At 58.8% G+C, this 42323-nt stretch carries 45 protein-coding genes; 15 read left to right on the forward strand and 30 right to left on the reverse strand.

The genetic code is table 11. The features are described from left to right. The 3 genes from ligA to sciP form a co-directional block, all read right to left on the reverse strand. Window positions 1–1662, reverse strand: a 1662-nt coding sequence (gene ligA / locus E2L05_RS13385) for an NAD-dependent DNA ligase LigA (RefSeq protein ID WP_243721977.1), incomplete at its 3' end; no start/stop codon positions are given. 88 nt (window positions 1663–1750) lie between these two features. Further along, complete coding sequence (gene ctrA / locus E2L05_RS13390) at window positions 1751–2464, reverse strand: response regulator transcription factor CtrA (RefSeq protein WP_133343410.1); 714 nt, start codon at window positions 2462–2464, stop codon at window positions 1751–1753. Between the two features lie 93 nt (window positions 2465–2557). After that, a complete protein-coding gene (gene sciP, locus E2L05_RS13395) occupies window positions 2558–2836 on the reverse strand; it encodes a CtrA inhibitor SciP (RefSeq protein WP_133343411.1) in 279 nt (92 codons plus the stop codon). A 137-nt stretch (window positions 2837–2973) separates the two neighbouring features. Between sciP and mnmA the strand changes: the two genes are divergently transcribed. Further along, window positions 2974–4107, forward strand: a complete 1134-nt coding sequence (gene mnmA, locus E2L05_RS13400) for a tRNA 2-thiouridine(34) synthase MnmA (protein WP_176600793.1) — start codon at window positions 2974–2976, stop codon at window positions 4105–4107. 161 nt (window positions 4108–4268) lie between these two features. On the opposite strand, the gene lpxB is transcribed toward mnmA, so the two are convergent. The 12 genes from lpxB to pyrH form a co-directional block, all read right to left on the reverse strand. Next, complete coding sequence (lpxB, locus tag E2L05_RS13405) at window positions 4269–5420, reverse strand: lipid-A-disaccharide synthase (RefSeq protein ID WP_133343412.1); 1152 nt, start codon at window positions 5418–5420, stop codon at window positions 4269–4271. Next, window positions 5417–6241, reverse strand: coding sequence for an LpxI family protein (locus tag E2L05_RS13410; protein ID WP_243721978.1), 825 nt, complete (start codon window positions 6239–6241; stop codon window positions 5417–5419). Before E2L05_RS13410 ends, lpxB begins: the two co-directional genes overlap by 4 nt. 25 nt (window positions 6242–6266) lie before the next feature. Next, window positions 6267–7064 carry an acyl-ACP--UDP-N-acetylglucosamine O-acyltransferase gene (lpxA, locus tag E2L05_RS13415; protein ID WP_133343414.1) on the reverse strand — a complete coding sequence of 266 codons (798 nt, stop codon included), beginning with the start codon at window positions 7062–7064 and terminating at the stop codon, window positions 6267–6269. After that, complete coding sequence (gene fabZ / locus E2L05_RS13420) at window positions 7061–7525, reverse strand: 3-hydroxyacyl-ACP dehydratase FabZ (protein WP_133343415.1); 465 nt, start codon at window positions 7523–7525, stop codon at window positions 7061–7063. Before fabZ ends, lpxA begins: the two co-directional genes overlap by 4 nt. An 89-nt stretch (window positions 7526–7614) precedes the next feature. Then, window positions 7615–8292: an OmpH family outer membrane protein gene (locus E2L05_RS13425; protein ID WP_165971766.1), complete on the reverse strand. Its 678-nt coding sequence runs from the start codon at window positions 8290–8292 to the stop codon at window positions 7615–7617. After that, complete coding sequence (gene bamA, locus E2L05_RS13430) at window positions 8252–10594, reverse strand: outer membrane protein assembly factor BamA (RefSeq protein WP_133343417.1); 2343 nt, start codon at window positions 10592–10594, stop codon at window positions 8252–8254. The genes E2L05_RS13425 and bamA overlap by 41 nt, the downstream gene beginning before the upstream one ends. 129 nt (window positions 10595–10723) lie before the next feature. Beyond that, the gene (rseP, locus tag E2L05_RS13435) at window positions 10724–12064 is read right to left on the reverse strand and encodes an RIP metalloprotease RseP (protein WP_133343418.1); all 1341 of its coding nucleotides are present in this window, start codon (window positions 12062–12064) and stop codon (window positions 10724–10726) included. 43 nt (window positions 12065–12107) lie between these two features. Then, window positions 12108–13283: a 1-deoxy-D-xylulose-5-phosphate reductoisomerase gene (gene dxr / locus E2L05_RS13440; protein WP_133343419.1), complete on the reverse strand. Its 1176-nt coding sequence runs from the start codon at window positions 13281–13283 to the stop codon at window positions 12108–12110. Further along, the gene (locus E2L05_RS13445; RefSeq protein WP_133343420.1) at window positions 13280–14068 is read right to left on the reverse strand and encodes a phosphatidate cytidylyltransferase; all 789 of its coding nucleotides are present in this window, start codon (window positions 14066–14068) and stop codon (window positions 13280–13282) included. Before E2L05_RS13445 ends, dxr begins: the two co-directional genes overlap by 4 nt. Beyond that, window positions 14065–14790 carry a polyprenyl diphosphate synthase gene (gene uppS, locus E2L05_RS13450; protein WP_133343453.1) on the reverse strand — a complete coding sequence of 242 codons (726 nt, stop codon included), beginning with the start codon at window positions 14788–14790 and terminating at the stop codon, window positions 14065–14067. Before uppS ends, E2L05_RS13445 begins: the two co-directional genes overlap by 4 nt. A 56-nt stretch (window positions 14791–14846) precedes the next feature. Beyond that, on the reverse strand, window positions 14847–15413 hold the full coding sequence (gene frr / locus E2L05_RS13455) for a ribosome recycling factor (protein WP_133343421.1): 567 nt from the start codon (window positions 15411–15413) through the stop codon (window positions 14847–14849). A gap of 98 nt (window positions 15414–15511) precedes the next feature. Then, window positions 15512–16246 (reverse strand): UMP kinase, encoded by a 735-nt coding sequence (gene pyrH / locus E2L05_RS13460; RefSeq protein ID WP_133343422.1) that lies wholly within the window; start codon window positions 16244–16246, stop codon window positions 15512–15514. Window positions 16247–16397: 151 nt separating this feature from the next. Here pyrH and miaA point away from each other — a divergent pair, with 151 nt between their 5' ends. The 3 genes from miaA (at window position 16398) to E2L05_RS13475 (ending at window position 19765) form a co-directional block, all read left to right on the forward strand. Continuing rightward, a complete protein-coding gene (miaA, locus tag E2L05_RS13465; RefSeq protein WP_133343423.1) occupies window positions 16398–17330 on the forward strand; it encodes a tRNA (adenosine(37)-N6)-dimethylallyltransferase MiaA in 933 nt (310 codons plus the stop codon). 79 nt (window positions 17331–17409) lie between these two features. Further along, complete coding sequence (locus tag E2L05_RS13470; protein ID WP_133343424.1) at window positions 17410–17958, forward strand: hypothetical protein; 549 nt, start codon at window positions 17410–17412, stop codon at window positions 17956–17958. Window positions 17959–18199: 241 nt separating this feature from the next. Further along, a complete protein-coding gene (locus tag E2L05_RS13475; protein ID WP_341776752.1) occupies window positions 18200–19765 on the forward strand; it encodes an ABC transporter substrate-binding protein in 1566 nt (521 codons plus the stop codon). 124 nt (window positions 19766–19889) lie between these two features. On the opposite strand, the gene E2L05_RS13480 is transcribed toward E2L05_RS13475, so the two are convergent. Both E2L05_RS13480 and E2L05_RS13485 read right to left on the reverse strand, forming a co-directional pair. Beyond that, window positions 19890–20315 carry a DUF4864 domain-containing protein gene (locus tag E2L05_RS13480; protein WP_133343426.1) on the reverse strand — a complete coding sequence of 142 codons (426 nt, stop codon included), beginning with the start codon at window positions 20313–20315 and terminating at the stop codon, window positions 19890–19892. A 79-nt stretch (window positions 20316–20394) separates the two neighbouring features. Next, window positions 20395–21978 carry a lysine--tRNA ligase gene (locus E2L05_RS13485; RefSeq protein ID WP_133343427.1) on the reverse strand — a complete coding sequence of 528 codons (1584 nt, stop codon included), beginning with the start codon at window positions 21976–21978 and terminating at the stop codon, window positions 20395–20397. A 149-nt stretch (window positions 21979–22127) separates the two neighbouring features. Here E2L05_RS13485 and E2L05_RS13490 point away from each other — a divergent pair, with 149 nt between their 5' ends. Then, window positions 22128–22559, forward strand: a complete 432-nt coding sequence (locus tag E2L05_RS13490) for a tellurite resistance TerB family protein (protein ID WP_394346556.1) — start codon at window positions 22128–22130, stop codon at window positions 22557–22559. A 109-nt stretch (window positions 22560–22668) separates the two neighbouring features. On the opposite strand, the gene dacB is transcribed toward E2L05_RS13490, so the two are convergent. Together dacB and E2L05_RS13500 are read right to left on the reverse strand one after the other, a co-directional pair. Further along, window positions 22669–24156, reverse strand: coding sequence for a D-alanyl-D-alanine carboxypeptidase/D-alanyl-D-alanine endopeptidase (gene dacB, locus E2L05_RS13495; RefSeq protein ID WP_133343429.1), 1488 nt, complete (start codon window positions 24154–24156; stop codon window positions 22669–22671). Window positions 24157–24279: 123 nt separating this feature from the next. Continuing rightward, complete coding sequence (locus E2L05_RS13500) at window positions 24280–24882, reverse strand: nicotinate-nucleotide adenylyltransferase (RefSeq protein ID WP_133343430.1); 603 nt, start codon at window positions 24880–24882, stop codon at window positions 24280–24282. A gap of 160 nt (window positions 24883–25042) precedes the next feature. On the opposite strand from E2L05_RS13500, the gene ggt reads away from it, so the two are divergent. Further along, window positions 25043–26809 carry a gamma-glutamyltransferase gene (ggt, locus tag E2L05_RS13505; protein WP_133343431.1) on the forward strand — a complete coding sequence of 589 codons (1767 nt, stop codon included), beginning with the start codon at window positions 25043–25045 and terminating at the stop codon, window positions 26807–26809. Between the two features lie 150 nt (window positions 26810–26959). Continuing rightward, window positions 26960–27271, forward strand: coding sequence for a hypothetical protein (locus E2L05_RS13510; RefSeq protein ID WP_133343432.1), 312 nt, complete (start codon window positions 26960–26962; stop codon window positions 27269–27271). Window positions 27272–27331: 60 nt separating this feature from the next. Here E2L05_RS13510 and mgrA read toward each other — a convergent pair whose 3' ends face one another. The 3 genes from mgrA to E2L05_RS13525 form a co-directional block, all read right to left on the reverse strand. Then, complete coding sequence (gene mgrA / locus E2L05_RS13515; RefSeq protein WP_133343433.1) at window positions 27332–28363, reverse strand: L-glyceraldehyde 3-phosphate reductase; 1032 nt, start codon at window positions 28361–28363, stop codon at window positions 27332–27334. Window positions 28364–28416: 53 nt separating this feature from the next. Continuing rightward, window positions 28417–29097 carry a Crp/Fnr family transcriptional regulator gene (locus E2L05_RS13520; RefSeq protein WP_133343434.1) on the reverse strand — a complete coding sequence of 227 codons (681 nt, stop codon included), beginning with the start codon at window positions 29095–29097 and terminating at the stop codon, window positions 28417–28419. A gap of 155 nt (window positions 29098–29252) precedes the next feature. Continuing rightward, window positions 29253–30491: a hypothetical protein gene (locus tag E2L05_RS13525; RefSeq protein ID WP_133343435.1), complete on the reverse strand. Its 1239-nt coding sequence runs from the start codon at window positions 30489–30491 to the stop codon at window positions 29253–29255. A 203-nt stretch (window positions 30492–30694) separates the two neighbouring features. Here E2L05_RS13525 and ettA point away from each other — a divergent pair, with 203 nt between their 5' ends. Continuing rightward, window positions 30695–32350 carry an energy-dependent translational throttle protein EttA gene (gene ettA / locus E2L05_RS13530; RefSeq protein WP_133343436.1) on the forward strand — a complete coding sequence of 552 codons (1656 nt, stop codon included), beginning with the start codon at window positions 30695–30697 and terminating at the stop codon, window positions 32348–32350. Between the two features lie 102 nt (window positions 32351–32452). Here ettA and E2L05_RS13535 read toward each other — a convergent pair whose 3' ends face one another. Genes E2L05_RS13535 through E2L05_RS20810 form a run of 3 tightly spaced genes read right to left on the reverse strand, consistent with a single transcriptional unit; the run spans window position 32453 to window position 33596 of the window. After that, window positions 32453–32929 (reverse strand): DUF2938 domain-containing protein, encoded by a 477-nt coding sequence (locus E2L05_RS13535; protein WP_133343437.1) that lies wholly within the window; start codon window positions 32927–32929, stop codon window positions 32453–32455. Between the two features lie 59 nt (window positions 32930–32988). Next, window positions 32989–33231, reverse strand: coding sequence for a DUF6868 family protein (locus E2L05_RS13540; RefSeq protein ID WP_133343438.1), 243 nt, complete (start codon window positions 33229–33231; stop codon window positions 32989–32991). A gap of 26 nt (window positions 33232–33257) precedes the next feature. Further along, window positions 33258–33596: a thioredoxin family protein gene (locus E2L05_RS20810; protein WP_165971767.1), complete on the reverse strand. Its 339-nt coding sequence runs from the start codon at window positions 33594–33596 to the stop codon at window positions 33258–33260. A gap of 409 nt (window positions 33597–34005) precedes the next feature. Between E2L05_RS20810 and E2L05_RS13550 the strand changes: the two genes are divergently transcribed. Then, window positions 34006–34212, forward strand: coding sequence for a cold-shock protein (locus tag E2L05_RS13550; RefSeq protein ID WP_133343440.1), 207 nt, complete (start codon window positions 34006–34008; stop codon window positions 34210–34212). 433 nt (window positions 34213–34645) lie between these two features. Then, window positions 34646–34852, forward strand: a complete 207-nt coding sequence (locus tag E2L05_RS13555) for a cold-shock protein (protein WP_133343441.1) — start codon at window positions 34646–34648, stop codon at window positions 34850–34852. A gap of 53 nt (window positions 34853–34905) precedes the next feature. On the opposite strand, the gene E2L05_RS13560 is transcribed toward E2L05_RS13555, so the two are convergent. Continuing rightward, window positions 34906–35766: a helix-turn-helix domain-containing protein gene (locus tag E2L05_RS13560; RefSeq protein ID WP_133343442.1), complete on the reverse strand. Its 861-nt coding sequence runs from the start codon at window positions 35764–35766 to the stop codon at window positions 34906–34908. Between the two features lie 118 nt (window positions 35767–35884). Between E2L05_RS13560 and E2L05_RS13565 the strand changes: the two genes are divergently transcribed. Continuing rightward, window positions 35885–36133 carry a DUF2061 domain-containing protein gene (locus tag E2L05_RS13565; RefSeq protein ID WP_133343443.1) on the forward strand — a complete coding sequence of 83 codons (249 nt, stop codon included), beginning with the start codon at window positions 35885–35887 and terminating at the stop codon, window positions 36131–36133. On the opposite strand, the gene parA is transcribed toward E2L05_RS13565, so the two are convergent. Beyond that, entirely contained in the window at window positions 36091–36726 is a 636-nt protein-coding gene (gene parA / locus E2L05_RS13570; protein WP_133343444.1) for a ParA family partition ATPase, read from the reverse strand. The two genes, E2L05_RS13565 and parA, sit on opposite strands and share 43 nt — an antisense overlap. A 177-nt stretch (window positions 36727–36903) precedes the next feature. On the opposite strand from parA, the gene E2L05_RS13575 reads away from it, so the two are divergent. From E2L05_RS13575 to E2L05_RS21260, 3 genes are all read left to right on the forward strand, one after another. Further along, window positions 36904–37389, forward strand: a complete 486-nt coding sequence (locus E2L05_RS13575; protein ID WP_133343445.1) for a BrnA antitoxin family protein — start codon at window positions 36904–36906, stop codon at window positions 37387–37389. Window positions 37390–37621: 232 nt separating this feature from the next. Continuing rightward, window positions 37622–37906, forward strand: coding sequence for a hypothetical protein (locus E2L05_RS13580; RefSeq protein WP_133343446.1), 285 nt, complete (start codon window positions 37622–37624; stop codon window positions 37904–37906). A gap of 96 nt (window positions 37907–38002) precedes the next feature. Then, complete coding sequence (locus E2L05_RS21260) at window positions 38003–38137, forward strand: hypothetical protein (protein ID WP_279512638.1); 135 nt, start codon at window positions 38003–38005, stop codon at window positions 38135–38137. 100 nt (window positions 38138–38237) lie between these two features. On the opposite strand, the gene E2L05_RS13585 is transcribed toward E2L05_RS21260, so the two are convergent. Together E2L05_RS13585 and lepA are read right to left on the reverse strand one after the other, a co-directional pair. Further along, entirely contained in the window at window positions 38238–38531 is a 294-nt protein-coding gene (locus E2L05_RS13585) for a hypothetical protein (RefSeq protein ID WP_133343447.1), read from the reverse strand. A 109-nt stretch (window positions 38532–38640) separates the two neighbouring features. After that, window positions 38641–40443 (reverse strand): translation elongation factor 4, encoded by a 1803-nt coding sequence (lepA, locus tag E2L05_RS13590; protein ID WP_133343448.1) that lies wholly within the window; start codon window positions 40441–40443, stop codon window positions 38641–38643. 272 nt (window positions 40444–40715) lie between these two features. On the opposite strand from lepA, the gene E2L05_RS13595 reads away from it, so the two are divergent. Beyond that, complete coding sequence (locus E2L05_RS13595) at window positions 40716–41321, forward strand: DNA-3-methyladenine glycosylase I (protein WP_133343449.1); 606 nt, start codon at window positions 40716–40718, stop codon at window positions 41319–41321. A gap of 11 nt (window positions 41322–41332) precedes the next feature. Here E2L05_RS13595 and E2L05_RS13600 read toward each other — a convergent pair whose 3' ends face one another. Then, complete coding sequence (locus tag E2L05_RS13600; RefSeq protein WP_133343450.1) at window positions 41333–42232, reverse strand: NAD-dependent epimerase/dehydratase family protein; 900 nt, start codon at window positions 42230–42232, stop codon at window positions 41333–41335. Between the last annotated feature and the right edge of the window lie 91 nt (window positions 42233–42323).

Below are 42323 nucleotides of genomic sequence, written 5' to 3' on the forward strand. Positions count from 1 at the left end.
CAGATCCTTCGCCGCCACTTCGCCCACATGGCGCAGTCCGAGCGCGAAAATCAGACGGTGCAGCGGGATCTGCCGCCGTGCTCTGATCGCATCGAAGAGCTTTTTCGCGCTCGCTTCGCCCCACCCCTCGCGGTTCTTGAGTTGCTGAATGCCCGTGCCGTATTGGTTTTCCAGATCAAAAATATCAGCTGGCTCTTTGATCCAACCATCTGCGTGAAACGCCTCAATCTGCTTTGCACCCAGCCCTTCAATGTCGAACGCGGCCCGCGACACAAAGTGCCGCAGCTTTTCGATGGCCTGCGCGGGGCAGATTAGTCCGCCACTGCATCGGCGAACCGCGTCGCCGTCTTCTCGGATCGCTGCAGAGCCGCACTCGGGACAAAGTTCTGGAAAGACAAAAGGACGGGCGCCATCCTCTCGTCGCGACAAATCAACGTCCGCGATCTTCGGAATGACGTCGCCCGCACGATAGACCTGCACCCAGTCTCCGACGCGAATGTCGCGACCATCGCGGATCGGGGCCCCATCGGCCCCGCGACCGGCAATGTAGTCTTCGTTGTGCAAGGTCGCATTGGATACTACCACCCCACCCACAGTAACGGGGCTGAGACGCGCCACAGGGGAAAGTGCCCCGGTGCGCCCAACCTGAATGTCGATTGCCTCCAACCGGGTCCAGGCAAGCTCCGCAGGGAATTTGTGGGCGATCGCCCATCGAGGCGTCGTAGACCGATACCCAAGGCGATCTTGCAGGGCGAGGTTATCCACCTTGTAAACAACACCGTCAATGTCATAGCCAAGCGTCGCGCGCTGCTCTTCAATGTGGCGATACTGCTCAAGCATTTCCGCCGAATTCACACAACGCCGTGTCAGCGGATTGATCGAAAAGCCAAACGACTCGAGCTGTTCCAGCGCGCCACTTTGCGTATCCGACAGTGGTTCTGATACCTCGCCCCACGCATAGGCAAAGAACAGAAGTGGCCGGGACGCAGTGATCTTTGGGTCAAGCTGCCGCAACGAACCTGCCGCCGCATTTCGTGGGTTAGCAAAGGTCTTGCCTCCGGCTGCGGTTTGCCGCGCATTCAAAGCCGCAAAGTCCTCGTGCTGCATGTAGACTTCGCCGCGGACTTCCAGAATGTCAGGTGCGCCGACGATCCGTTCGGGGATATCGCGCACCGTTCGCGCATTCGCGGTCACGTTTTCACCGATGCTGCCATCCCCGCGCGTTGCCGCAGTTGTCAAAACCCCGTTTTCGTAACGCAACGACAGTGAAAGCCCATCAATTTTTGGCTCCGCCGTGAACGCCAACGCGTCCGCCGACCCAAGACCTAGAAATCGGCGGATCGTGGCGTCGAAATCGGCAACGTCTTCTTCCGAGAAGGCATTCCCCAGAGACAACATGCGCTTGGAATGAGCCACTTTTGCAAAGCCAACGGCAACTGCGGCACCAACCCTATCCGAAGCGCTGTCAGATCGCTTGAGTTGGGGGAACCGATCTTCAATGGCACGATTACGCGCCTTGAGGCGGTCATAGTCTGCATCGGAAATGATCGGCTCATCATCGGTGTGATAAGCAGCGTCAGCCCGAGCAAGCTGTGAAGCAAGCTCTGCGAGTTCAGCAGCCGCCGCATCCTCATCCAACGTGTCGATGTCGGCTTTGTTCACTTTCGCCCCCCATGAATACCTCTCTGGCAGAGGTGATAGGGGCGGCGAGCGATCAGGTCCAGCCTTGGCAGCTTAAGCTAACGATGCATCATGCTTGCAGGGCGATAGGCTCCGCACCGGTGTCAACCTCAGGGTCGCGCAGCACATAGCCACGGCCCCATACTGTTTCGATATTGTTCTCGCCGTCTGTCGCTTGGCTGAGCTTCTTACGCAGCTTGCATATGAAAACATCAATGATCTTTAGCTCTGGCTCATCCATGCCGCCGTAAAGATGGTTCAGGAACATCTCTTTGGTCAAAGTTGTCCCTTTGCGCAAAGAAAGAAGCTCGAGCATCTGGTACTCTTTCCCTGTCAAGTGCACCGGGCTTCCGCCCACACTTACGGTTTTCGTGTCCAGATTAACGACGACCTTGCCGGTCCGGATCAACGACTGTGAATGTCCCTTGGAGCGCCGGATGATAGCATGAATTCGCGCTATCAGTTCCTCGCGATGAAACGGCTTTGTCAGATAATCGTCGGCACCAGACCCGAACCCTTTGACTTTACTTTCCGTATCATCCTCACCGGTGAGGATCAGAACCGGCGTTTCAATCCGCGCCACCCGCAATTGCCGAAGCACTTCGTGACCGTTCATGTCCGGCAAATTCAGGTCGAGGAGGATGAGATCATAATCATAGAGCTTCGCCAGTTCCACGCCCTCCTCGCCAAGATCCGTGCAATACACGTTGAGGTTGGCATGAGTAAGCATCAACTCGATACTCTTCGAGATTGTCGGATCATCCTCGACCAGCAGCACACGCATCTTTGTTCTCCACAAGTTCCTCGGGTTCACAGTTAACGTGAAGGCGAGGTGTTAACCTGAGGTTACTATGACTACAGGTTGAGGAAAAACAACTTATAGTTGTCGATACTTTTGCAAAGATGTGGTTTTCAGAGCATCTTCCCCGAAACGTTCCACGGAATTGCACCAGCTGTTGAACTCGTCCCGTGACAGGCCATAGCGCGTCAACGCCTCCTCTTGCGGAAGCAAACCATACTTCACAGCGTTCACAACCACTGCTTTGCGGCTTGCCACCCATCTGACCGTTTTTTCGGATGGTAGGTCTGCACGCGACAGGCAAGATCCATCTGGCAGGGTTACAATTCTTGGGCCATCAATTTTCTTTAGGTACATCAAACGCACTCCTCACTACACCGCCAACAGGGATGCCGGGAACGCGCTTAACGGGGTCTGAAACGCACCTCTTGTTAATGCCTATGATTTTCCTATATTTCTGGAAAATTCCCACTCTATCAGAGATCCGAGTCGCCATGACGCAACCCTTGAATTCGCTGGGCTTTCCCAAGTTGCCGCAAGACACGCGCGTGGTTGTAGCCATGTCCGGCGGCGTGGACAGTTCCGTGGTTGCCGCACAATTGGCCGAAGAAGGATACGATGTCGTCGGCGTGACGCTCCAGCTTTACGACCATGGCGCCGCTCTGGCCAAAAAGGGGGCGTGTTGCGCCGGCCGAGACATACACGATGCCCGCCGTGTGGCCGAAGAGATGGGCTTCCCACACTACGTTCTCGACTACGAAAACACCTTCAAGGAAGCCGTGATTGACGAGTTTGCTGACAGCTATCTTGGTGGTGCGACACCCGTGCCCTGCATCCGGTGCAACGAGCGGGTCAAGTTCAAGGATCTTCTTGAAACTGCTAAAGATCTTGACGCTGATTGCATGGCGACGGGCCACTATATCCAGCGCAAAGTCGGCCCGCTTGGACCCGAACTTCACTGCGCGGCCGACGCGGTAAGGGATCAAAGCTATTTTCTGTTTTCCACTACCGCCGAGCAGTTGTCCTACCTACGGTTTCCCCTTGGTCATTTGCCATCAAAGCACGCCACCCGCGAGCTTGCCGCCCGTTATGGCCTGAGCGTTGCTGACAAGCCTGACAGTCAAGACATTTGCTTTGTCCCAAATGGTGATTATGCGAGCGTTATCAAAAAGCTACGCCCAAATGCCGCCGATCCCGGTGACATCGTAGACCAATCGGGCAAGGTTCTAGGGGCGCATGAAGGGGTCATTCACTACACCGTGGGCCAACGCAGAGGGCTTGGAATTGGTGGCTTGGACGAACCGTTATACGTGATCAAGCTAGATCCTGACGCCCGTCAGGTCGTGGTCGGCCCGAAGGAAGCGCTTGCCACGCGCATTATTACCATCAAAGAAATCAACTGGTTGGGCGATGGCGCGTTCGAAAAGGGCGCCCGCGAGATCACTGTGAAAGTGCGCTCCACACGGCCGCCTCGCCCTGCGATTTTGCGCCCGACCGGCGCGGCGACAGCCGAGGTAGAACTGCTCACACCAGAAGAGGGGGTCAGCCCCGGACAGGCCTGCGTGTTCTATGAAGAGGGCGGCAGCCGGATCTTTGGTGGTGGCTGGATTGCGGGTGGACGCGGCTAGCCAACAGCCGACCAGAGCCCCACTGACCACTCTGTCATTTCCTCATTCAACACCGCCCAACGCGATGTCCGTTGCACACCAAATCGCTGTTTCGGTCAGCCGCAAAAAGCAGGCAGCCTTTTAACCTTATTCGAACAAGCGCGGCTTACACCGGCTGCATGTCAGGAATCGAGCCCGTTCAACACCGCCCGCGCTGCCCTAAGGCCGGGCGATTCGCCGCCACGGCCAAGCCGCTCCATGGTCAACTCACAGGCTCTTTGTTGCGCCGAAGGATCGTCAAGCACGCGCCCCAAGGCATTACACAGCGCGGTTGGCGTACATTTCTCACCCAAATATTCCGGCACGACCCGCGTCTCAGAGACCAAGTTCACCAGTGTCGCCGTATCGATCAATGCCATCCGGCGCATGATCTGCGTGGTCAACCACGAAAGCTGATAGCCAATCACCATCGGCGTACCTGCCGCGGCCAATTCCAAAGACACGGTCCCCGACGCAGCGAGCGCGACATCAGCGGCTTTGAAGGCTGCGCGTTTTTGCTCAGGATCGTCCGCACCAATTATGTGCACGGGTATCCGCCAACTGGCCGCAGCTTCGGCAAGGATCGGCCCAACCCCCGGCGCAGCAGGCAGCACCACCTGCATGTTCGGCCGTTGCGTTGCTAGTTGCGCCAACGCCTCCCCGAATATGGGCATCAAGCGGTTCACCTCGGATCGGCGCGATCCAGGCAAAACAAGAACCAGGGGTGCATCCCCGACATGCAACGCAGCCCTCAATGCGTCGGCCTGAGCCCGCGTGGCTTGCGGCATGCCCACAACAGGGTGGCCAACGAAATCGCACCGCATACCAGCCGCCTCCATGTAGGGGGGCTCAAACGGTAGCAAAGCCAGCACTTGATCAATCATGCGCGCCATCTTTACAGCGCGGCCCGGTCGCCATGCCCAAACCGAGGGGGCGACATAGTGAACAGTACGGATCGACGGGTCTTCGGCACGTACAATTTTTGCCACGCGCAAACAAAAATCAGGACTGTCGATGCTGATTAGAACATCTGGTTTCTCGTCAAGAACCGCCTGCGCTGTTTGAGCGATGCGGCGTTTCAAATGTCGATACTTCGGCAGTACCTCTGCCAATCCCATCACCGACAGTTCCTCCATCGGGAACAGGCTCTCCATCCCCAACGCCTGCATCTGAACACCTGCCACGCCCTGCGCCTGCGTTCCCGGGGCCAATTCCCTCAGTCCGCTCAGCAGGGCTGCGCCAAGGGCATCTCCCGATGCTTCCCCTGCGATCATGAAGATACGCAGCCGGGTCATATTGCACCGTCGCCGGAACGGACCCAGATAAACAATCCTGCGGCGTCTGCGGCCGCAACAGTTGCCGCCCGATCAAGGATCATGACGCCACCAGCCTCGATTACAATGCCTGACAACCCGGCGCGTGCAGCGCCCTCGACGGTCGAGGGGCCAATAACGGGAAGATCTACGCGGCGATCCTGCCCAAGTTTCGGCCCCTTGAACAACACGCCCCGCGCCCCGTTCGGATTGGGGCGGCACGCCCCGGCAACATCCGCCACATAGGCCAACATGGCGTCTGTTCCGGGGGCTGCTTCGACAGCCAGAGCCATCCCTTGAGCCACGACAGCTCCCTGCCCTACATCAGCGCCAGACAATGCAGCAACAATTTTCGCAGCCCGCGCAGCATCCTTGATGTCACGTTCCCCGGGCTTCGCCGCGGTCAGGACACCCCATTCTGGCAAAAGGTCAGGGCACATCTCATGCGCCGCTCGTACCTTGAAACCCTCACCTTCGAAAATATCCAGAACAACGCGCAATGTTGAATCGTCGCCACCTTGCATCGCTTTGAACAAACGCGGTGCAAGACGCACTGTTTTGAAATCAAACTTCGCCGGGTCAAGCTTCGGGCGCGCGACCCCCCCAGCAAAGACAAGATCAACGACCCCCTCAGCGCGAAGGGCTTTGAAAAGCCCGCCGAGCTTTTCAACCCGATAGGGTATCCGCAGATACTCTTGCGAGGTGATGGATACAAAGCCGTCCATTTCGGCCAAAACGACCGTCCGCCCCTGCGCCGTCAATGTTCTCGCAAGGTAGTCAGGCAACAGCCCGCTGCCCGCCATGATACCGACCGGCCCTGACATTGCGTCAGCGAGGGGTCAGAAAATGGCGACCGGTATCGGCCAGCAGGAAATCGACAATCTCCTGAACATAGGGGCTCTCTGTTTCCTCACCCAGTCGGCGGGCGCGCTCAATGAACGGCCCCTCTCCTTGCGCAAGCATCTGAAACGCAGCACGGAGCGCGGTAATGTCAGAACGTTTGACACCTTTGCGTTTCAACCCGACCAGATTGAGCCCATCAAGCTCACCGCGCGGTGCCTGCACCAAGCCGTAAGGCATCACATCATTGGTCACCATTGTTACAGCCCCAATAATCGCCCCCCGGCCAATGCGGACAAACTGATGAATCCCGGCCAGACCGCCAATGATAACATCATCTGCGATGACACAATGACCCGCTAGCGCGGCCTGATTTGCAAGGATGACCCGATCACCGACTTGAACGTCATGGCCGACATGAGACCCGGTCATGAATAACCCGTCATCCCCGACGCGCGTGATGCCGCCACCGCCCTCTGTGCCGGTGTTCATCGTTGCGCCTTCGCGGATGCGGTTGCGTTTGCCAACCACGAGACGGGTCTCTTCGCCTTTGAACTTCAGGTCCTGCGGAATTTCCCCCACAACAGCGCCGGGAAACACGACGCACCCTTCGCCCATATCCGTACGCCCGGTAACCACCACATGGCTTTTCACCTCGACATCATGGCCAAGTGAAACACCGCCGCCAATCAGACTGAAAGGGCCAACCCGCACCCGGTCGCCGATCACAGCGCCCGGTTCAATGACGGCGCTGGGGTGAATATCCGCCGTCGGGGAAATGCTCATCCGGCAGCGCCTTCCCGGTCAATCATGGCCATGAATTCGCATTCGCACGCAACTTCGTCGCCAACCGTGGCTAGCCCTTTGAACTTCCAGACCTTACCGCCGCCGCGCAAAGCATCGACGCGCAATTCAAGCACGTCACCGGGCACCACCTTGCGGCGGAACCGGCATTTGTCGACGCCCATGAAATACACCACCGCGCCGCTATCAACCAGATCCAGTGAAAGTGACACCATCAAAGCAGACGTCTGCGCCAAGGCTTCGATGATCAGCACGCCGGGCAAAACGGGAAGCCCGGGAAAATGGCCGGAAAACTGAGGCTCGTTTACGGAAACGTTCTTGATACCAATCGCACTCTTTGAAGGAACGATATCGCGAACGCGATCAATCATCAAAAAGGGAAAGCGGTGCGGGATAGCCCGCTGGATCAATCCAATATCGGCACTGGTGGGAATATCTGTCATGATGGGTCCGGCTTTTTTGCTCTTGGTCTTCTGCGTAGCAATCCAGAGCTGGCGGCACAAGCGGCGCGTGATCTCAGCAGGCTTGAAGGTCAGTCGCCGTCTGGGCCCGTCGGCACAGATCCGGATGGGGCTTGTTGATCAGCTTGGCCAGACAGATCGTCGGTGGCTGGCAAAGAGGGTGATGGCCCTGTTCCGTCCCCTAGCCGTGCATTGATCTCGTCAATGGCGGCACTGGTGATGTCCACCCCGTCCACAGCGATCAAAACAGCGCCGCGATCCAACAAAACCTGAGCCCCTCGCGCCCGAAGCAAGTCGGTCAGAACAGGACCAATTTCTGTCAAAAAGCGCGTACGATGATCGTCAAGCTGGATTTGAAGAGCCCGGCCCTTTCGATCTTGTTCTTCACGGATACCTTGAACTTTTCTGTCAAACGCATCCGCCAACAGCGCAAAGTCTGCGGCAGGAAGAGCCGCGCGTTTGTCGATCAAAGCACGCTCTTCGGCGATCAGTTCCGCCTCAATGCTGCGGTTTTCTGCGGCAAGTGCATCGCGGTCGCTTTCCAGATCGCGGGTCACGCGTTGACCAAAATCCGATTGCAGAAACAGAGCCTCTTGGTCGAGTGTTGCAATACTCAGTCGCGCGCCGCCTTCGGCTTGTGCGCTCGCCATCTGCGGGGCGAAAGCCGAAAGCAGCACCAGCACGGCACCGAACCACGCATTTAGCCCATTAGAACCGCGTTGAGACCCGGAAATCGAACGTCCGCTCATCGTCATACTCTTCCTTTTCGAGGGCGCGCGTGAAGTCGAACCGCAGGGGACCGATGGGAGTTGTCCAGAAGATCGTGGCACCGATTACCTGGCGCAGGTGGAAATCATCATCCACTTCGCCGCCCGTGCCCGCCGTATCGTCCAGGCCCCATATCGACCCGATGTCATAAAAGACGCCGCCACGGATACCATATTCTTCGGGCAGCCCGACGGGGAAATCAGCCTCAAGCGCCAGACCCACAGCGTAGTTACCGCCAAGCGCGTCTTCGTTTGTCGCGGCGGTATCGCGTGGACCAATGCCGTTCGCAGTGAAACCGCGAGCATAGTTGCGCCCACGATATCGGTCGATGACGCGACTATTGCCTTCGGTAAAGTTCAGGGCCGCCCCCCGCAAAGTTGCCGACAAGCCCACGTCTTCGTTCAGAACCTTGGTGTCGTATCCTGCCAGAGCCAGAGTTTCTACAAACTGAGTGTCGCCGCCCAAGCCGCCAAAATTCTGCCCAAACTCGAACCGATACCGCGTGTTGGGATCAAGCCCAACGCGCTGAGAGTTATAGGTATAGTTGTACCCAATGGATGACGTTACAAGCCGACCTTCCTCGCGCTGGATGATTGCCGAAGACCCGTTATCACCCGGAATATCCGGGTCGCCCGATGAAACGTCACTGATCGTGTCACGTGAAAGACGATAGTTCAGCTCTAGCCGCCCATTGTCACTTACCGGGAAACTCAGAGACGGAAGGAAGCCCAACTCGTCCGTGTTGAAATCGGCGTTAAAATTGTTGGTGGAGCGGTAGTAAAGGCTCAGCGAGCCGGTCAAGTCACGCCCCAACAAGTTCGGCTCTGCAAAGGTCAGGGACGAGTTGCTGTTATCAATGCCCGCCGCCACAGACACATTCAGGAATTGCCCGCGCCCAAGGAAGTTCCGTTCGCTGAGCCCGACAGCAAACCCCAACCCTTCATCAAGTGAATAGCTACCGCCAAGTGTCAGCGACCCGGTGGGTTGTTCTTCGACATTGACGTCAACAATCACACGGTCCGGCGCGGTTCCCTCACGTGTTGTGACATCGGAATTTCCAAAAAATCCAAGCGACCGGATGCGTTCAGCGCTGTCCCTGATTTCGCGCGGATTGAATGGGTCACCTTCGACGACCCTAAACTGGCGACGGATCACCCGATCAAGCGTGGTTGAGTTGCCTTCAATGTCGATCCGCTCAACCAAAATGCGCGGGCCTCTCGTCAGATTGAAAGCCACATCAAGTGTTAGATCGCGGTTGTTGCGTTCAATGACAGGATCGGCGCGGATGAAATCCAATCCCAATTCGATCGATTCCCGTTCAAGCCGCGCAATCGTGTCTTCAATCCGCGTCGGTGAATAGGTCTGGCCAGTTCGTGCGCGGACAACTCTTTCAAATGCCGCAACATCCAAGCCCGGTACATCAGTCGTGACCGAAATCTCACCCAGCTTGAACCTTTGCCCTTCTTGCACGTTGAACGTCAGAAAGAACGCATCGCGTTCGCGCGAAAACTCTGGCGTGACCGACAGAACCTGAAAGTCGATGAAGCCGCGGGATCGGTAAAAATCAGTCAGCACCTGACGATCAAACTGAATCCGGTCTTCGATAAAGGTATCGCGGCGGATGAGTTGACGAAAAATACCGGCCTGTTTGGTGCTGAGGGCTTGGCGCAACCTGCGATCCGAATAGCTGCGGTTGCCGACAAATCCGATACGCTCCACTTCGATCACAGCGGCCTCGGTGACTTCAAACACAAGATCCACGCGGTTCTGGCTTCGCTGAATGATCTTTGGTGTCACAGTCGCGGCGAGCCGACCCGCTTGAAAATACGCATCCGTGATTGCCCGGGCATCTGTGATGACTGTGGATGGGCTGTAAACGCGGCGGGGCTGCGATGTGATCAGCCCTTCCAACACATCATCATTAAGTCTGCGGTTCCCCTCGATGCTGATGCGGTTAATCGTTGGAAATTCCTGAACTTCGATGATCAGGTTGCCACGTGCCGGGGTCACCTCCACGCTTTCGAATAGACCGGACGAAAGCAAACGCTGCTTGGCGGCGTTGACCTGGCCCGCCGTGACCGGGGTCCCTGTCTCGATACCCGCGTAGGTCAGCACGGTGCTGGTTTCGATGCGTTGGTTCCCCCGCACTTCGATCTGGTTCAAAACCGCTTGCGCGATGGCCGCAGGACCGACCCACAGAATGCAAAGCGCAAAAAACGCCGTGCGTCCTGCTTTTGCTGTCTGGTTCAAGCCCGCTTTCGCGAGCGCCTGTCGCTTGATCATCCGCCTGCCCTTTCGCCCCGCCCGGCTTAGCCGGCCTTTTCACCGGGGTTAGTCGGGCAAGCCGCGGTTGTCAAAATCGCATTGCCACCACGCGTCGCTTTTCACCTTTGTTGAGGCATGCAAAGCGCATCACGGGCACAGGAATAGATCATTTGTGACCGCAAACACCATCAACATGATGATCGCCGCCAATCCACCCGCCATCAAAACCTGAAGCGCCTTGTCGCTGGGTGGCTTGCCAGTCACTGCTTCGTAGGCGTGAAAAACAAGGTGCCCCCCATCAAGAACCGGCACTGGGAACAGGTTCATCAGGCCAACCGCGGTTGAGAGAACAGCAATGAACCACACGAAACTAGCCAAGCCTTGGGACGCGGCGGCGCCCGACGTTTCGGCGATCCCAACCGGGCCAGAAAGATTGCAGGTGCTGATTGCGCCCGTGATCATGTGATATAGCCCCGAAAGGCTTTGACGAACGATATATCCGGTTTGCTCAACACCGATGGCAAGCGCTGCAAACGGGCCGGGCATTTCGGTTACCGGGCTAAAGAACAAACCGCCAGTCACGCCGATGAGATACCGCTGCTCAAACCCGCCGTCGGGCAGCGGCACATCCGCACTGCGCGGGGTCAGCGTCATCGGGAATGTCTCGCCATTGCGCCAAACCTCCAGATCAAGAGGCGCGCCGCCCGACACCATGACCGCGCTCCGCAGATCTTCAAAGGATGAAATCCGTGTGCCATTCACTTGGGTGATGAAATCGCCCTGCTCTAGCCCGGCATCCATTGCGGCGGATTGCGGCGACACACCCGAAACAAGCGGCGGATACGGATACGGACCAATCACGTCGATTTCTTGGCCATCACGCAGCACGGTATAGTCCAGTTCAGGGGATCGCGGCAGTTCATCCACAAACGCGGAAAATCCATCGAACCCGGGCACGGTGCGATTGTGAATCTCTAGAATACGGTCGCCCGGCTCAAGCTCTTGCACGCTTTCAGGCATCGGTGTGATATCGCTGATGGTCAGGGGCTCTTGCGCCCGGCCTTGCCACATCACCACGAGGGCAAAGACCATGATGGATAATGCGAAGTTGAAAATCGGCCCGGCTGCGACGGTACACGCCCGCGCCCAAAGCGGCGCAGCATGCATTGTACGTCTCTGCATCTTTGGATCCATACGGGCGATGGCACTGCCATCAACGCTGCTTGCGGCATCGGCATCCCCGAGGAACTTCACGTACCCCCCTAAAGGCAGCGCCGCGATTTGCCACAAAGTTCCGCGTTTGTCGCGCCATGTGAACAATCGCGGTCCGAACCCAAGAGAGAACACCTCGGCATGGATACCGCACCATCTGCCAACGATATAGTGCCCATATTCATGCACGGCGACTATGACCGACAAGGCAATGACGAAGGCGCCAACAGTGTAGGCAAAACCGCCGAAAGTCGGGATCAGACCGAGAATTTCCAAAACGCCGATTACTCCTCGTGTCGATTGCGTGTGGGCGGAAGTGTCAGTGCGCCTGAACGCTTAGCCATGCATCCGCAGCCTGTCGTGCCATTTGGTCCGCATTTCGGACGTTATCAAGGGTGACGTCGGCGCGAAACGCGCTGTCAGAAGAGATAGAGGCCAGAACATCCTCGACCAGTGCGGCCATTTCCGTAAAACGTATACGCCCCGCGATAAAGTGATCCAGCGCTCGCTCTTTGGCAGCGTTGAACACCGGTCCGGCCATCGCTCGGGCGGCCATCACCTCGCGCGCAAGACGCAAAGCCGGGTATCTTTGTTCGCACGGCGCCCGAAAGTTCAGGCTGCCAACCTGTGCCAGATCAAGACGCGCCACAGGTATATCCAACCGATCCGGCCAGTTCAGCGCGTACCCGATGGCGTGGCGCATATCAGGTGGCCCGACATGCGCCATCAACGCCCCGTCTCGAAAGCCGACCAGCGCGTGGATCAGGCTTTCGGGGTGGATGATGGTTTCGATCCTCGCCGGGTCGATCCCAAAAAATTCCCGCGTTTCTATGAGTTCCAACGCCTTGTTGAACATCGACGCGCTGTCGATTGTAATACGTTGGCCCATGTCCCAATTCGGGTGACTAGAGGCTTCCTCCAATGTGGCAGAGGCTAATGACTCCAGCGGCCAATCACGAAACGCACCACCGGACGCTGTGATGATGATGCGCTCAACCGCGGACACCTCTTCGCCCACAAGCGCCTGAAAAACGGCTGAATGTTCGCTATCCACGGGCAAAATGCGGGCGCCGTGGGCGGCGGCTTCCGACATCATTAAGGGACCAGCGCAGACCAGACTTTCTTTGTTGGCCAGTGCCAATGTCGTTCCCTGACGCAAAGCGCGCAGGCCAGGCGGCAGACCCGCTGCGCCGACAATCCCCGACACAATCAGATCAGCCGGGCGTTCGGCGGCTTCCAGCAAAGCCGCCTCCCCTGCTCCGGCCTCGATACCACTGCCGGACAGCGCGGCGCGCAGATCATCCAGCAAATCCGGAAAGGCTGTAACCGCGATTTCGGCGTTCAGAACTCTGGCCTGTTCCGCCAGCCGTGCAATATTGCGCCCCCCGGTCAGCGCAACGGCGCGAAACCGATCCGGCGCACGGGCGATAAGATCAACGGTGTTTTCCCCGATGGACCCCGTCGCGCCCAGAATAGTCACCCCCCTTTGCGTCATAGAGCAACCGGGGGAAAGTCGATGATCTGCTCGACCAGCAGTAAGAACACAGACGCGCCCAGAACACCGTCAAAACGGTCAAAAACGCCGCCGTGACCGGGCAAAAGGTTGGAGCTGTCTTTCACCCCGACATGCCGTTTCATGGCACTTTCTGCAACATCGCCCAGTTGCGAGGCCATCGACACCGCAACAGAGATCGCAAGAATTTCAGGCCCGACAGAGCCGGACATCAAGGCCACAAAGCCCACGCAAAGGGCCCCAAACCAGCCCGCGACGGTCCCCGACCATGTCTTTTTTGGGCTCACGCGGGGCCAGAACTTCGGGCCGCCAATCAGCCGCCCAGCGAAATACCCAAAAATGTCCGTTACGGCGACAATCATGATCAACCAGACAAGCCAATTCGGGCTTGCCTCGCCGCGCAAATCCACAAGGCCGTAACCTGCAAGGATAGCCAGCGTGAGAAAGATTGCATGAGATAGATGTGCACGCTTCAGACCCGACTGAGCAACCAGGACCGGCACAATCACCAAAGGTAAGCCCCACCCGTCGGGCAACCACAATACGCCGAGACAGCACAGTCCAGCAACAATGCCGATTAGCCTTGGCCGAGTGGCTTGCGCCATTTCGGAAAGTTCCCAACCGATGAGCCCAATCGCCAAAGCAACCAACCCGGCAAACCAAACCCCACCAAGATAAATGGTGAAGACACCAATCGCGATCAAAACTACCGATGTCGTGAGCCGCGGAGCGAGATCACCCCATTTTCCGGCCGATTGAGGCGTCATGTCAGCACGGCACCAAAACGACGTTCGCGAGTCCCAAAATTCAACAGGATGTCTGCCATATGGTCGGCTGAAAAATCCGGCCAAAGTACAGGCGTGAATTCGTATTCCGCATAGGCAGACTGCCAAAGCAAGAAATTGGAAATGCGGGTCTCACCAGATGTACGGATCACAAGGTCCGGGTCCGGGATATCGGCGGTTTCCAATTGGCAGCCAAGATGGTCCGCAGTGATGTCTTTTGCGTTCAACTCTCCGCGCGCCACAGCCTCGGCCAAACGCGCCGCCGCGCGGGCAATCTCATTGCGAGAGCCGTAATTGAGAGCGATGGTCAGGTGGAGCCGGTCATTGTCCCGTGTTCGATCTTCCAACTCGGCCATCAAGGTCTGGAGACGCGGATTCAGCGCGTCCCGTTCGCCGATGAACCGAACCCTGACACCAGAGTCGAACAATTCATCGGCTTCGCTACGCAGATGGCGGCGAAACAAGGCCATGAGCCCAACAACCTCTGTTCGTGCGCGACGCCAATTTTCAGTCGAAAACGCGAATAATGTCAAAAAACGCACGCCTTGGTCCGGGCAGGCGCGCACGATTTCACGAACACGCCCAGACCCGGCTTTGTGGCCGCGCAAACGTGGCAAGCCGCGACGGGTGGCCCATCGTCCGTTTCCATCCATAATGATGGCAACGTGTTCCGGCCCTACCTGCCGATTGTCCTTTGCCGCCATTCTGCGCCCCGTAACCTTGCTTTGATCTAACACTCTGCGTTCCAACAGACTATTATTCAGACCTGCATGATCTCTGCTTGCTTCGCCTCAAGCACCTCATCGATGCGCGTGATATAGGCGTCAGTGAGTTCCTGCACTTCTTGCGACCAGATCTTGTGATCGTCTTCACTCATGCCGTTCGACTTGGCCCGCTTCAGTTGATCCATGCCATCGCGGCGAACATTGCGCACAGCAACGCGCCCGTGCTCAGCGTACTGAGCGGCAACCTTGGTGAGTTCTTTGCGGCGTTCTTCGTTCAGTTCAGGAATAGGCAAACGAATGATCGTCCCATCCACAACTGGGTTGATACCAAGCCCGCTTTCACGCAGCGCTTTTTCGGCTTTGCTCACGAGGCTCTTGTCCCAGATGTTGACCGTCAACATGCGCGGCTCAGGAACGTTGACTGTACCAATCTGGTTGATCGGTGTCGGCGTGCCGTATGCATCAACAGTGACCGGGTCCAACATCGATGCAGCGGCGCGGCCGGTTCGCAGCGACAGGAATTCCTGCTTCAGGTTTCCCATGGCTCCTTCCATGCGCCGCTTCAGATCGTCTGTATCAATTTCCAGATCTTCATCTGACATTATCATTGCGTCCTTCTTCGTACACCCGACAGGGATTTGCCGGGCGCGCTGTCAGGTTTCCCCCCGCGCCACCCGAAACTTTCCGAGCCGATATAGCGCTATCCGTGCACCCTTGTATAGGTACCGTCGCCGTTGAGAATGCCCCGGAAGCCTCCAGCCTCATCCAGAGAAAAGACGATAATCGGTAGGTCATTGTCACGAGCCAGCGCAATAGCAGACGCATCCATCACGCCCAAGTGCTGTTGCAGCACCTCGTCGTAAGTCACGGTTTCATACCGTTTCGCATCGGCATGCTTGACCGGATCCTTGTCATAGACGCCATCAACCTTGGTACCTTTGAAAATCGCTTCGCAACGCATTTCATTGGCTCTAAGCGTCGCGGCAGTATCGGTTGTGAAGTATGGGTTTCCAGTCCCCGCCGCAAAAATGCAGACGCGCTTTTTCTCTAGATGGCGCACGGCGCGGCGGCGAATATACGGTTCACAGACCTCATCCATCCTGATCGCGGAAATGACCCGCGTGTTAACATCCATCCGTTCAAGCGAGGATTGCATGGCCAGAGCATTCATGACGGTCGCCAGCATACCCATGTAGTCCGCCGTCGTCCGTTCCATGCCCTGCGCGGATCCTTGCAAGCCGCGAAACACGTTGCCACCGCCGATCACCATGCAAATCTCAACGCCCATGTCGTGAACCGACTTTATCTCGCGGGCAATGCGTTCAACTGTGGGCGGGTGCAGCCCATAGCCCTGATCGCCCATAAGGGCTTCGCCAGAGATCTTGAGCAGGACCCGCTTGAATTTGGCACGTGGGAGTGTTGTGTCGTCGGTCATCGAACTGATCCTGTCGTCGGGAAAACTTTGACAGAAAATGTCGGATTGTAGCGAATGTTTCAATCGGCATTATTCTTTTCATCGGCGGCAGACTGCCGCTCGCAGTACGCGTGGTTGCCGCGCCGCGGCGATTCTGGCATCGGTCACGCAAATGACTCGGAATCTGCCCCCCTCGTGTTCCACTTTTTCGCCGGACCGTCCTGTCCTGATCGCCGGTCCGACGGCGTCAGGCAAATCATCGCTCGCGCTCGCCATCGCGCAGGAGCAGGGACGCGCTGTAGTGAATGCTGATGCTCTGCAGGTTTTTGCAGGCTGGCCAGTGTTAACCGCGCAACCGCCGCAAGAAGACTACGATATTGCTGAGCATTTACTTTATGGCCATCTGCCCTTTGATGCGTCTTATTCCGTCGGCGACTGGCTGCGCGATGTCACACCGTTGCTTATGCGCCGACCAGCCCCTGTTGTCGTCGGCGGCACTGGGCTGTACCTGAGCGCGCTCACCGAAGGCCTTGCTGAGATACCTGCAACCAACCCTGATCTAAGGCTCGTTGCAACAAATCGGCGCGCAGAGATCGGCCTTGAAGCTTTAGTGAACGAGTTGGACATCGCCACCCGAGACCGGATCGACACACAAAACCCGATGCGGGTGCAGCGCGCTTGGGAGGTTTTGCAACAGACAGGCAAAGGGCTTGTCGACTGGCAGTCCAATACAGGCCCGGCTCTGCTCTCGCCGGGTGATGCGCACCTTATCCAAATCGCCGCGCCGCCTGCCTTCCTGACCCCGCGCATCGCGGCACGCTTTGATAAAATGATGTCTGGCGGCGCTCTGGAAGAAGCGCGGGCGATGCTGCCGGTCTGGAATTCCACCCATCAGTCCGCGCGCGCAATCGGGGCGGCTGACTTGATCGCACTGCTTCGGGACGAGGTCAGCGAATCACAAGTGATCGAGCGTGCCGTCGTGGCGACACGGCAATATGCCAAGCGTCAGCGAACGTGGTTTCGCCGTCGAATGCAGCACTGGACGGTGCTAGATGCCGCTGCTTTGTGCGGGGATTCCGTGCAACACACGAGAAAAAGGCCCTAAATTCCGAGTACCCACATCAATCCAACCTTGGACGAATCTATATTCGCCGCATAAGCTGAGCCAAGGACGAGGAACCCCCATGTTTGACAGCCAAACCCACGACCAGACCCAGCGCCCCCCGAAGGCAGTACCTGTCTCGCTCCTCGCGCGGGAAGCTAAATGGGCCATCGACACGCCGCGAAGCTACCTTGTACCGGTGCTTCTTTGGTTCACGTGCGGGCAGGGTCGACTCAGCGTCAATGGCGAAATGCGGGGATACACCGCACATAATGCGATATTTTTGCCAGCAAATACGCCCCACTCTTGCGAAGCTTGCGGTCGCACTCAGGGCACCGCCCTGTTTCTTGGTGCGCGCGGCGACCTGCCTGTTCCAAACACAATGATGCATTTGCGCCTTACCGCGCTGCACCAACAAACCGAACTGAACGAGCTGATCGAAGGCTTTCGCCGCGATTGCGCGACCGGCGGGCCATTGGGTGACGAGATCTTGTATCATCGCGCTGCACTGATCGCACTTTGGCTTACGCGGCACGAAATGCACTTGTCAGGCTCTAGCACCAGCGATGTTTCTCGCACTCTGCCCGGGTCGATCAACGGCATTCGCCGCAGCGCTGAACAAACACTTTAGTCTTTTCCAGCGCCCGTCTGCCCCGGCGACCGCGCTGTATCGACGTCTGTATTTTCTTCTCTTGTAACGCGAACTCTGCACCGTCATGTTTGCAGTAACAGCGAGATGCGCACGTCGCGCCGAAAAAGCGGGCAATCAACTCATGTACCGAAACGGTCGCACGCTACCGCGAGGCACACTGCACGCAGTAGACCGGTTAGCGAAAGAATGCCGACTTGGCCTGTTGTCCCGGCGTGAATTTTTGTCGCGCGCAACGGCGCTTGGCGTCACAGGCACCGCTGCCATGGCACTCGCCGGGCTGCCAGCACGCGCGCAGACAAGCGAACAGTCCCCGGTGCCAGGTGGCACGTTGCGCATTCAAATGGACGTTCGCCCCGTCACCGATCCACGGCTTCTGGACATTCCTGAAAGCGCAAATGTTCTGCGCGGCCTCATGGAATACTTGGTCGAATATCGGGCCGATGGCCGGTTTGAAGGGCGGCTTTTGTCCCATTGGGAAGCCAACGCAGAAGCAACAGAATATCACCTGCACCTAAGACCCGGCGTACAGTGGAACACAGGCGCACCCTTTACGGCTGATGATGTTGCGGCGAATTTCGAAGGTTGGGCCGACGCGACGGTGCCGGGAAATTCCATGGCAAATCGGTTGGTCGCCTTGACCGACCCAGACACCGGCAAAGCACGCGAGGGCGCGATTGACGTAATCGACCCTCTTATCGTGCGCCTTAGGCTGTTACGGCCTGACATCACCTTGATCCCATCGGTGGCCGATTATCCCGCCGCTGTGCAGCACCGCGATTACATTGGCACCAACCCAGTTGAGCACGGCATAGGTACAGGTGCCTACAAGATCACCAAATTCGAACCAGGGCGCATCGCAGTCCTGGAGCGGGCGACAGATCACAAGTATTGGGGAACCGCCGCTTTGGACCGGGTCGAACTTATTGATTTCGGCCCGGACCCGTTGCTGTGGCGCAGCGCGGCAGCCGAAGGGCTGTTTGACATGACCGCAAGAACGGAACCTGGATACATCTCGGAATTCGATGGGCTTGGTTGGGAAGGGTATAGCGTACAAACAGCCGCAACCGTCGTCGTGCGTCCAAACCAGAAGGCCAAGGTTGGCGATCAAGTCCCCTATGGCGATCTGCGCGTCCGCCGCGCGCTGGCCTTGGCCGTCGACAACCAGATCTGTCTGGAACTCGGCATAGATGGCCGGGGAACCGTAGGCGAAAACCATCATGTGTGTCCCATCCAGCCCGACTATGCGCACTTGCCACCACTTCGCGCCGATCCCACCGAAGCGCGCCGCCTGATGGAAGATGCGAACATGCTGGACTTTGAGCATGAACTGGTTTCGGTTGATGACACCCTGCGCCGCGACACGACCGACGTTGTCGCAGCGCAACTTGTGGAAGCCGGCATCCGCGTTCGGCGCCGCATTGTCCCCCGAGACGACTTTGACTTGAAATGGAAGGATTATCCTTTCAGTGCAACGTATTGGAACCACCGTGAACTCGGTGTTCAGGTTCTTGCCCTCGCCTATCGCACCGGGGCTGTCTGGAACGAAACTGGGTATAGCAACCCAGAGTTTGACCGCCTGCTGGACCGCGCCGTCACAATCGCGGACGCGGACACGCGGCGCGATACGATGGCGCGACTACAGCAGATGCTTCAAACGGATGGGGTGATCATTCAACCGTTCTGGCAGTCGTTGTACCGCCATGCACGGCGGGCAGTAGTCGGTGCGCAGATGAACCCCAAATTCGAAGTGAATCCTCACCGGTTGGGGTGGGCAACGCTGCCCTAACCATCAGCCGAACTGTGCAATCCGGCATGCCATATTTTCAGACAAGCTTGGCTGCATGAGTGTGGAAAAACCGTGAGGCACCGCCTTTTGGTCGAAGCCCTACGTCGACTGTTGCGGTAAGAAACTACGCACCAAGTTCTTCTTCCCGCAGGATTTGAACGCCGTCGATTTGCCACACACCGCTTTCGGCTTGGCTCATCTGATAGCCCAGAGTGTGATAAGCACCCTCTGCGTCCCGCATCAGCACAACCTGCCAAAGCCGACCGCCGATATCGCGCAAGTCCAGAAATTCAACTGATTGCGGCCTCCACACCATCGGGTACCCTTGCCGCACCATCATGCCGAACCGGTCGGACGTACCGAACATCTGGCGAATTTGGGGCGACGCAAAGGAAAACGCAGCCGCGAAGTCGTCTTTCTGAAAGGCGTCGATTTGGCTTTGAATGACTGACCGTATCTCGGGCCCATCCGTATCTTGCGCAGTCGCGACGGTGCCCACGACCACGGCAAAAAAGCCCGCCGTCAGCATCGCAATAAGGCTTTTGATCATCGCTCATATCTCCCTGTGTCTCACAAAGAGGTAGAGCAGCGGGCCAGACCGGTCAAATTCGGCCCGCCATAAAGGTGAATTACCCGGACGCCAGATCGCCGTTCAAAGCGGCCTCAATCAACGCGGCTGTTTCTGACAAACCATACAGCGCGATGAACCCACCAAAACGCGGTCCTTGGCTCGCGCCGAGGCACACCTCATAAATCGCGGTGAACCACGCACGCAGAGGGTCAAACCCAGCCTCTTTGCCAACCGCAAACACCACGCTTTGCAACTCTTCTGCATCAAGCGCGCCGTCATAGGACCGAAGCCGCCCAGCCAAGTCCGCAAGCGCGGCCCGTTCGCGATCGTCTGGCAAACGATAGGTTTTGGTCGGTTTTACGAAATCCCGATAGTATTGCACGGCAAAACCTGCCGCCGCGTCCAGCCCCGGGTGGGTCTGTGGCGCGGCATCAGGCGCGTAGCGACCAATGAACCCCCACAATGCAGCTTTGTCTTCAGCCCCCGACGCGCTGGCAAGGTTCAGAAGCATGGCAAAGGGAACAACCATGTCCGACGCCGGAACGTCAGGTCCGTGAATGTGGTACACCGGGTTGGTCAGTTGCGCGGCTGCGTTTTGGCCGGGATAGGCGCGCAACTGTTGATGGTACTCGTCGACAGCTTTGGGGATGACGTCAAAATAAAGCCGCTTGGCCGTCTTTGGTTTGAGGTACATGAAATAAGACAGGCTTTCCGGCGCGGCATAGGTCAGCCACTCTTCCATGCTCAGCCCGTTCCCCTTGGACTTGGAAATTTTCTGCCCCGCCTCGTCATTGAACAACTCATAGGACAAGGACACGGGCGGCGCTTTGCCAAGCGCTTTGCAGATTTTGCTGGACTGAGTCACACTATCGATCAGGTCCTTGCCAGACATCTCATAATCAACGCCGAGTGCAGCCCACCGCAGCGCCCAATCCGGCTTCCACTGCATCTTGACGTTACCGCCGGTGACCGGAATTTCGACCTTCTCACCGTCCGGCTCCTGATAGACGATCGTGCCTTTGGATAGGTTCCGCTCTAGCGTCGGCACCTGAAGAACATGACCCGTTTTGGGGCTGATCGGCAGAAAACAAGAATAGGTCGCCTGACGTTCTGCCCCCAATGTGGGAAGCATGATCTTCTGGATATCGTCGAACCGCTCAAGCGCCGTGAGCAGCATCGTGTCAAACTGCCCAGATGTGTAGTAATCGGTCGCACTCGCGAATTCATACTCAAACCCAAAGCCATCAAGGAACGCGCGCAAACGTGCATTGTTGTGCTGCGCAAAGCCCTCATGCGTGCCGAACGGGTCCCGCACGCGGGTCAGCGGCAAATTCAGATCTTCTTTCATCTGTTCTTGGTTGGGCACGTTGGTCGGCACTTTACGCAAGCCGTCCATATCGTCCGAGAAACAGATCAGGCGTGTGGGTATATCGCTGAGTTGTTCAAAGGCCCGGCGCACCATGGTCGTACGCGCCACTTCGCCAAATGTACCCAGATGTGGCAGCCCTGACGGGCCATACCCGGTCTGAAACAGAACATGCCCCTTTGCGGGCGGCGCCTTTTCGTAACGTTTGAGCACGCGGCGCGCTTCTTCAAAGGGCCAAGCTTTCGACGACATCGCTAGCGCGCGCAGTTCACTCATTTTTCGTTCCACATTCATGTGCCGCGCGGCCCAGTGCCACGCAGACGCGCCTGACCTAAAGCGCTGCGCCCGCAAGGTCAATTCGCCGCCCCTATTGTCGCGCATCCGCAGCGTATATAGATCGACAGGTAAACCCGAAGGATATGACAGTGCCAGATACCACCGCAGATCTTCACCCGCTCACCGCGCAAGACAGCCTTGTGGCGCTGATGATCGCCATCTCCGCATCCGATGCGCAGATCCGCACCTCTGAACTCGTGAGGATTCAGTCGGTGCTCAACCACTTGCCCGTTTTCGGTGATTACGAGCAAGCACGACTAACACAGGTCAGCTCCCTCGTGTTCGAACTCTTCGAAGACGAGGACGGGCTCGATGCCCTGTTCGGTCTTGTCCGCGAAGGGCTGCCGGAACGGCTCTTTGAAACTGCCTATGCACTGGCTTGTGATGTGGCAGCGGCTGATGGCAACCTGAACGAAGAAGAACTGCGTATGCTCGAAGAGATGCGGTATGAGTTGTCCATCGACAGGCTTCATGCCGCCGCGATCGAGCGCGGCGCGCGCGCGCGGCACATGACGCTCTGATCCCGCTGAGCGACATCCAGCCAAATCCACGGCCCCAACAGCACGGCGCGCCTCTGCCCCGCAGAGGCGCAGTATCGCGTCCCGCGCAGCGGGGCCGTTGGATCAGATGTCAGGCGTGCTGCGCCCAAAGCTGAACAAGGTCAAACTGCATTGCGCGCGAACGCCGGGTCCAGGTGCGCGTGCCCGGCGGGTTTTCTTCACCGCCCTTCGGGATTGCGGCGCGGCGCGCCAGATCGGCGGTCACGACCGCAAAAACCAACGGCGCGCCGCCTTCTGGCCTGATATGGCCGCACAGGGCACTCACAAAATTCAGCGTGCCGGTCTTCGCATAAAGTTGCAATGGCGCACGGGTACCGTCGTCGCGCTTGAGTGTGATTTCTCTCATCGCACGGCGAAGCGCCCCGTCCGGGCCCAGTCGCACCAAGGCGCGGACCATATCGCGCGCCGTGACCCGGGATGCATCCCCCAAGCCGGAATGATCCACAAAATGGCTGGCCTGCATGCCCAGCCCATTGGGCGACGACGCCCAATTTGACATTGCAGCCCCAGATTCGGGCAGCGACAGGGGCGCCTTCCCCGTGAACCCTGCACTGGCGCGCAACCCGATCGCTTCGGCGGTCAAGTTGGTCGAATATCGCAACATGCCCTTGGCCACATCAACCAGCGGTGGCCCCGGCAAGGATGCCAAAACAACCCCGCCACCGGGCAACGAGGCAACCTCTTTGGCAGTGGACAGGTCTATCCCTTGCGAACGCGCCAAGGTTCGGAAAACATCGCCTGCATAAAGCGCACTGTTTCGGACTGGCAACCAACGCGTCCCGCCCCCGCCAAGCCCCCCGCGCGCGACAGACCAGCTTTCTCGCCCTGTCGCCGTATCCGTATTCAACGCGAAAAGCGGCGATGATCGCCCCGCCACCTGCATTCGGGAATGAGTCACTTGCGGGGTGTACCCGCCGCCCCGTGCATCCATGCTGACGGTATAATCCGCGCCTTGTTTGCGCCATTCGAAGTGCACCCGATTATAGTTCAGGTTGAGCCCGGAAACCGAAGGGTTATACCCAAGGTGATCGGGCTGTCTCGGATCAATCTCGGGCACCCAAGGCAACGCCCCGGCCCAAACCTGGAACGATCCGGTTACCGCCCTCAGGCCCGCCGCTTTCAGTGCCGCGCTCAATTCGGCCAGATCTCCAGTGCTCAGCCCCGGTGCGCCGCCACCGGCAAGGATCAGATCCCCATCCAGCACGCCGTCACGAACAGGCCCTGTGCCGATGACACGCGTTTCGAACTGGAACCCCGGCCCCAACATATCAAAACCGTAGGCGGCCGTAATCGCCTTGGCCGTGCTTGCGGGTGGCAAAGGTTTATCTGGCTCAAAGGCAAAGAGTATCTCGCCCGAGGACGCATCAGCCACAACACAGCCAACCTCTCCGCTCAGCCCTGCATCAGCAATGCGGCCCAAGGACAGCGAGCCCAGATCAGGGGGCGGCGGAGGTGGCGGGCGCAGCGACGGCCGGGGGGAAATGCTGACATTTGCCCAAACGGGCTGCGCGGCGGTTCCGGCAAGTCCGGCCAAAAGGGAACGACGAGTAAGGATCATACCGTCAAATAGCCACGCACCGCGCGCCGGGACAAGGCAAATTACAGCCTGAGATTGCCCACCATAACGGTGAAGTGACAGCGGGCGTGCCTTGAGATCGAAACAGCGGTGACGCGTGAGCGATCAACGGACCCAATCGCCGCGCGCGCGTATCTCTGTCGATGACAGATCAACAAGCGGCCCGCGAAGATAACACCACGCGGGGGCAATTGCGGCGCCCAACATGTGCGACTGGCTGGCACGCAACCTCGACTTGCGATAAAGCCGCGCCGCCCGCGTCAAGCGCGTTGGCAACGCATCCCCCGGTCGCGCCACGACACCGACCGGCACCTGCGCGAAGATCGATGGCCAGCGTTCCCACAAATAGACGGTGGCCAGGTTGTCGGCCCCCATCAGCCACGTGAACCGCACACCGGGATAAATATCAATCAAAGTGCTCAGCGTGTCGGCTGTCAGCCGCGTCCCAAGTCGCGCTTCAGCATCGGTCACTGTCACGCGCGGGTGCTGCATGATCTTGCGCGCCGCAGCCATGCGGGTGTGCAGTGGCGCGGGGCCTTTAGACTTCAAGGGGTTTCCGGGGCTGACCAGCCACCAGACATGATCCAGACCAAATCCGCGCAACGCCGCGCGGGTGATATGCACATGACCGGCATGAGGCGGATCGAACGACCCCCCCAGCAGGCCAATTCGCTGGCCTTTATATGCAGGCGGGAAACCCAGCCTCATGTCACGGAACCCCTATCCACACGCCAAAATGCATCACATCTTCAATCGCGCCGCTAGACCATGTCATCCCGGCCAGTGCAAGGGACCCGCAAAGGGTAGACATCGCAGGCACCCCTGCGCAATGTTTGAAGGACATGTTTAAGTTGATAGGGAGGCTCCATTGAAAAACAGTGCACCAATCCTTGGAACAGTCGCGGCGCTCGCGCTGCTGGCTACCCCCCTCGCAGCACAACAAACGGCCGATGCGATAGACCCCGAGGCCGCCACAGCCGCGCGTGCCGACAAGGATGCCGGTCGCCCTGTCATAGCCGATGACTGGATGGTAGCGGCGGCAAATCCACTTGCGGTGGAAGCCGGTGCCGCGGTCTTGGCACAAGGCGGAACGGCCGCAGATGCAATGGTCGCGGTGCAGACCGTTCTGGGCCTTGTTGAACCCCAGTCCTCTGGCCTTGGAGGCGGGGCGTTTTTGGTCTGGTACGATGCCGACAGCGGCGAAGTCACGACGCTCGACGGTCGTGAGACGGCTCCGCAGGCCGCAACGCCAACGCTGTTTCAGACCGCCGCTGGCGAGAAAATGGGTTTTTGGGATGCGGTCATCGGCGGACTTTCCGTCGGCACACCGGGCACTCCTGCCCTGATGGAAACGGCACATCGAAAATGGGGCAAAGCCAATTGGAGCGACCTTTTTGATGCCGCGATCACCCTGGCCGATCAAGGTTTCGTCGTCTCACCTCGCCTTGCGGCCCTTGTCGCTGGCGATGCCGAAAAACTTGGCCGCTTTCCGGCAACAGCGGCATATTTCTTGCCGGACGGTGCCCCAATCGCCGCAGGCACGGCCCTGAAAAATCCGGCCTATGCCGACACGCTCCGCCAAATTGCAGCCGAAGGGACCCGCGCGTTTTATACCGGGCCCATCGCAGAAGGGATCGTGGCCACAGTACGCGGCGCCGAAGGCAATCCGGGGTTGCTGTCGATGGACGATCTGGCGCTTTATACGGCCATCAAACGCCCGGCCGTTTGTGCCGCATACCGTGCACATGATGTTTGCGGAATGGGGCCACCGTCGTCTGGCGCGCTGACGGTCGGGCAAATTCTGGGAATGCTGGACAGTTATGACCTTGCGTCGCTTGGACCGGAAAGCCCGGTCGCCTGGCGCCTGATCGGTGACGCGTCTCGCCTCGCTTTTGCAGATCGCGGTAGGTACATGGCTGACAGCGATTTTGTGCCTGTGCCCACGGCTGGACTGGTGAACCCGGACTATCTGGCAGAGCGCGCCGCGCTTCTCTCGGGTGAAACGGCACTGGAAGACGTCGCGCCCGGCGCGCCGGAATTCGATCATGCGCTGCATTGGGCAGATAACGTGGACATCTCGCTTCCTTCGACCTCGCATATCTCGATTGTGGACGGCTACGGCAATGCCCTGTCGATGACGACCACCATTGAGAACGGCTTTGGCTCTCGCTTGATGGCACCCGGTGGCTTCTTGTTGAACAACGAACTCACCGATTTCAGCTTTGCCAGCCACAGCGCCGGCGTCCCTATTGCCAATGCCATTGCGCCGGGCAAGCGGCCGCGCTCGTCAATGTCGCCAACGATTGTACTGAAAGACGGCGCACCTGCGCTGGTGATCGGCAGTCCCGGCGGATCACGTATCATTGGCTACACAGCGCAGGCGATCATCAACTATCTGGACTGGGGCATGGACGTTCAGGCCGCGCTCAGCGCCCCCCATGTGCTCAACCGGTTTGGAACGATGGATGTTGAAGCCGGAACCAAGGCGGAAGCGCTGACCGGCCCGCTGACCGATCTGGGCTTTGAGGTGAATGCACGCGATCTGACCTCTGGCCTGCATGCTATCGCCATCACGCTTGATGGGTTGCAGGGCGGCGCCGACCCACGTCGCGAGGGAATCGCGCTTGGAAACTAGTTGAGAGGTATTTGAAACACGGGCTTTTCAAGCGGTCTGGAATTCCGGACCTTTGGCCCGGTTCGCCGCCAAACGTGATTTGCCGCACAGTGAGGACCGCTGACTTCATCCATCGTGACCCTATCGAAGCGATAAATATGGAGAGATCACATGACCCTTTTCACGAAACTAACTTCTGTCTTTGCGTCCACGGCCCCCGCTTTTGCGATGGTCTGCGGCCTTGGTGTGGCGACTCTTGTGACAAGCGCGGCGACCGGCGTTGAAAGCGATGCACGCAGCAGTTTGGAACACAGCCGTCGCGGAGCAAGAACCGTGGTATCGACTGCGTCTGCTTCACCGGCCCTGCCCGTCACAACGGTAGACCGGCGCGGTGCGCGCAGCATTCAGGTTTACGCACAAAGCACTCAGCGGATGACGGCCGCTGCCCCCACAGAACGTGTCCGCATCACAGCCCGCCAGTGAACCGGCCTTCGACTGCCGCGCAGGGAAGGCTCATCACCCCTCCTGCGCGCCCCTGCATTTTCAGACCTCTTCCGAGGAACGAGCCCAAAGGTTGATGTCTTCGTCCGTCGCCAGAGCGTCGATCTCGGCCAACTCATTTTCCGTGAAATCGAGTTTGGCAACCACCCCAGCACAATCCACCACCTGCGAGGCCCGCGAGGCACCAATAAGCGCGGTCGTGATACCACCGTCACGCAACACCCAAGCGAGGGCCATCTGTGCCAATGTTTGACTGCGTCGTTCTGCTATCGCGTTCAGGCCGCGGATCTTCTCAATCGCTTCGTCGGAGATCTTGTCCTGCGCCAGGGATTTCCCCTGTGTTGCACGGCTACCTTGGGGCACCCCTTTGAGATACTTGTTGGTCAGCATTCCCTGCGCCAAAGGGGTAAAGGCAATAGACCCAATTCCAAGCTCGGTAAGAGTTGTCTTCAATCCGTCTCGTTCCACCCAACGATTGAGCATGTTGTAGCTCGGCTGGTGAATCACGCACGGCGTCCCTAAATCCTTCAGGATTGACGCCGCCTGACGGGTGCGTTCACTGTTATAAGATGAAATACCCACATACAGCGCCCGACCTGACCGGACGATGTGATCAAGCGCACCCATTGTTTCCTCAAGCGGCGTATTCGGATCAAAGCGATGCGAATAGAAGATATCGACATAATCGAGGCCCATCCGCTTGAGCGACTGGTCACAGGACGCGATCAGATACTTACGACTTCCGAACTCGCCGTAAGGGCCCGGCCACATGTTGTAACCGGCTTTCGAGCTGATAATCAGCTCGTCTCGGTAGCCCGCAAAGTCAGTGCGCAAGATTTCCCCAAAGGCCGTTTCTGCACTACCCGGAGGAGGACCATAATTATTGGCCAAGTCGAAATGCGTGATCCCGCGATCAAAAGCGGTCTGACAAATCTCGCGTTTGGTGGTGTGCGGCGTGTCTTCACCGAAGTTGTGCCAAAGCCCCAAAGACACCACGGGAAGCTTCAGACCGGAATTGCCACAACGACGATAGATCATCTGATCATAACGGTCGTCGGCAGGATGGTAAGTCATTTTCAAAGCTCCCTCTGGATTTTGAAACCATGTTCCGCCGATTGAACCGGATGTCAAACTGGTGCGCGCACCCCTGCCTCAAGCGCGCCGATGTCGCGGACAACGATCCTGCGGCGGCCGCTTTCAACAAATCCGTGTCGGGAAAATCGGGAAATAACGCGGCTGACCGCCTCTCGGTTCGCCCCCACATGTGCCGCGATCGTGCTGTGACTTGGCGCCGGATCAAGAGCGCCGCCATTGCGAAGCTCGCCGTTTTCAATCAACAACCTGATCAGGAACAGGCGCACACGGGTCTCGACGTCATGCACGGCCATTTCGAAATACCGATCCGCCAACTCGCGCGTGTTGCTGACAACTTCGGAAAGCAGATTGCGCATCGCCGTTGGTGACTGCAGCAGCCAATCTTCAAACCGATTCGCTGAAATAACGCCGACTTGGACCGGTCCGACCGCCTTGACAGACCGAACCCGCGAGCCGCCGTCCAACGCGCCCAGTTCACCAAAAACGCGGCCCTGCGCGATACGGTCAAGCACCACTTCCTTGCCGCTTCTCGACTGAATTACCCCCAAGCATGACCCAGAAAGTAAGATATAAACGTCGTGCCCAGGTGTACCGCGCTGCGTAATGAAGTGACCATCTGGAAACAGGCGAAGCACCATCAGACGCTCTAGGGATTCGGCCGCGTCACTTTCAAGTCCCCGGAACAGCGGTATTGTCTTGATCAATTCGCTCAAATCGAAAGTTCCAATGTATACAATTAAGCTCGAAATAACGTGAAGTAGTGCATTATGTTGCTGAATTTACGGCGTAAGAAAAATTAACACCTAATTTGACATCATGGCCACTCCCCAGAAATAGGGGGTTTTCATGATGCGATACAGTATGGTTCCTATTCCACCCCCTGCACGGTTCCCACCCTTGCGCCCACGCATTGAAACGTTCCGGGTATTTGGCGCAGGCTGACATGAAGGGTTCCAGCGTCGTCAAACCGCATTTGACCCATCAAGTCCGACGCCCCTTCGCGCAGCGCAAAGGGCCAAACCCCTACCCCACCCGATTTTGGCGCGACCACACGGCCCTCATGCCCACTATTCAACCCCAGCCGCGCCGCCAAACCCGCGCGTTCTGCGTCGTCGAAGCGACCATGGACAGAGATGCTCAATCGCATACCAGACACCATGACCAACTGGGTCAGATGCCGCCGGATCAACCCATTGCTCCCAAAAAATGTGCTCCAGCGCCCGGTGTCGGACCAGCCGTCCCATACTTCGCGGCACGGCCCAGCGTTGAAGGCACGCGTAACAAACGCCGGGTCATACCACCCCATCGGCAGGATCGGCAGAACGGCCCGCTTCGCAATCTCGCCAGTGATCGTGATACGCGAAGACGCAACGCGCCTCTCAAGGGAATCAAAGTTACCGTTCCGCAAATTTGGCAAGCGTGAGGCGTGGCCTGCACCCAGCCACGTCAATTCTCCGGTATCAGCCTTGTGCATCTCATCGCTATCAAAACGAAGTCTGCCATCCTGAATCGGGAACAAAGCGGCGCGCACTCGCGCGGGCGTCAGGCCGTAACTGGGCACATGTTCAATCTGGCCGGATGACCGCAGCCGCATATCACGAAACCGCAGGTTGCCGTGCAAATCGCGTGCACTGCTCACTGGATCATGCGCAGCCAGATCAAAAAGCGCGTTGGCTTGCTCCTGCTTACCGGGTGGCAGGTGCTGCTGCGCCCACTGGGCAAAGACCGTGCGCTGCGAAAAGCACGACCGCGCCCGGTTACGAGTTTTGACCCAAGAGCCATAGCTGTCGCCCAAGTACCCGCGCAGCCCCACGCCAGTTTCAGGCAAGATTGCCCCCAGTAAACGCCTGTATTCCGTGGAAAACCTTGGTGCGCACTTACCCTGCGCCGGGATGTGTACAACCGCAGAACATGACGGCAGGCGATCAGCCAACAATGACAGACCGGCATTTGTCGTTGCGTTCTCGATCGTCGTCGAGCCGCACAAAAGCTGGAAATTCGAAGCGTTGATGTTCAGTGCTTTGACGACAGAAGCACGCCAACCCATATCCAAGCTACTGTAAAGGTGGCTCAGCCTCTGACCGCCAAAATCAACAAGTTCTGACACGATTTCCCCTTTCGTGACGACCCTTTCAAAGCTTTCACTAAGAAGGCGACCTTAAATCCAACGTTCTCGCACAGAAAAAGTTCCCTCTCTGTGTCCCAAAACGCATTCAACAAGAAATTTGTTACGGAATCAGGCATGCGCTGCCGATTGCCCTTGGCGTCCGGCTCGGGTACCTCTCCCGCAAACCGCAGGAGTATTTCGACATGGCAGCCTATCAATACGTCTATCACATGGATGGTGTTTCCAAGACCTATCCCGGCGGCAAGAAATGCTTTGAGAACATCCGCCTGTCCTTCCTTCCGGGCGTGAAAATCGGCGTCGTGGGTGTGAACGGATCGGGCAAATCGACATTGATGCGGATCATGGCCGGCCAAGACACGGACTTCACCGGAGAGGCATGGGCCGCGAAAGGCGCGCATGTGGGGTATTTGCCGCAGGAACCCGAACTTGACCCGTCGCTTGATGTGCGCGGCAACGTGATGCTGGGTGTGGCCGCGAAACAGGCCAAGCTGGACCGGTTCAATGAACTGGCAATGAACTATTCTGACGAAACCGCCGATGAGATGGCGCAGCTTCAGGACGAGATCGACAGTGAAAACCTGTGGGATCTGGACGCGCAGGTCGATGTCTCGATGGAGGCCCTTCGCTGCCCCCCCGATGACGCCAATGTCACCACGCTGTCGGGCGGCGAAAAGCGCCGGGTTGCGCTGTGCAAACTGCTGCTCGAAGCGCCCGACATGCTGCTGCTTGATGAACCGACCAACCACCTTGACGCCGAAACCATCGCCTGGCTGCAACAGCATCTGATGGCGTACAAAGGCACCATCTTGATCGTCACCCACGACCGGTATTTTCTGGATGACATCACCAGCTGGATCCTCGAATTGGACCGCGGTCGCGGCATCCCTTACGAAGGCAACTACTCCGCATGGCTGGAGCAGAAGGCCAAACGCCTGAGCCACGAAGCCCGCGAAGATAAATCCCGCCAGAAGACGCTGGAGCGGGAACTGGAATGGATGCGGCAGGGGCAAAAGGCCCGGCAGGCCAAGCAAAAGGCCCGGATCAACGCCTATAATGATCTGGCGAACATGTCCGAACGCGAAAAGCTGTCGCGCGCCCAGATCATCATCCCCAACGGCCCGCGCCTTGGCGGCAAGGTGATCGAGGTTGAGGGTCTGAAAAAGGCCATGGGCGACAAGCTGCTGGTCGAAGACCTGACCTTCGCGCTTCCCCCCGGCGGCATCGTCGGCGTGATCGGTCCCAACGGTGCGGGTAAAACCACGCTCTTTCGTATGCTCACCGGTCAAGAACAGCCCGACGAGGGCAGCGTCACCTACGGCGACACGGTCAAGCTCGCCTATGTGGACCAGTCGCGCGACGACCTGAACGCCGACCACAACGTGTGGGAAGCCATCGCCGACGGGCAGGACATCATCAAGCTGGGTGATGCCGAAGTGAACGCCCGCGCCTATTGCTCGGCCTTCAACTTCAAGGGCGGCGATCAGCAAAAGAAAGTCGGCCTGCTGTCAGGCGGCGAACGCAACCGCGTCCACATGGCCCGCCTTCTGCGCGAGGGCGGCAACGTGCTGCTGCTCGATGAACCGACCAACGATCTTGACGTCGAAACCTTGCGCGCGCTGGAAGACGCGTTGGTGGATTTCGCGGGCTGCGCCGTGGTCATCTCCCACGACCGGTTCTTCCTCGACCGTATCTGCACGCATATCCTGGCCTTCGAAGGCGAGGCGCATGTGGAATGGTTCGAAGGTAACTTCGCCGACTATGAGGAAGACAAGAAACGCCGCCTTGGACCAGACGCGCTGGAGCCGAAGCGGATCAAGTACAAGAAGTTCGGGCGATAGACTATTTTGGGGCGCTGGGGCCCGCAGCGCGGTGCCGAAATGACGTTGCTGCCCTTACGAAAAGGGCAGCAGCAGTGATTTCGAAATTTCAAACTCTACCCATCAGGCCACTGCCAGCGCAGCGCCCCACATGCCCAAACCGAACACCGTATGCGCCAAAAGCCCTTTTGCGCGTACGATCCAAGGCAGATCAAGCCGCGACCCGGCCCAGCCGAGGCCCATCCCCGGCATCAGCAGGAACCACCCCGCCGCGATGGTCAGCAACGCGAAAATCCAAACTGGCAGAAACGTTGGCGCGGCCAGCCAGCCAGCCCCGGCCAGCACAGCCCAGATCAAGCCATATAGAACGCCAACACCGTAGTGCAGCGCCCATCCCAGCCCCAGCTCGCCCTTGATCGGCTCCGCCGCACCAATGTCGTCATGAAAGACCTGCCCCTTTGCGAGATGGCCAAACCAACGGCCCGGCATCGCCCAGTTCGGAAGCGGCTGGCCAAAGGCGCGATGCAAGAGCTGCGCCCAGACATCCATTGCCGCTGTGCCCGCCAGCCCCATCAGTACACCTGTTGCAACAAAACCCATTACATCCCCCGGCCGTTTGCCAAGGCTATGCGCAGGGCACCGCGCGTGTCCATGCCCCTCTAGCCAACGATCCTCAACGCAAGCCATGGCGCGAAATTCAATATCAAGATCGCAATCTTATACCGCGCCAAATAGTCGGTATAGATGCGCGGCAACTCGTCATGCGGCAGCCCCAATAGCCCTGAATGCAGCCGCACCATTGGCTCGCGCCCAAAAACAATGACCAACACGGCAACGGCATATATCAGCCCGTTGATGACTGTCATCCAGCCAAACACCGCTGTCAGGTCTTGGATATACATCGCATTCCCTTTCCGTTGGTCCGACCTCATACTAGGCAGGAAGTGCGGCCCCGGATCCAATCTTCTATCAAGTGGGCGCGCTTCACACCCGACTGCCGCCAGCATTCAACACCGTTCTGGAACATCGCCAACGTGGGCAGCACATCTATCGCATATGCGGTGCTAAGGTGCCGGTCATCTTCCACGTTGACGGCAATCGCCCGAATGCACCCAGCGAATGCACTTGCAGCGTCTTGAAGTTCGCCCTTCAGCAGCCGAGAAGTAGCACACCAAGGCGCCCAGAAATCCACGATAAGCGGAATGGCATCAAACCGCGCCGCCTTTGCAAAAAAGTCCGGTGATACATCGATCGGGACTTGTGGCATCAACTCACGTCCACATGCGGTGCACACGCAAAGTTCAAGGTCTGCGGGCTTTGGGAGTGCGTTTATCTCTGCGCAATAAAGGCAAACTAGTGCTTGTTTAGTCATTTCTCCCTCCATATCACAGATATGAACGGGCGCACGCGTTACAAGGCACATGGGTTGCGCGCTGTGAAACTGATGCGACGGCTTTACGCCATAAAACCCGCGTGATCCGTGAGCGCCCTTTCGAAAGCCTGCCACACAGACGATTCCCGTTTGCTACGACTCGGCAAAGCTGTCATAAGGCGCGTGCGACGTTATTCTATCTCGACCCACTGTCTCCCTTATCCGGCGCTCAGTCTCGATTTAAGACCTACTACGCCGGGCCATCGCATACTGCGGGTGGCGACTAATACTGGAGATTACGGACATGGCCAAGGGCACCGTAAAGTGGTTCAACGCAACTAAAGGTTTCGGCTTTATCGCACCTGAAACCGGTGGCAAAGACGTTTTCGTTCACATTTCGGCAGTCGAGCGTGCAGGCCTTACAGGTCTCGCCGACAACCAGAAAGTGACTTTCGACGTAGAAGCAGGCCGTGACGGCCGCGAGAGCGCAGCGAACATCGAACTGGCATAAGCCAGTTCTTCCGACCTCGGTCGGAAACGATAGATTTAGAGGGGCGTACGAGCATCGTGCGCCCCTTTTTCATGAGTACGACAGACGACTTTAAGCAAGTATTGGAACTGTCTCTTCTTCGTCCCAAAGCAGCCCGCTTTGGTCACTGCCGCCGGTTTCTTCGTTCTTCATTCGCTCCTGCCCCACGATACATGGCCTGTTTCGGCTATGAGGACGCGCATTTAAGTCCGTATGCCCAAGCGGAATGCCCCTGCAGGCTGCATAAAGTGGACCGGAAATTCTTGAAAAACGCGGCAACCTCTGTACGCTTTGGTTGCGACCGTTACCGTTCTCGATCTCTGTCTCGCGCCTTTGGCCGTCAGTTCTATCGATCCGCGGACTGACGCCACCCTGCCGCACTCCCGCGGGCAGACAACTGACAGGAGAGTTCACGATGGCAACCGGCACCGTGAAATGGTTCAACACGACCAAGGGCTATGGCTTCATCGCCCCGGACACTGGCGGCAAAGACATCTTTGTCCATATTTCCGCCGTAGAGCGCTCTGGCCTGACTGGCTTGGCGGACAATCAAAAAGTGACCTTTGATGTCGAAGCAGGGCGCGATGGGCGCGAAAGCGCAGTCAATTTGGCGCTTGCGTAAACGCCCTTCAGCAACATCGCGCTATATCAAGGGGCCTTTTCGGGCCCCTTTTCCTAGGCCTGCATACTGGGAAGCGAGGCCGACAAGCGCCGCAAATAGGCCGGGACATCCCGCGCATCAACGACAGCTTCGCGCACCAACCAGTCAAAGTGCTCTGTCAGGCTGCGAAGGCGGGCGCGTTCGCGAAACGCAAGGTGGAACCGCCCCACATAGATCACCGCCAAAAGTGGCCCAAAGATGCTGACCGGTGCACTGAACACGCGCCGTGCATCGAACAAGACCAACCGCAGCGCTGGAAAATGGGCCTCGCACCGGTCCGCCATATGCTCCAGTTGCTCTTTGCGCAGGTCGACCGGCACACCCTCATAGTACCCGGCCCCTTGCGCAAAGGCACGCAGCTCACCGATGGGCAACGCGATCTCATAGTCGCTCGCCGCGTCGTCCAGCCAATCAAGCAAGCCAGCCACGACCTCGACCGCGCGCTGCGCAGTATCGGGTCGCGCATCGGCATATTCCCACCGCAGGATCGCATCAGTTTTCAGCAGGTCCGGAAGCGTCGCTGGAACGTGCCGGATCTTGTACCCGCGCGCCTCTCTATGCCAGGCCATGATCTGGGCATCGGCTGAACTGCGCTCGGCTCCGGTCAGGGTCAGCGCGGCGGCCAGAACGTCGCCCGGCCGTTCAGGCCGGTCCGTCAGCCCAAGTAGCCAATCTGCGCTGACGCCCAACGTTTCTGCCAGTTCCGCCACGATCTGCCCACCCGGCAAGCGCACCGCGTCATCGCGCAGGATCTGGGCAATCGTGGACCGGTCCACATCAATTGCACGCGCCAGGGCACTGCGGCTTAGTCCCGCTCGCTGCATTGCATCGATCAAGCGGGGTCTGAACAGCGCAGATCGCTCTTGTTTGCGCATACTTCCCCCATTGTAGATTAAAATCACCAAATGAGGTGACTTGTAGACAAAACACAAAATGGCGGCACGGCGCAAGGAGGCGTAGTCATGGGGTATTCGCACATGCAAAGAGGCCTTCATGGAAACCCCCAAGCGCACATTCCTCAAAGCCCTGACATGGCAGGTGCTTGGTTTGGCCATGATGACATTGATCGGGCTGGCCGTGACCGGCTCCGTTCAGGCGGGCGGGTCCATCGCGTTGATTAGTGCCCTGACAAGCCTTGGTTTTTACATACTGCACGAACGAATTTGGGCGCGGATTTCGTGGGGCCGAAGTGTCAGGGATCAGCCATCCAGCACAGCGCCGATTTCGTCAAGCAAGGCCTGAACTTCGAGGGCGGCTGGGCCGCGGGGGGTGCGTTCTGTGACGCCGGTTCCTTCGCCCAGGACTTCGGCATAGATGACGCGGCTGGCCAGCGCGGTCTGGGCGCGCGGGGCGTCCAGTTCATCGAGCGACGCACTGACTTCGGCGGTGAGTTTGGCGCGTGACGAAGCCCGGTTGAGCACCATCAGCACAGGGCACCCAACCCGCCCGGTCAGTTCCAGAACCGACTCTGTCGCCCACAGATCCACATGGCTGGTCGCCACTGGCACAAGCACCAGCGCACTTTCGCGCAAGGCCGGACGCAGGTCACTGTCGATCTTGGGGGGTGTGTCTATGATCACGAAATCATGGTGCTTTTTCAGCTTTTCGCATTCATAGCCCACGCCCCACGCACTGGCCGTTGCGAATTCTATCCCCGGCTCTTCCATTGCGTCGCGGCGGGTCATGAACCAGCGCCCCATGGACCCTTGAGGATCAGTGTCGAGTACGGCAACGGTGTGCCCTCGGCCATATAGAGCCACGGCAAGATTAACGGCCAACGTGGTTTTGCCGCTGCCGCCTTTTTGCTGCGCAACCGTGATCGCCCTGCCTGCCATGCCTGCCCCTCATCTGTTTGCCTTACGCTAAGACCATGGCCGCGCCCGGTCCAGTGCTGATGCGCGGTGGGGCGTCGGTATTGCGTCGGTAATGTGTCGGTGCCTGCGCACGCAGGTCTTACCGCCTGTTAACCGGGCTTTGGCAGTCTTTACGGGTCAGCAACCGGAGCCACCGCCATGCCCTCGCGCCCCCAAGCCAACCGCCCTTCCCCGGCCCATCGCCAACCTGTCCGCCACGGCCGTAGCAGAGCCGCGCGACATGCGTATGAGCGGCTGATCCTGTCGGCCTATGCCGAGGAGGCGGAAAAGCATAACAGTGCGTATGACCTGCGCGACGTGATCCCAGAGGCATGGGACGCGCTGGAGCAAGACGTGGATCTGCCCGAGCCGCGGGTGAAGACAACGCTTTATCTGGACAAAAGCGTGTCGGTTTATTTCAGGGCGCTGGGACCGGGTTGGCAAAATGCGGTGAACCGGGTGCTGGCGACCTATGCGCAGATGAAGATCGCCGATGTTCGGCTGGGAGAGCGCCTGATCGAAGAGTACCGCGCGAGCGAGCGGGACCGGCTGCTGCGCGAGGCGCAAGGGCTGGAGGTGCCGCGCGAGGCCGGGACCGTGGAAGATGTGCCCCCGGACGCGCGCCCGACATTGATCAGGCGATGAGCCGGGGTTGATGCGGGGTTGATGCGGGGGGCGTTGTTCCGATCACGGCTCGCGCTTGTCACATCGGGGACGCCGCTGCCGGAACCGTAGGTTCGCTGGTGGGGGATTCCCGACTTTGGAGGCGGCCCCCCGCGCATTTTGGCCGACCTGTGCGCCGCAACACATTCGCTGCGGCGGCCCACCCATACTCTGCTCATGCGTGCAAATGGGCGCACTAGGCCGGAGAGGGACGATGCAGGCGGGATTCGAAGTAGCAATGTTGTTGTGTTTCTCGGCCAATCTTGGCTGGTCGATCCTGTCGACCCTGCGGGCGGGCAGCGCGGCAAGCAAGCACCGGGTCACGGTCATGCTTGTGTCATCCGGCGCGCTGTGCGGGCTGATGGCCAAATTGTCGGTGCTGCAAACCGGCGGCGGCGTGAACCTTGTGCAGCTGATTTCCCTGTTCAACAGCGCCGCCATGGTGGCTGATATTGCACTGGTGGTGTGGTTTTCGCGCCGAGGTGCGGCGGCGGCGTAGCGGCGAGCGGACGGTCGCAACTGCTGGCCCATGGAAGCACTGGATCGGCCCTGTGTTGGGTGCTAGCGTTCGGAAGGTTTGGACAGGAGAGCCGACATGGCACGCGTTTTGATTTTGGGTCTGGGTCTGCTGGCACTGCTGGGCTGTAAGCCGGTTGGTCAGGGGATTTCGAACACCGGGGAGTTCTTGTCAGAGCAGGCGGAGAACCCGAGCAACGAGCGGCCTGAGTAAGGGATTGACCTTCTGCTCCTTGGGAGTTGCGGACCCAACAGGTTGGCTTCGCTTTTGCCTTGGGGGGCCGCTTGCGCGGGCATAGCGGGCCGGGTGGTGGTTATGCTGATTGCACAACCCCAGCAGCACGGCGGGTCAGCAACACCACGAGGAACAGGTCAAAGCCCGTGACGAGCCCGTTCCAGGCGTAGAACCAGATGATCGGGTTCATGGTGCCGGTGAGCGAATATTCGATCAGTTTCGCGCTGAGGCCCGCGCCGTAGCCAAAGCAGACCAACGCGACGCATGCGGCGCTTTTACCGACGGCTTCGCCCGTGCGCAGCATTTTCAGGATCGACATGTACCAGCCGAGCGAAAAGCACAGGAGCATGCTGGCTTCGAGAATGTTCTGCATTGGACCCTCCGTTCATCATTGAACCGAGGTTGCCCCAAGGAAAGAATCAGGTCCGTGCGTTTTGACACGCATTGGCAGAACGGCGGGCGGCGCGGGCCGCCCGGCCCTGTCAGTTGTCCATTTTCAGCGCGCTGATGAACGCCTGCTGCGGGATTTCGACCTTGCCGAACTGGCGCATCTTTTTCTTACCCGCCTTCTGCTTGTCCAGAAGTTTGCGTTTGCGGGTTGCGTCGCCGCCATAGCATTTCGCGGTCACGTCCTTGCGCATGGCGCTGAGCGTTTCACGGGCGATCACGCGCCCCCCGATGGCGGCCTGAATCGGGATTTTGAACATGTGGCGCGGGATCAGTTCCTTGAGCTTTTCGCACATGGCGCGGCCCCGCATTTCGGCGCGGTCCCGGTGCACCATCATCGACAGCGCATCCACCGGTTCGTCGTTCACCAGCACCTGCATCTTGACGAGTGCGTCCTCGCGGTAGCCTTCCATCTGGTAATCGAAGGACGCGTAGCCCTTGGTCACCGATTTCAGCCGGTCGTAGAAATCGAAGACGACCTCGTTCAGGGGCAGGTCATAGACCGCCATGGCGCGGGTGCCCGCATAGGTCAGGTCAAGCTGGATGCCGCGCCGTTCCTGGCAGAGTTTGAGCACATCGCCCAGGTATTCGTCGGGCACGAGGATCGTCGCCTTGATGCGCGGCTCTTCGATATGGTCCACATAGGTCAGGTCGGGCATGTCGGCGGGATTGTGCAGTTCCTGCAACTCGCCGTCCTTCATGTGCAAGTGATAGACGACCGAGGGCGCGGTGGTGATCAGTTCGATGTCGTATTCACGTTCGATCCGGTCGCGGATGACTTCGAGGTGCAACAGCCCAAGGAAGCCGCAGCGGAAGCCGAAGCCGAGCGCGGCGGATGTTTCCATCTCGAACGAGAAGGACGCATCGTTGAGCGCGAGTTTCTCGATGGCGGAGCGCATGTCTTCGAATTCGGAGCTGTCCACCGGGAAGAGGCCGCAAAAGACCACCGGGACGGACGGTTTGAAACCGGGAAGTGCCGTGGCGCATTGGCGTTTTTCGTGGGTGATGGTGTCGCCGACGCGGGTGTCGCGCACCTGTTTGATCGACGCGTTCAGGTAGCCGATTTCGCCGGGGCCCAGTTCTTTGACCGAGGTCATGGCCGGGCGATAGATGCCCACATCGTCCACGTCATAGGTGCCGCCGGTTTTCATCATGCGGATGCGGTCGCCCTTTTTCAGCACGCCGTCGATGATGCGCACGATGACGATCACGCCAAGGTAGGCGTCGTATTTGCTGTCCACCAGCATCGCCTTGAGCGGCGCGTCGCGGTCCCCGGCTTTTGGGGCTGGCAGGCGGGTGACGATTGCCTCCAGCACGTCGGGTATGCCGATGCCGGTCTTGGCCGAGATTTCGACGGCATCGTGGGCTTCGATGCCGATGACATCTTCAATTTGTTCGCGCACGCGGTCAGGGTCGGCGGCAGGCAGATCGACCTTGTTCAGGACCGGCACGATTTCGTGGTCGGCTTCCATCGCCTGATAGACGTTGGCCAGGGTCTGCGCCTCGACGCCTTGCGAGGCATCAACCACCAGAAGCGAGCCTTCGACCGCCTGCATGGAGCGGGAGACTTCGTAGCCGAAATCAACGTGGCCGGGCGTGTCGATCAGGTTGAGCACATAGGTGATGCCGTCCTTGGCAGGATATTCGATGCGAACTGTGTTGGCCTTGATCGTGATGCCGCGTTCGCGTTCGATATCCATGCTGTCGAGCAGCTGTTCTTGCATGTCGCGCGCGGCAACTGTGCCAGTGAGCTGGATCAGCCGGTCGGCCAGGGTGGATTTCCCGTGGTCGATATGGGCAACGATGGAGAAGTTCCGGATATGTGCAAGTTCGGTCATGGCTGGGATATGCGGCGGTTTGGGGGGGCAGTCAATGGGCGGCACACTCTGGACGCTGCCGGGGCCAATGAAGCGGCGGGATTTCCCACAGTTTGCCGCCCTTCGCCGCCGCCGAAACAGGGTTTTTGCGGTCAATTGCGCCCGCGGCCAAGCCGTGTTCGCATCCTGATCAATGGGCATCCCTGCGACAAGCCTTGTGCCGAGCCGTGCGATTCTGCTTTACCGAACCTTGCGGCACATATCGCGCAGGGTGATCATGAAAGGAGCGCTTGATGCAAGACACGGTGGATGGACCGGACGGGCGCCCCCGCTGTGGCTGGTGTTCAACCGTGCCAGAGTTTTTCCCTTATCACGACGAAGAATGGGGCTATCCGGTCGCCGACGATCAACGCCTGTTTGAAAAGATATGCCTTGAGAGCTTTCAGTCCGGGCTGAGTTGGCGAACGATCCTTGCCAAGCGCGAACATTTCCGGCGGGCCTTTGCCGGGTTCGATTTTCGCAAAGTGGCGGCCTTTGACGACGCGGATGTCGCCCGGTTGCTGGGGGATGCGGGCATCATCCGGCATCGGGGCAAGATCGAAGCGGTGATCAACAATGCCCGCCGGTGTTGCGACCTGGTCGATACGGAAGGGCCGTTCGCGGCCTTCGTCTGGCGCTTTGAACCGCTGGAGGACCGGCCTGCATCGCCCGTGCGCGCCACCTCTCCGGCTTCGGTTGCGTTTTCGAAAGAGCTGAAGAAACGCGGGTGGAAATTCGTTGGCCCGACGACGGCCCACGCGTTCATGCAGGCGATGGGGCTGATCAACGAACATACCGAAGGCTGTGTGATGCGGCAGGCGGCGATAAATGCGCGCGCGGCGTTCACACCGCCGGACTAGACCGCCAAAGCTCAGGCGCGCGGGTCCGGCACATATCTTGTCCAAGGGTGCTCTTCGACAAAGCCCAGCATCTTGCGGATCTTGGCGTTGGAATAGATCGCCTCATCCCTGCCCATCGGGCGGGTCAGAGGAACGTCCGGATAATAGCGCGCGATGATCTCGGGCGTTGTGAGTGCCACTGAATTGCCGTCATTCCCGGCGTTGAAAACCTGATAGCCCAGCCCGTCCGTCATCACGCATCGGTGGACGATCTGCCCAAGATCCCGCGCGTCGATATAGCAAAAAGCATTGCGCAGGCGCTGGTCCGGGTCGGCAAAGAAAGACGGGAACAAGGCTTCGTATTCATGCGGCTCGATGACATTGCCGATGCGCAGGGCATACATATCGGCCCCGCTGCGCCGCTGAAACGCTTTGCCCGTCGACTCATTGCAAACCTTGGACAGGCCGTAACTGTCCATGGGGTTGGTGGGCGTGTCCTCTGTGATGGGCAGATGCGGCGGGTCCATGGGGCCATCGTTGAAGCAGATACCATAGGTCGTTTCGGACGAGGCGAAGACGATCTTGCGGATGCCCAGCTTGGTGGCCGCTTCCAGCACGTTATAGGTGCCGATGGTGTTGACGCGGAAGGTCTCGCCATCCGGGCGGATCAGGATACGCGGAACAGCGGCAAAATGGACGACGGCGTCAAACGGGGCGGGGCCAGTGCCAGCTTCAAGCTCTGACAGGTTGCCATACGAGGTCATCACCTGAAACATCTGGCCGCTGTCGGTGATATCGGCACACAGAGTATCAACGCCGGGCAGATCCAAAGGCGTCAAATCCACGTTTACCACATGATGTCCCCGCGCCTGCAGTTCGGGGATGACATGGCGCCCGGCCTTGCCGCTGCCGCCCGTGAAAAGAATACGCATGGAACGCTCCTCTGTTCAGGCCCCATAATCTGACGGTGCCCTATGTCTTGCAGGGGAACCGCCCGGGCGCGCAAGCGGCCGGGCCGGGCCC

Source organism: Meridianimarinicoccus aquatilis (genome assembly GCF_004358675.1).
GTDB classification, from domain to species: domain Bacteria; phylum Pseudomonadota; class Alphaproteobacteria; order Rhodobacterales; family Rhodobacteraceae; genus Meridianimarinicoccus; species Meridianimarinicoccus aquatilis.

Bases quoted from the DNA above. Each gene is read 5' to 3' on its own strand.
- ctrA (WP_133343410.1), bottom strand. From the start codon at position 2,464: ATGCGTGTGCTGCTGGTCGAGGATGATCCGACAATCTCGAAGAGTATC.
- sciP (WP_133343411.1), bottom strand. From the start codon at position 2,836: ATGTACCTAAAGAAAATTGATGGCCCAAGAATTGTAACCCTGCCAGAT.
- mnmA (WP_176600793.1), top strand. From the start codon at position 2,974: ATGACGCAACCCTTGAATTCGCTGGGCTTTCCCAAGTTGCCGCAAGAC.
- lpxB (WP_133343412.1), bottom strand. From the start codon at position 5,420: ATGACCCGGCTGCGTATCTTCATGATCGCAGGGGAAGCATCGGGAGAT.
- E2L05_RS13410 (WP_243721978.1), bottom strand. From the start codon at position 6,241: ATGGCGGGCAGCGGGCTGTTGCCTGACTACCTTGCGAGAACATTGACG.
- lpxA (WP_133343414.1), bottom strand. From the start codon at position 7,064: ATGAGCATTTCCCCGACGGCGGATATTCACCCCAGCGCCGTCATTGAA.
- fabZ (WP_133343415.1), bottom strand. From the start codon at position 7,525: ATGACAGATATTCCCACCAGTGCCGATATTGGATTGATCCAGCGGGCT.
- E2L05_RS13425 (WP_165971766.1), bottom strand. From the start codon at position 8,292: ATGAGCGGACGTTCGATTTCCGGGTCTCAACGCGGTTCTAATGGGCTA.
- bamA (WP_133343417.1), bottom strand. From the start codon at position 10,594: ATGATCAAGCGACAGGCGCTCGCGAAAGCGGGCTTGAACCAGACAGCA.
- dxr (WP_133343419.1), bottom strand. From the start codon at position 13,283: ATGACGCAAAGGGGGGTGACTATTCTGGGCGCGACGGGGTCCATCGGG.
- E2L05_RS13445 (WP_133343420.1), bottom strand. From the start codon at position 14,068: ATGACGCCTCAATCGGCCGGAAAATGGGGTGATCTCGCTCCGCGGCTC.
- uppS (WP_133343453.1), bottom strand. From the start codon at position 14,790: ATGGCGGCAAAGGACAATCGGCAGGTAGGGCCGGAACACGTTGCCATC.
- frr (WP_133343421.1), bottom strand. From the start codon at position 15,413: ATGTCAGATGAAGATCTGGAAATTGATACAGACGATCTGAAGCGGCGC.
- pyrH (WP_133343422.1), bottom strand. From the start codon at position 16,246: ATGACCGACGACACAACACTCCCACGTGCCAAATTCAAGCGGGTCCTG.
- miaA (WP_133343423.1), top strand. From the start codon at position 16,398: ATGACTCGGAATCTGCCCCCCTCGTGTTCCACTTTTTCGCCGGACCGT.
- E2L05_RS13470 (WP_133343424.1), top strand. From the start codon at position 17,410: ATGTTTGACAGCCAAACCCACGACCAGACCCAGCGCCCCCCGAAGGCA.
- E2L05_RS13480 (WP_133343426.1), bottom strand. From the start codon at position 20,315: ATGATCAAAAGCCTTATTGCGATGCTGACGGCGGGCTTTTTTGCCGTG.
- E2L05_RS13485 (WP_133343427.1), bottom strand. From the start codon at position 21,978: ATGAGTGAACTGCGCGCGCTAGCGATGTCGTCGAAAGCTTGGCCCTTT.
- dacB (WP_133343429.1), bottom strand. From the start codon at position 24,156: ATGATCCTTACTCGTCGTTCCCTTTTGGCCGGACTTGCCGGAACCGCC.
- E2L05_RS13500 (WP_133343430.1), bottom strand. From the start codon at position 24,882: ATGAGGCTGGGTTTCCCGCCTGCATATAAAGGCCAGCGAATTGGCCTG.
- E2L05_RS13510 (WP_133343432.1), top strand. From the start codon at position 26,960: ATGACCCTTTTCACGAAACTAACTTCTGTCTTTGCGTCCACGGCCCCC.
- mgrA (WP_133343433.1), bottom strand. From the start codon at position 28,363: ATGACTTACCATCCTGCCGACGACCGTTATGATCAGATGATCTATCGT.
- ettA (WP_133343436.1), top strand. From the start codon at position 30,695: ATGGCAGCCTATCAATACGTCTATCACATGGATGGTGTTTCCAAGACC.
- E2L05_RS13535 (WP_133343437.1), bottom strand. From the start codon at position 32,929: ATGGGTTTTGTTGCAACAGGTGTACTGATGGGGCTGGCGGGCACAGCG.
- E2L05_RS13540 (WP_133343438.1), bottom strand. From the start codon at position 33,231: ATGTATATCCAAGACCTGACAGCGGTGTTTGGCTGGATGACAGTCATC.
- E2L05_RS20810 (WP_165971767.1), bottom strand. From the start codon at position 33,596: ATGCCACAAGTCCCGATCGATGTATCACCGGACTTTTTTGCAAAGGCG.
- E2L05_RS13550 (WP_133343440.1), top strand. From the start codon at position 34,006: ATGGCCAAGGGCACCGTAAAGTGGTTCAACGCAACTAAAGGTTTCGGC.
- E2L05_RS13555 (WP_133343441.1), top strand. From the start codon at position 34,646: ATGGCAACCGGCACCGTGAAATGGTTCAACACGACCAAGGGCTATGGC.
- E2L05_RS13560 (WP_133343442.1), bottom strand. From the start codon at position 35,766: ATGCGCAAACAAGAGCGATCTGCGCTGTTCAGACCCCGCTTGATCGAT.
- E2L05_RS13565 (WP_133343443.1), top strand. From the start codon at position 35,885: ATGGAAACCCCCAAGCGCACATTCCTCAAAGCCCTGACATGGCAGGTG.
- parA (WP_133343444.1), bottom strand. From the start codon at position 36,726: ATGGCAGGCAGGGCGATCACGGTTGCGCAGCAAAAAGGCGGCAGCGGC.
- E2L05_RS13575 (WP_133343445.1), top strand. From the start codon at position 36,904: ATGCCCTCGCGCCCCCAAGCCAACCGCCCTTCCCCGGCCCATCGCCAA.
- E2L05_RS13580 (WP_133343446.1), top strand. From the start codon at position 37,622: ATGCAGGCGGGATTCGAAGTAGCAATGTTGTTGTGTTTCTCGGCCAAT.
- E2L05_RS21260 (WP_279512638.1), top strand. From the start codon at position 38,003: ATGGCACGCGTTTTGATTTTGGGTCTGGGTCTGCTGGCACTGCTGGGC.
- E2L05_RS13585 (WP_133343447.1), bottom strand. From the start codon at position 38,531: ATGCAGAACATTCTCGAAGCCAGCATGCTCCTGTGCTTTTCGCTCGGC.
- lepA (WP_133343448.1), bottom strand. From the start codon at position 40,443: ATGACCGAACTTGCACATATCCGGAACTTCTCCATCGTTGCCCATATC.
- E2L05_RS13595 (WP_133343449.1), top strand. From the start codon at position 40,716: ATGCAAGACACGGTGGATGGACCGGACGGGCGCCCCCGCTGTGGCTGG.
- E2L05_RS13600 (WP_133343450.1), bottom strand. From the start codon at position 42,232: ATGCGTATTCTTTTCACGGGCGGCAGCGGCAAGGCCGGGCGCCATGTC.